This window comes from Arthrobacter sp. ok909, from assembly GCF_900104405.1.
Classification (GTDB): domain Bacteria; phylum Actinomycetota; class Actinomycetes; order Actinomycetales; family Micrococcaceae; genus Arthrobacter; species Arthrobacter humicola.
In genome coordinates, this window is sequence record NZ_FNJS01000011.1 from 1 (window position 1) to 57,671 (window position 57,671).

The following is a 57,671-nucleotide window of genomic DNA, read 5'->3' on the forward strand; positions in this document are numbered from 1 at the left end:
AGCCCAGTTCGCCCGCAACAACCTCTGGGTCACCGCCTACGACCGGACCGAACGCTTCGCAGCCGGCGAATTCCCCAACCAGGCCACCGGCGCCGACGACGGCCTGCACATCTGGACCCAAAAGGACCGCAACATCGTCGACCAGGACCTCGTCGTCTGGTACACCTTCGGCATGCACCACGTCGTCCGCCTCGAAGACTGGCCCGTCATGCCCCGCCAGAACATCGGCTTCATGCTCGAACCCCACGGCTTCTTCGACCAAAACCCCACCCTGAACCTGCCCAGCAACGAAAACCGAACCGAAACAACCGACACCGGAACATGCTGTACCACCGATAAATAAACCCGGCCCAGCTCTAGGGAAAGCCAAGAACCAGGCACATGACCTAAAGCTGGAAACGAACAACCCTCAAACAGGCGGTCCTCGGTGGTGTAACAACAGCACCGGGGACCGACCTGCACCTAACCCAACCCTGTAGCGAGAGTGTGATCCGCGTGTTCAATATCCCCGCAATTACTTGGACCCTCACAGCCGTCCTGCTGCTCAGTGGAAGCTATCACCTCCTGCAGGCCACCAAGCCACACCAGCTCACCGGCCGGGTCAACAACAGCCTCCATGCCCTCATGAACGTCCTGATGGCGGCCATGCTGTGGAACCTCGCGCCCTCGACCATGCTGGCCCAGATCGCAGTCCTCACGGGCGCAGCCCTCTGGTTTATCATTCAGGCGGTCGCCCGGCCGGAATTCAAAATACTCTGCGCCGGCAGCCAAGGCCGCCTGAAATGCCTGTACCACAGCCTCAGCATGGCCGGCGCCGCCCTCATGATCACCATGATGACAAGACACATCACCACGGGCCCCGCAGACGCCATGCCACTGCCCAACACCCACCACGCAATGCGCCACTCAACCCCCACCACAGCCACCGCGACCCTCGATCACCTGCCCAATCTCGCCATCCCGCTGACAATCATCTTCGCTACCGCGGCACTGGTCTTCATCGCCCTCCTACTGCGCAACCGGAAACCGGCAACCACAGCCCGCAACAAAACAGCCCCAAACCACTCCCCCCGAAATCAACACAGCCTCGAAGCCCTCGGCGCCGCCATCATGGCCCTCATGTTCGCCACCATGGCATAAGTGTTGATCACCAATGGGCGCTGCGGTCCACTCCTTCAGCAGCAGGATCCGCTGCCTGGTTGGCCGGGCGATTGGGCGCTGCCGCCCGATGCGTTCACAAGCGAGAAAGTAGCGGCCATGGATACACGAACCGTAAGCGTGGCGCTAAATGATGCCGATGAACACCTCATCGAAAAGACTTGCGACTCAAGCCTCGAACCCGGGGAGTGCTTCTTCTGCACCGGACCTGAGACGGATTGAGTGCGCAACACAGCCCGGGGCCTTCCGTTTCGCATTGGGGGAGGTCCCGGTACCAACCAATGGGAGGTTAATCTTGAGACTGGCGGGCTTTGATGCGTCAGCCATGGCCCAGTTGCCGGCTAGCACCAGCTTTGTTCTTCCTGTCCTGCGCCGGGGCATTCCGGCGGTGAGGCTGGCCACCGCCCGGGCCACCCGCCGTCGGGCGTTACGGGCGTGGCCAAAGGATCTGTCATGTCGTGGTTAATCCTCATCTCCTCCGGGGCACTGGAAGCCGTCTGGGCCGCTGCCCTGCACCGGACGTTCCGGTGCTCCGGCAGGCGCCGCATCGCCCCCGCTCTCCTCTTCCTGGCCTCCGTATTCGCCAGCATGGCCGGCCTCGCCTTCGCCATACAGACCATCCCCACCGGCACCGCCTACGCCGTCTGGGTAGGCGTCGGCGTGATACTGACCTCCGCTTACGCGATGCTCACCAAAGCTGAACGCCCGACGACGGCGCGCCTGCTGCTGCTCACCGGCATCGCCGCGTGCGTGGTCGGACTGAAGATGGTGGCGCAATGAGCCAACGTTCACGAGCCTGGCTGCTGCTGCTTGGCTCCGCCGTGCTGGAAGCCGTGTGGGCCACAGCCCTCGGCCTGTCCAACGGCTTCACAGTTCCCCTCCCCACCGTGGTTTTTGCCGTGACGGCCACCCTGAGCATGATCGGGCTGGGCACGGTCATCCGCAGCATCCCGCTGGGCACCGCCTACGCCGTCTGGGTAGGAATAGGCGCTGCCCTGACCGTCGGCTGGGCCCTGATAACCGGCGTCGAACCCTTCAGCCTGTTGAAGGTGGTGTTCATCGTCGGGATCGTTGGCTGCGCATCCGGGCTGAAGTCCCTGCCGGCGGACGCCACGTCCGATGCCGACCGTTCCGACACCAAGGTCCCCGCCTGAGGCTCCCACTAGTTCTCCCGCTGATTTCCTCTTTGTTTCTTGTGGCCGGGCCGGGGCGGACGGTGGCGGTTGTGGGACTGACCGGCGCGGGCAAGACTACGCTGGTGATCCTGATGATGGGGTTCTAAGAGCTGGGGGCGGATAACGCGCGACGGCGTGGGCGTCGCCTCGTTGCCGCGGCGGGAGCTCCGCTGGCGTCTGGGGATGGTGCTGCAGGATACGTAGCTGTTCGGCGGGACCATCCGGGACAACATCGCGTACCGCCGGCCATCGGCTACCGAGAACGAGATTCTGGAAGCTGCCCGGGCGACGTACGGCGCCTGCGGCGGAGGTCTGACGAACTGCGCCTGCGATCAACGGCGGGTGCCGCGGCGTTCGCCCGGCAGGCACGTGAAGAAGGCGGGCTGCTGGACGGGTGCAAGTGGGACCACCAGCCATTGGCCGCCATAAAATTCCACATACGAATCCGAGGGGCACCGTGCGTAGGCTTCTTCTCGTGTCATTTCGCTCAGTCTTTCTCGCTGGGTCATGCGTTGCTGGGATGGGAACTGCTTTTTTCCTCTTTCGCCGGAGGTGGGCTTGTCATCAATCGTCCCGTCATCGGTAGGTAGGCGAAACGCTATTTCTGGATGGTTTGAACCACCCCTTTTGGTAGGTAGTCCGGTGAGGGCTGATCAGATCCCCGATTTGGAGGCTGTCAGTGTGCCGGCCCGGTCCGGTCCGGTTGGAGAGAAAACGGGCCTAACCCGGTTGAAAAAAATGTGGTTGAGTGGGGACCATGGCTTCCCCCATCGAGGATTATGCGTTGCTATCGGACCTTCAGACTGGGCCTCTCATAGCCCGGGACGGCAGCGTGGACTGGCTGTGTTTCCCGCGCTTCGACTCGCCGTCCGTTTTTAGCCGGATCCTGGGCACTGATGAGCATGGCCGCTGGCTCTTGGCGCCCAGCGAAGCCGACGCTGCCGTTGTCGATCGGCGCTATATTGACTCGACCTTTGTGCTGCAAACCATCTGGAAGACCGGCAGCGGATCCGTCTTAGTAACTGATTTCATGCCGCTGGGCGACAGTGGGTCATCCCTTGTCCGGCGTGTCACCGGTGTGGAAGGCAGCGTAGAAATGCGCCAGGAGCTTCGGATCCGGCCAGGTTATTCAACGGTCTTGCCCTGGATGAGCCGGGTGCGCGACCACGAGCCGACGGCGGCGCCGGTCCTGTTGGCGATGGCCGGTCCGGATGCCCTCGCACTGAGGGGGCCTCATCTTCCGCATGCCCACGCGCATGGGCACGAGGGCGAATTCCTCGTTTCGAAGGGCGAGCAGCTTGATTTCGAACTGACGTGGTTCCCCTCACACCGCCCCTTGCCCCCAGCCACTGACGTTGATGTCGCCCTGGAAGAAGTCACGGACTATTGGAGCCGCTGGGGAAGTCACTGCCGGCAGGACGGCGTTTATGGGGATGCGGTAAAGCGCTCGTTGTTGGTTCTGCGAGCCCTGACGCATTTTGAAACCGGCGGCATAGTCGCAGCGCCCACTACGTCCCTGCCCGAGGATTTCGGCGGGCCGCGGAACTGGGACTACCGGTACTGCTGGCTGCGCGATGCGGCTCTGACGCTGGAATCAATGCTGACCCACGGCTACGAAACGGAGGCGCTGCAGTGGCGCAACTGGCTTCTTCGGGCCCTCGCCGGCGATCCCGAGCAAATGCAGATCATGTACGGGGTGGGGGGAGAACGGGAACTCCCTGAACGCGAACTGGCTCACCTCCCCGGCTACGAAAACTCCAAGCCCGTGCGGATTGGAAACGCGGCCGTATCGCAGTTCCAGGCTGATGTTGTCGGCGAAGTAATGGTGGCACTGGAAAGACTGCGTATGGCCGGAGGCAAGGAAGACCATTTCTCCTGGGCCCTTCAGCAGGCACTCCTGGGATTCGTCGAAAAACACATCGATGACAAGGACTTCGGCCTGTGGGAGATGCGCGGCGAAGCGCAGTACTTCACCCACTCCCGCGTGATGATGTGGGCCGCCTTCAACAGCGGGATCCGGGCCTTACAGATCCACGGACTACCTGGCGATGCTGCAAAGTGGGAGAAACTCCGCGACCGGTTACGGGAAGAGATCATGCGCGAGGGCTTCAACCGCAGCATCAATTCCTTTACGCAGACCTATGGCGGAAAGCAAACAGACGCGGCCCTGCTCGTTATGCCCCAGGTCGGGTTTCTGCCCTACAACGACAAGCACATGCTCAGCACAGTCACACGGCTGGAACAGGAACTCCTGACCGACGACGGGCTGTTGCTGCGCTATAGGACAGAAACTGGCGTTGACGGCCTGGATCCGGGTGAACATCCTTTCCTCGCCTGCTCCTTCTGGCTTGTGGAGCAGTACGCGCGCACGGGCCGGCACGCCGACGCAAAGGTTTTGATGGACAGACTCGTGGGCTTTGCCAACGAGCTTGGTCTGCTGAGCGAGGAGTACGCAACAGACGAAGATCGGATGGCCGGGAACTTTCCCCAGGCCTTCTCACACCTGACCCTGGTCAGGGCGGCAGACGCCATGCACGGGATCGACCGCCTCAGTTTGGCGGTGGACGCTCCCGTTTAGTGGCCGTCGTCGGAGGTGCCGTAGATAGCGTCCAGGTCAGTTGATACGCCGCTTGCGTGCTCCAGACGACCCTTCTATGACGGCCAGTCAAGCCATGAGTGTTTGGAGTTGGCGGAAGAGCTGTCTGGCGATGAAGCGTTTGAGGCACCGGCGGATTTCCCGTGGGCTCTTGCCTTCGCCGGCGCGCCGCTCGATGTAGGCGCGGATGGCGGGGTCGGTGAGGCTGCGGGTCCGGGCGATAACGTCCAGTGCTCGGTTTAGCTGCCGGTCACCGTAGCGGTTGAGCCGATGCCGGCTCGTGTTGCCCGAGGATGCCGGGATGGGACTCGCGCCGGCGAGAGCGGCGAAGGCGGCTTCGGAACGGACCCGGCCGTGGTAGGAGTAGGCGGCGAGGATGATCACGGCAGTCACCGGGCCCACCCCGTGGATGGCCAGAACGCCGGGGGCCATGCGGTCGACGTGCTCGGCCAGAGCCTTCTGGTTGGCTTCGAGTTCCGCGCCGAGGGTGATGACGGCGGCCGCGAGCCGCCGCGCCTCGGCCCGTGCGACAACGGCGGCGGCACCGTCGCTGTGTCTGGGCCGCCAGCCCTGGGCGGTCGCGATTTGGGCAGGCGTCAGTGGCGAGCGTGCGTCGATTCCCAGATCGATGGTCCGCAACAGGGCGGTCGGTGCGTTGCGTGCGCCGGTCCGTTGGGTGTCCATCGAGCGTCGGGTCGGGCGGCCAACAGGATCCGAAGTGCCTCCCTGAGGCCCTCGGCCCGGGGACTGATGAGTTCGGCCGTGGCCGTTCCCAGGACGGTCCGGGCGGCGGCGACGGCATCGATCGCGTCGGACTTGCCTTGGGCGTGCCGGGATTGCCGCCGGGGCGGTCTGGCCCCGCAAACGGCGAAGCGCTCCACCTCGAGCAGGCGCGTCAGCCGCGCCCCGTAGGAGCTCGTCCCCTCGATCGCCACCAGGACGTTTCCGGTCTGGGTGCGGTGGCGGATCCATTCCACCGCTCGGCTCATGCCTGCCCCGGTGGCGGGAAATGTGCCGGTCCCGACCACCGCCCCCGTCGAGGCGGCCAGGACCGAAAACGTGTGGGTATTGGCGTGCGTGTCCACGCCGACGAAGTGTGCCTGCTGCTCTGCGCCGATGACCATATGCTTGCTCCTGCCCGAAGAGGTCTGATCGGAACCTGCCGGAAGGATCACCCTGAGGCAAATCTCTAACGAGTCACGCAGCACCCCTGGGGCGAAGCGGACAGCCTTCTATCAAGCCATCGGAGTGGGCCGGCTGCTCCCGGGGCCGCCGGGCGGACAGGTCGTCTATAAGACACCGCAGGCGGGTCAGATATGAATGGAGCCACGCACGGCGGTCCGGAAAGCAGTCTGCCAACCAACCCCTGGCTGGTCACTACCCATTAGAGATATGAATTGAGCATGCCCGGCTTCGGACCTGTCCACGCCGCTGAATTTCTTGGCGCCACCGGTGGAGACCTTACCGTCTTCCAGTCCGCCGACCGGTTAGCGGGTTTTGTCGGGCTGGCTCCGGCACCCCCGGGACTCTGGAGAGATCAGCGGAAACAACCATCGGCCCAGACGCTACGACCGGCGGTTGTTGCGGGTCATTTACCTTTCCGGGCTCTCGGCGCTCAATAGCTGCCCCGCGTCGGAGGCCTGATCGGAATCCGGGTGGAGTTCTGGATCCTTCGAGTTAACCATGTGGTGTGCGTACCCCCTGCGCGTCCGTCCAGCCCGGGTGTCCGGCGGACAAATGGTGGGCTCTGCGGGCAGGCCGAATGCCAGGGTGGCGTTAGTTCCTGTTCGGATGGGTGGCGAGGTATTCGCGCAGTCCCGGGATGGCATAGCTCACCCGTCCGTGGCCGGAGGCCTCGATCAGGCCGGCGTCGATGAGGCGCGTCCTGTAGTTACCGACGGCGTTGGGTCGCATACCGGTGCGGTTGCCTATGTCCAGGGTTGCGGACGGTCCGGGGTCTTCCGCCATGGCGTGGAGGAACTCGCGGTCCCTGGCGGAGGTGGTGGACAGTGCGGCCTCAATGACCATGCGTTCATTACGCCGTCGGGCAGCGATGACTGCCCGGTCAACCGCCGCGGCGTCCAGGCTTCCATTGGCTCGTTCGGCTTCCTGCCAAAGGTGGTAGCCGACGAGCTGGATGAGGAACGGATAGCCGCCAGTGGCCGCTGCTGCTTCTTTGGCCAGCTCCGGGCTCAGGGTGATGCCTGCTCCGTTGAAGGTTTCGGAGAAGGAGCGTTCGACCTCGGCGATGGATGCGGCGTGGAGATCGATGCGGTCTGCCCGTCGAAGAAAGGTGGCCACACCTTCGTTGAGCAGGTCCGACACGGCGGCCGGCAGGCCAGCGAATACGAGCCCGACGGGGAGCCCTTCGCGGATGAAGTGCTGGACGTCGGCAGCGAGTCTGGACAGTTCTGGCCTGTCGGCGGCGTGGATCTCATCGACCGTGATGATCAAGCCCGTGCCTCTCGTGGCCAGAAGCCCCAGGAGGGCCACGCCACGGGCGCGCCAGTCGACCTGTTCTTCGGGCGCGAGTTGGGTGGTGACGGAGAAGCCTGCCACGGATACCGCCGTGACCCGGCGTCCCGTCGGGCCGTCTCCCAGGTCGTCGGTGAGCCGGCGCATGGATTCCCCGATTCGCCCGATAAATCCGGGAGTGGCTGTTTCGGAAATGACCGCCCAGCCGCTGCGAAGCGCGAGATCTTCCGCCGCGCCGAGCATCACGGTCTTGCCGATGCCCCGGGCGCCGGTGAAAATGGTCAGCAGGCCGGGTGCTCCGGAGCCTATGCGGAGTCCGTAGGCGAACTCATCGAGGACTCCCCCGCGGCCGATAAGGTCCGGCGGTGTTGCTCCCGCTGTGGGGCGAAAAGGGTTCTCCACACCAGCTCCTATGAATCCTTGTGTATCTTGTGAATCTCATGAATCTCAACACTACCTCGGCAGCTCAGCACCAAGCGACGGCCGTGGTAGTCAAACTGTCACGCGGCGCGGCCAGACCGGGGATGCGGTCCCCTCCCCCAATTGTCCAAAGTGCTTTGGACAATTGGGTCCGATCCGGCCCGCGATCCCGTTAAGTCAGGACGCAAAGGGTGGCTTCGTGGCCGAAAGGGAGCCTGCCGGCTAGCGTTCGAATCCGTCGCGTTCCAGGGTCTTGCCTTGCCGCCCTGCCTGGCCGCCTTCGCGGTCTTGGTCCCCGGGGCTTCTGCGCCACGGCTGCCGTCACCGGGGAACTCCCCGATGTCCGGACACGGACACTCTCCCTCAAGCCTGACGAAAGATCCGTTATCGGTGCGGCTGAATTAATCGAAAGAGGTTGATTCTGGGCAACTCATTCCCGCGCCTTGAGTCCCTATGCGCCCGTGCCGACATGGCTGCCCGCGGATAGGAGGGGCTTACCGACCTCATTTCCGGTCTGCGTCGCATGGATAATCTCGTCTGTGATCCACACCATTGCCGTGCAACGGAAAGGCGCTCTTTCGGATCTCCTGTCAAGCATCGCAGCATCCCTCAACCGGATCGCTGACCGGGCGGTTCAGACCAACCAGTAGCGCTCCGGCAGCTCGTACGTGCCGCAAGCCATCTATCGGGGCGGCATACGGATCAGGAATCAGCTTTACTGACTCGGTAGTTGGGGCCGACATCATCGCAAGCCCCCCAGACTTCAATGGACTCGCACCGTTCATACAACCTCCGCCTTCCGCTGCCATCTTGAACCCACAGGATGGCTCCGTCGTTCGTGACAGCGTCTATGGTGCCGGTCGCCATGGTTTGTCCGTGTTGGACTATTTCCGCTCCTCTGGCGCCAACGACGGAAGTCCAGTTTTTGACTCGCCGGAGTTGGCTGCCGGTTACGGACATGGTCTTCTCCTGATTTTGGGCAGGCGGGCTAAAGATCTGGTCGGGCAGCCGTGACCCTTGAGCCGGAGGTGGCGTGGAGGAGCTTCATCGCCGCTGCTTGGGTTAGACCTCTGGGAAGAAGTTCACGCGTTGCAGTGCTTCCGCCGCTCGGACTCCGTTGACTGACAGGTGCTTTTCCATGGCGGTTCGGGCAGCCTCGGCATCGCCCTGGCGGAGCGCGTCCAGAATCTCGTCATGCTCGTCGGTTGCCCGCTGTTCCCAGCCGGGGACAATCTCACTGAAGCGTAGGGACATGGTTTTGGATAGGATGCGGATCACGGAAATCAGGCGACGGGAGCTGCCCGTGCTGTTGATGATCTTGTGGAACTGGAAGTTGAAGTCTTCCTGCTCTCTTGGGTCCTCCCCCGCACGCATGGCCTCGTTGATTGATTCGAGCTCGTGGATTTGTTCCGACGACAAGCTCTTGGCGGCACGAGCGGCCGCCATTCCCGCTACTCTTCCGAAGATTTCGTAGTGGTCGATAATGTCCTCGGGCTGCAGCGCCTGGACGTAGTGTCCTCGGCGCGGGTATGACTTGACCAAGCCCTCGCTTTCGAGAGCTATCAGCGCTTCCCGTACAGGCAGCGGGCTGACTCCCCACTCGTCAGCGACAGTGCCCAGATCAATTCGGCTGCCTGGCTTGAATTCGCCCGTGAGGATTCCGTTGCGCAGACTTTCTGCCACCTCTTCGCGAAGGTTCCGACGAGGGTGCACTTTGCGCGGCAGGGGGTATGGGGCGGGTGTCATTGACACAGCGTATTTCAGCGCCGCGCCGGTAGTGATGTCGGCCCGGGTGTTTTTGACTGGCGGGGATGCGGGACGGTGCCGTGAGTCGTCCCGCATCCCTGCATTAGGAGACGAACTCGTGCAGGACCTCATCGTCGCTCTTCTTGCGCTCCAGGATGAAGCCGTAGGCCAGCGCGATCACGAAGGTGACGAAGGGAAGGGCGACGAGGCACCATCCGGTGGCATTCATTTCCCATTCCGGGCTGTCCGCGCCTGCTGTCCCGCTGATGAGTCCAAAACGTGAGAGCAGGAGGTACTCGGCCACGATGATCGACACCAGACCCAGCAGGGGTGCGATCAACGTATTCCAGACGCGGGTGTCCGCTCGGGTTTCCCTGAAGAATCGGATGACTGCGACGCAGACCAGTCCCTGGATGAAGGTCAGTCCCAGAATGGCGGTGATGGCGAACCAGTAGAAAAGAGTTACGACCGGGTCCAGCCCGGCGACAGCAAAGGCCACGATGGTGACGGCACCGATCACGGTCTGTAGCACCGATGCACGCACCGGGGTCTTGAACCGGCCAGTGGTGCCCAGCGAGGCTGGCAGCAGCCCGGAGCGGCCCATTGCGTAGAAGTAGCGGGTGGCTGAGTTGTGGAAGGCCAGAACGCCGGCGAAAAGGCTGGTGATAAGCAGCCAGCTCATCAGCTCCGGCATCCAGGGTCCAACGTACTGCCCGGCAACCGAGAACAGGAGCTGCGCGGGGTCGGCCAAGGGTGTGCCACCGAGGGTTGTGAGTTCGACCGTCTTGTTGACGATGTTTGCGGACCCGGCTCCGGAGATGATGGCGAAGGACGTCAGGGCGAAGATCAACGTAATGATGATGACCGCTGTGTAAGTTGCCCGGGGAACGGTCCGTTTCGGGTCGCGGCACTCTTCGCCGTAGATTGCGGTGGCTTCGAATCCGATGAATCCTGCGAAGGCGAATGCAAAAGCAATTCCGGGGGCTCCCTGGAAGATGTTTACAGGGCTGAACGACGCTGCAAAGTCCAGTCCGTTGGGACCCCCGCCGTGTAAGACGACTGCGAGCCCGGTGACGACCATCGACGCCAATTCCAGCGTGAGAAGAACCCCCAGGACTTTGGCGCCGAGGTCGACGTTGAGGATGCCGAAGATCTGCACAATGCCGATGCACAGCAGGCAATAAAACCACCACGGCAGGTCAAGCCCAAGAGATGCCATTTTCTGGGACACGGTCGCGCCCAAGAATCCGTAAATGGCGGTCTGAACCAGGCAGTATGACAACACCGAGACGAACGCGGAGGCAACACCCCACGGCGCACCCAACCCCCTGCCGACATACGCAAAAAATGCCCCTGCGTGCGTTACATGATGGCTCATGGTCGCGTATCCGACCGCGAAGAACAGAAGCATGATGCCGGCGATGAGAAAGGCGCCCGGAGCGGCTGCGCCGTTGCCCATGACGATGGTGCTCGGGACGAGTCCTGTCATGCCCGCAATGGGCGCGGCCGCTGCGACGACAAAGAAGACGATCCCGGCAACTCCCATGGAGTTCCGATGCAACTGGTTGTCAGGCGCTTTGCCCTCCTCTGCGGGCTTTGGGGATATCGTCAGTATTTCTTCTGGTGACGTCATTTGCTAGTCCACTTCCTTGTGTTCTTTAGCGATTGATGTACGGATATATGGAGGGGAGACCTATCCCATGACCAGAACAGCGCGGCCCTTGATGCCGCCAGAGCGAAGAAGGTCGTGGGCGTGCTGGGCCTGGTCAAGCGGGATGGGTTCAACTGTGTGCTGCAGCGGATGGTTTTGGGCGAACTCCAGAAGTTCCTTGAGCTCATCAAGGCTTCCCCAGATACTCGTGGTGAGAACTGCTTCGCTGGGAAGGACTCCCACCCCGAAATCGATGCGGCCGCCCCACAGGCCGACGACGATGATGATGCCCTGCCGGTCGATGCTCGATGCCGCAGCGGCCATGGTCGCGTCTGCTCCGACAAAGTCGATAACCGCATCGTATTTGCCGGTGAGCCCGTCGGCGCCGCATGTCAGGTCGGCCCCAAGGCTCCTGGCCGCGTCCAACTTTTCGGCTGACGTGTCCACGACGGTCAGCTCTGTGTTGGTGAGGGCTTTGAGGAACTGAATGGCGAATTGCCCCAGGCCGCCTGCCCCGATGACGATCGCCCGTGAGTTCTTGCCCTGGAGGTGGGGCAGCGCCCGCTTGACCGCGCGGAAGGCTGTCAGGCCGCCGCAGGCCAGCGGTGCCGCGGAGGCCGGATCCATATCCCCGATGGGGATGAGGTAGTCGCGTCTGGGAACCCGCATATATTCGCTGTAGCCGCCGTCGGAGACTATGCCCGCCTCGCGGCCGTTCGGGCAGATCATCTCCAAGCCTGATGAGCACTGACGACACTCCGGCCGGCCACAACCCCACGGTGCGTAGAGGAGAACGCGGCCCAGTTCGGGGTGTTCTCCCACCACTTCGTGTCCCAGCACCACGGGGTAGGGTCCGCCGAAATCACCATCGGCCACGTGCAGGTCGGAGTGGCAGACGCCGCAAGCCAGAACCCGGATCACTTCCTCCTCGGGCCCAAGGGGAACCGGGATCTGCCGGTCCACGAGTTCCAGTGGGGAGTGAGGCCCGTTCACGACTATTGCTTTCAAGAGGATCTCCGTTCATATTTGGTATACGGGATACGCTACCTAGTGACTTAGATTACACTGATCAAATATCGAATATCTAGTAAGAGATCGAGGAACCTCATGAACCCCAACGCTTTGACATCGCCGTCAACCTTGGAGGACTGTGCAAGGATCGCGCAGGAAAACGGCATCCATACCGTCGAATGCGTCTTCACAGACACGTGGGGACTGCCGCGCGGCAAGATGCTGCCCCTGGAACAGTTCCTGACAGGAGCCGGATTCTCCATTGCGCAGGTGGCGTTCTCCTGGGACATGCGCAGCGACATACACCCCACGCCGTGGGCGCCCGAGGACAGCGAATATCCGGACATGCACGCCGTGCCCGACCTTCCCACGTTCCGGGTGGCCGGATGGACAACGGGCATGGCGACGGTCATGTGTGACATGCGTGATCCCAAGACCGGTGAGCGCATTGCCATGGACGGGCGGGGCATGGTGAAGGACACGCTCGAGGAGTTCGAGGCGATGGGCTACCGCGTGGACATGGCCACGGAGCTCGAATTCCATCTTTTTACCAGCGACTGGAAGCCCGTTTCGGACAAGTCATACTGCTATTCATTGGACCGGGCAAATGAACTTGAACCGGTCGTCGGCGCAATCCGTGCCGCGCTCACGGCCTCCGGGATCACGGTCGAAGCCAGCAACGTCGAATACGGTCAGTCCCAGGTTGAGATCAACCTGAAATACGGCGACGCCATCACGATGCTGGACAACACGATTCTCTTCCGCCATATCGTCCGCCAGGTGGCACGGCAACATGGGTACAACGCCACCTTCATGGCCAAACCCATCAATGGGGGCGCCGGCAGCGGACTCCACGTGCATCAAAGCCTCTGGAACAGCGACGGAATCAATGTGTTCTCGACGAAAGATGTGGAAGGCCCGGTGCACTCGGAGGTCATGCGCCGCTACCTGAGCGGGCTTGTGGCGCATCAGCTGGAGCTTCAGGCGATCGCACTTCCGACTGTCAATGACTACAAGCGCATTGTGGACTACTCATTCTCCCCGACCCAGGTGTGCTGGGGCCTGGACAACCGCATGGTGGGTGTCCGGTGCATCACCGATGCCGGTCCTGGAACGCGCCTTGAAGTCCGCTGGGCCGCCGCGGACGCAAACCCCTACCTGGTGGCCCAAGGCTACCTCCGCGCCGGCTTGGACGGGCTGCGGAATGATCTGCCTTTGCAGCCCGTTTCGTCGGGCGATCCCCACACCGATCCCTCTCTCCGGAGGGTCGCCTCAACGCTGGCTGAGGCCGTGAACACGTTCTCCGGCAGCCCGTTCGCTAAGGCAGCTTTCGGCGGGATTTTCGTGGACACGTACTGCGCGATGCAGAGGGTCGAGTTGGCTGCCTTCGCTGCCCACGTCACGGACTGGGAGTTCAACCGCTACCACGACATTCTCTGATGGGAGAGCTGAGTTCCGCGGCGAAGACCATACTCCTCATCACGCACGAACAGACGTCCTCCACCGACACCGGCATCATCGGCCACGCGCTGCTCGACGCCGGCCATGTCATCCAAACGCACGAAGTGTTCTCCGTCAACGAGGACGGTACCCGGACAATCAACCCCCGTTTCCCTGCCTCTGGGGACTTCGACGCCGTCATAGCGTTCGGCTCCTTCGGCCATATCTACGAGATTGAAGAGGAGTGGATCACCCGGGAGATCCAGTACATCTCGATGCTCCACCGCCATAGGATCCCTTTCCTGGGGATCTGCTTTGGCGCCCAGCTGCTTGCCGAGAGCCTGGGCGGCCGCACTGTGCGCGCCGACAGGATCGAAGCGGGGCTGATCACCTTCGAACCGGGACACACCTGTCCGATAGCGCCCGGGCCGTGGTTCTCCTGGCACAGCGACAAGGTCGAACTGCCCGAGCATATCGACGTGCTGGCCAGGACCGCCATCGCTCCGCAGGTTTTCCAGAGCGACCGCTCCATCGGAGTTCAATTCCACCCGGAGGCCGACGGGGCGCTCATGGAGGAATGGATCAGGATCGGCGGCCACGAGCTGGAGGGGATCCTCGCCGTCAACGACTTCCGACGCGGGTGGGCGGCGCACGAGCCGGCCGCCGAACGTAACACCAAGGAACTGCTGGCTTGGTTCCTGAACGCACAGTAATTCCTGGTGCCGAAAAGTTCGCTTTCTGGGCTGACGGACCAAACAGACAGCTATCGATCGGTGCGCTGAGCACCCAGATTCTTTTGAACGGACGGAAAAGTGGAGACACAGCGTCGCAGACCCCTGATTGCCGTACCGGGCCGATTTTCCGAGAACGCCTCTGCGCTGAGGTACAAGGCACTTGTCAACGCTCACGCACTCATCAAGGGCGTCTACGAGGCCGGAGGGGAGCCGGTGACCATGCTTCCGGTCGCCGATCCTGGAACATCAGCAGACGCGCTCTATGAGGAGGTCACGCAGCGGCTGGCCTTCGCTGACGCCGTGCTGCTTCCGGGAGGCGGGGATATAGCCGCCTGGCGCTACGGGCAAGAAGACCATGCGGAGTCCGACGCCGGGGACGACCTACAGGACGGGTTTGATCTCGCCGTTGCCCGGTACGTGGTGGAAAACAAGGTACCCACCCTCGCCGTCTGCCGCGGCATGCAGATTTTGAATGTCTCCCTGGGCGGCGACTTGGAACAGCACCTTCCCACCCCCCACATGAACCAGATCCACACTATTACTCTCGACGATGCCAGCTCATTGACGTCATCGATCGCCCGAAACCCACAGGTCTCCTGCTATCACCACCAGGCAGTCAGGAATCTCGGGACGGGCCTTCTGGCCACAGCCTGGGCCGACGACGGCACCGTCGAAGCGCTGGAACTTCAGGGAGCTCAGTTCTGGATCCATGCGGTGCAGTGGCACCCCGAGGACACCGTGGCTTCGGACCTCGCCCAACAGGCCCTGCTCAAGGAATTCATAGCGAACATCCCTCTGGGCTGAGCCCGGAGGACAACAAAACAATGGCAACAGTGGCCAGGCAGACGATCACTAAGCTACCGTATACGGTATGCGCAAATACCTTAGATCTGGCCGCATCACCAAGGAGACGCATCATGAGCCAAACCCAAGTGCACAGCCACGACGCACTTTCTGACCATGCTTTCGAGGATGGGGTCCCGTACGAGTACTTCGACGCGGCCAGAAGAGAAGACCCTGTCCGCTGGATCGAGGAAGAAGACGGTCCGGGCTACTGGTCGGTGACCCGTTATGCCGACGTCGTCGCCGTCACACGCAATTTCCAGCAATTCTCGTCCGAGACGGGGGGAACCACCCGTGAAGACATCGGGCACGAGGACCTGCTGGCGCGGCAGACCCTGATCGATACCGATCCGCCCCTGCACACAGCGATGAGGCGAGTCCTGTCCCCCCGGTTCACTCCCGGCAACGTCCACAAGGAATGGGTTGGCTTTGTCGAAGAGCTGGTCCAGAAGACGCTTGATCAGGCGTTTTCGCGGCCCGGCTTCGACTGGGTGGCCGACGTGGCCGCAGTCATCCCGATGATTGTGCTCGGCGAGCTGCTCGGGGTTCCGACCGAGGACAGGGCCTACCTCAAGGCACTCGGGGATGAAATGATTGCAGGTGCGGACCCTGACCACGCTCCCCGCACGGCTGACTCCCCTGAAAACGTCAAGGAAAACAGCGGCTACCCGTTCTCCAGCCCCGCCGGCAGGGACATCTGGAAGTATGCGGATGCCCTGCGCGACCGCAGGGACGGCAACCTCGGCCACGACGTGTTCTCGCTGCTCATGACCGGGAACCTCAACGGGCGCAAGCTCACGACGCGCGAGCTGGACAATTTCTTCTCCCTCCTGGTGGTAGCCGGCAATGAGACCACCCGTATGGCGCTTTCCCATGGGCTCCTTGCTTTCGCCCAAAATCCGGACCAGTTCCGCCGCCTCAAGGAAGACCCATCCCTCCTCAACACCGCGGTTGAGGAAGTGCTCCGGTGGGCTACCCCAATCCATCATTTCCGCAGGACGGCGCTGGTTGACACCACGATCGGTGAAACGGCGATCAAGGCCGGGGACAAAGTCATCATCTGGTATGCGTCGGCGAACCGGGACGAGACTGTGTTCGATGCACCCTACACGTTCGATATTTCACGCAAGCCCAACCCGCATGTGGCGTTCGGCGGCGGGGGGCCCCACATCTGCCTGGGCAACAGCCTGGCGCGGCTGGAGCTGCAGATTGTTTTCCGCGAGCTTGCCAAACGGGTAGAGACGATTGAAATTGACGGCCAGGTGCACCGGCTTCGGTCCAACCTCACACACGGAATCAAGGAACTGCCGGTCCGTCTGACGTACGCCTGATCCAACAACACTCATTTGCCAATAAAGGGAAAGCCATGACATACGACGCAGTACTTCCGGCGGCCTCACACAGGATCTCCGCCGCAACCCATGCCTTCATCGAGCGGGCGCAGGGGCTTCGAATTGGCGCCGACACAGATCGTGAAGCCAAGTTAGGGGCCACCTTCCAGTCCATTAACCCGGCGACGGAGGAAGTGCTCGGCTCCATCGCTTCGGGCACGGCAGAGGATGTTGACTCCGCCGTGGACGCAGCCAGTGCAGCCCTGTCCTCAAAGGAATGGGGCGGCGTGAGCCCAGCGGCCCGCGCCCAGTTCCTGTTCGATCTGGCGGACGCCGTGGACGCCAACCGGGAGCAGCTGGCGGAATTGGAAACACTGGACATGGGTAAACCCATCTCCCAGGCACTGGACGATGTGGGCGGAGTGGCGGCCGTTTTCCGATACTACGGCGGCTGGCCCACCAAGCTCGAAGGTTCGATTAACCCCGTCCGCCAACCTTATTTCGGCATGACCCAGATAGAGCCTCTGGGTGTCTGCGGCGCCATCACGCCCTGGAATTTCCCGCTCGTGATGGCTTCGCACAAGATCGGCCCTGCCCTCGCCGCCGGCAACACGATGGTTATCAAGCCCGCCGAAGTCAGCAGCTACTCAACACTGCTTTTGGCCGACCTCGCCCGCCAGGTGGGCCTGCCCCCGGGAGTCCTCAACGTAGTTACCGGGCCCGGGCGCACCGTAGGGCAGGCGATTGTGGATCATCCCGACGTTGTAAAGATCTCCTTCACGGGGTCCACCCCTGTCGGCCGCCGGATCCTCGAAGCAGGCAGCCGGCAGATGAAGAAGGTCAGCGTCGAACTGGGCGGAAAGAGTGCGAACATCGTTTTTCCTGACGCTGACATCCAAGCGGCCGCCCGAGGTTCAGCGGAAGCCATGTGGGAAAACGCCGGCCAAGTGTGCGTGGCGCCCACCAGAATGTTTGTCCATGAGGACGTCTACGACGAACTCGTGGAGGCGCTGGCCCGGGAAACCAGGACCCTGCGGGTCGGTGACCCCCTGCACGCCGACACTGACGTGGGCCCGCTCGTCTCCAAAGACCAGTACATCTCAGTCCAGGAGTACATCAACATCGCACGTTCCGAACGAGCACACCTCAGCGTTGGAGGGCGGGCCTTGGACCAGGTGGGATACTTCGTCGAGCCGACCATCTTCACCGAGGTGAGGAACGACATGAGGATTGCCCAGGAAGAGGTCTTCGGCCCGGTTCTTTCCGTGCTCCGTTTCCGCACGGAAGAAGAAGCCATCAGGCTCGCGAACGATTCAGCCTATGACCTTGCGGCCGCCGTTTGGACCAGGGATGTCTCCAGAGCCCTTCGCATGAGCAAGGCACTCAAGGCCGGCACGGTGTGGGTCAACACTCACGGGCGGCTCGATCCCGCACAGAGCTTCGGAGGCTACAGCAAATCCGGAAACAGCCGTGAGCTCGGCCGTGAGAGTGTCCTTTCCTACACGAGGTCCAAAGCAGTCATGATCGACATGTCGGCCTAGACCCCCTTGGTGTAGCCCGGTCCTTCGGGGGCGGGCTACACGGTGTGGACTGCGTGCAGCCCGCGGCCGGCGAGAATGTGCTCATGGGCGACTTTGCTCGCCAATTCCGGATCGCCGGATTCGGCCGCCTCCACAATGGGGCGATGCAGCTCGGGGAAGTCAACGGAAGTACGGCTCTCCAGGATGTCGGCCCAGACATGCGCGGCCATAGCCGTCTGCCAAATCACGTCGAACATACTCAGGAGGTACTCATTGTCCAGTGCCTCCACAGTGCATCGGTGAATCGCCTTGTTGACCAGGAAGACCTCCATGGCGGTGGTCTGCGGGGCCGAGACCAGCTCCTCAAACGTTGACCTCACATACTGCGCCGCCGCGCCGCCGCGCCGCGCAACCTCCGCCAGGGCGAAGGGTTCGATAGCACCGCGGGCAGCGTACTGCTTGTCCAGCTCGGCATCAGTCAGCTTGCGCACAATGTAGCCACGGCGACCTCCGGGCTCGATCACCCGTTCCATCTCCAGGCGATGTAAGGCCTCGCGCACCGGCGTCCGGCTGATCCCCAAACGGGCTGCCAGATCGTCCATCAGCAACCTGGTGCCCGGACCAAGATCCTGCGTCAGGATGCCCTCAGCGATCTGCGCATAGGCAGCGTCAGCGAGCGTCTCACGAGCAAACTCAATTTTCTTCACGGTGTCCGCCACTTTCCTGTTTTTCACAGCCTACCGGCTATTGGCTTACATGGGATTTCCGTATACCGTATACCTTATTCGGGTAACTACCCACGCTCTTGCGTCCTCACCCGCTGACCCGTGAACGTCACGAACCACCAGCGAAAGATCCAATTACGAAGGAGGCGGCCCCATGACCGCACACATCACCGTCGGCGACACTGAGCTCATTCAGGAACGCAGGCTCGTCACCGGGATCCCGGGCCCCCGCTCGCGCGAAATTCTTCAGCGTAAGGAGTCGGCAGTCGCCCGGTCAGTCGGCCACACCTTGCCCATCGTCGCGGATGTGGCAGGTGGCGGAACGCTAGTGGACGTCGACGGTAACTCCTTCATTGACCTGGGCTCAGGGATAGCCGTCACCAGCGTCGGCAACTCAAACCCCCGCGTGGTTCGTGCGGTGCGCGATCAGCTCGACCGCTTCACGCACACGGCCTTCACCGTGGTGCCTTACGAGAGCTACATCGCGGTGGCAGAGAAGCTGAACCAGATCACCCCCGGAAAATTCACCAAACGCACCGCCCTGTTCAATTCGGGTTCGGAAGCGGTGGAAAACGCCGTCAAGATAGCCCGGCACGCTACAGGCCGCCAAGCCATCGTGGCGTTCGAACACTCATTCCACGGACGCACCAACCTCGCCATGGCCCTGACCGCTAAAAGCGCGCCCTACAAACAGGGATTCGGCCCGTTCGCCCCGGAGATCTACCGCGTTTCCGGATCCTACCCTTACCGCGATGGCGGACTCACCGGGCAGGAAGCTGCCCGCCGGGCGATCGAGCATATTGAAAACGAGCTCGGGTCCCAATCGGTTGCCGCCATCATCATCGAACCGATACAAGGAGAAGGCGGCTTCATCGTTCCCGCCGAAGGCTTCCTGCCAACACTGCGGGAATGGACGGAGCGCAACGGGATTGTGTTCATCGCAGATGAGATCCAGTCCGGCTTCGCCCGGACGGGAATGTGGTTCGCAGTTGACCACGAAGGCATTGTCCCCGACCTCATCACGATGGCCAAAGGTATAGCGGGCGGCCTTCCGCTTTCCGCAGTCACGGGGCGTGCTGAACTGATGGATGCTGCCCAGGTCGGTGGCCTCGGAGGCACATACGGCGGCAACCCGATCGCATGCGCAGCAGCGCTTGCCACCCTCGAATCCTACGAAGAAGACGGATTGCTCGAACGCGCCCGGCAGATCGGGGACATCCTGACTGATCGCTTCACCGCGCTGCAGGGGGCCGACCCCCGCATCGGCCAGGTGCGCGGACGGGGAGCGATGATTGCCATCGAGCTTGTCGACCCGGACACCCTGAGCCCCGATCCGGCACTGACGTCCAAGGTGGTCACGTACGCCCACCAAAACGGGGTCATCCTCCTCGCCTGCGGAACCTACGGAAACGTCATCCGGTTCCTTCCCCCGCTGACCATCGAGGATCAATTGCTCCACGAAGGAATCGGAATCGTCGCGGACGGATTGGCGCGTTCATAAACCATCGTCCGACCCGTCGGTTAACCCGGTCCGGTCTTTCCCGTTCAGCAAAGGATGAAACAGCCATGACAGCACAGAGCAGTGATTTGATCAGCCGTCTCGAAGATAGTGACGGCCTGACACAGTACGACCACTACATCGCGGGCGCCTTCACCGGACCCGAGGACGGGGAGTACTTCGATACGGTCAATCCGTACACCGGAGAGGTCTGGGCACGGATCGCCAAAGGCGGCCCGGACGACGTGTCCCGGGCAGTCGCTTCTGCTGCGGGGGCCTTCAAAAGCTGGAGCAGGACCAAGCCCCAGTACCGCGGCAAGTTGCTCATGGATCTGGCAGATCTCATCGAGGCCAACAGCGAACACCTTGCCCGCATTGAGGTCCGCGACAACGGAAAGCTCTACGCGGAGATGGCCGCACAGACCCGTTACATGGCCGGCTGGTACCGCTACTACGGTGGTCTGGCCGACAAAATCGAGGGTTCAGTCATCCCCAGCGACAAGCCCAACATCCTCAACTACACCCGGCTGGAGCCTCTCGGCCCGATCGCCATGATTACGCCGTGGAACTCTCCCCTGCTTCTTCTGGCGTGGAAACTGCCGGCGGCCTTGGCGGCAGGCAACACCGTGGTCATCAAACCCTCGGAATTCACCTCCGCGTCAACGCTGGAGTTCATGACACTCTTCGAAAAGGCGGGGTTCCCGCCCGGCGTGGTCAACACGGTCACGGGTTTCGGGCAGGACGTCGGGGCCCCGTTGGTCAGTCACCCGGATATTGTGAAGGTGGCCTTCACCGGTTCCGAGGCAGCCGGGCAGAAGATCTACGAGAACGCCGCGAGCCAGTTCAAGCATGTTTCGCTCGAATTGGGCGGAAAGTCCCCGAACATCGTCTTTGAGGACGCGGATCTGGATGCCGCTGCTGCCGGTGTTATTTCCGGCATCTTCGCAGCAACCGGTCAGACGTGCATTGCCGGCTCGAGGCTGTTGGTCCAGCGCTCCATTCACGACGATTTCGTCCGGCGGGTTGTGGCACTGGCCGAACAAGCCAAGATCGGGGACCCTATGCTGCCCGATACGCATGTGGGGCCCGTGACCACCCGTCCTCAGTTTGAGAAGGTGCTCGACTACATCGACATCGCCCGGCGCGAAGGGGCCACATGTGTTCTGGGGGGCGCCGCTTACACCGGGGAGGGCGCATCGGGGGGACAGTTCGTCCAGCCAACGATCTTTACGAACGTTCGCAATGAGATGCGCATCGCCCAGGAAGAAGTCTTCGGCCCTGTCCTAGCGGTCATCCCGTTCGACGACGAAGAGGACGCACTGTCCATTGCGAATGACATCAACTACGGCCTGGCCGCCGGAGTATGGACACGCGACATTGGCAGGGCTATCCGCCTCTCGGAAAACCTGCAGGCCGGCACAGTATGGGTCAACACCTACCGTGCGGTGAGCTTCACGTCCCCCTTCGGAGGATACAAGCGCAGCGGTCTGGGCAGGGAAAGCGGGATTGACGCCATGAAGGAGTACCTCCAGGTCAAGTCAGTCTGGATTTCCACGGCTCCGGATACGTCGAATCCGTTCGTCATCAAGTAGGCGTTGAGTGGAAAGGTCCGGGGAGTACTCCCCCGGACCTTTCTGCTGTCCCGGTACCGGATAAGGCCGGCGCGCGAAGGGCCTCCCGGTGCCTGTGAAACACCACAGGACGGGGGCCTCTGCATGGGCGCATTCCGGGTAACAAGGCGTCAGGACGGGGCCGGATACCCGTGACGGTGGGGGCCGGGGGCGGTCATCCTGGAAGTCCATAGCGGCGCGCCGACGGCCAACCGGAATCGCCGCTTCCGGTCGGGTGCCTGTTCTTCATCCGGCGGGCCTGAGAGGGTAATGCAACGCGGGAAGTCCCGATCGCCCTGTGGAGCACGTGCAGCGGGATAAGGATCTGCCCAGGCATGCAGTGCCGGCCGATCGGCAGCCGGTGGCTGCGTCCAGGGCCGAGTTCCGCAGCCTGGATGCGGGGAGAAGCCGGCGGCATGGGATCCCCGAATGAAACCGGGTCGTACCAACACCGGCCCCAGGAGCACCACCCGCATCGATCCGGCGTGCGCATCGCCCGCCGACCACGGCGCACTGACAGGGCCAGCCGCAGACCGGCAATATGTCCCCGCACGGCGTGATCACCATATCGGACGTGAACACAACATGGTTGCAGCGGCGTTGCCTCTGCTTCGACGGCAACGGGGTCCCGTGACGGCGCCCTTGTTGCGCGAACACGGCAGACCGCCGGCGTGCGCGAGCGGTGGCCGGAGCTGCCGGGAATGCTGAACAGGATCGGTTAGGCGGACCGGGCCCCTCCTGGAAACTGCCGCTTCGAACAACTGTTATCGGGCTGTCTGGTGACCGGAGCACCCCGGGCGGGGCGGTGGCAAACCCGGTCAGCGCCAGGGCCCATGCGCCCGGACCAAGCTCATGCCGGCCAATTTTCCAGAGACCCCCGCACGCGTCGGTGCCGGGAAACGGAGGTTGTCTTAGCCCGCGGCGCTCTGGCGGAACCCGGACCATGGCCGAGGAGTCAGGGTGTCACTGCAGGCATCGGCCGGAATGGGCAAGGCCCGGCTGGAACGGAGACTGTTTTTCTCCGGAGGTGCGGTGCGAGGCTTCATTCAGCGGACCGCGGACACGTCCTCGAGCACACCGGCGAACCAGGCTACTGCGCACTCGCCGACAGGCTCCCAGGTCGAGGCGTCGTAGCGGCCGATTTCCCCGACACGCTGCGCCCCCAGCTCCGTGAGTTTGTCGTCGAGTTTGGTGGCACCGTGTCCGTAGGTTTCCGTGTAGAACGTATCGCCAAGACCGAACATTGCATAACGCATGCCGGAGAGGTCCGGGCGGACGACCGAGAGGTCTGCATAGAAGGGCAGCGCCGTGTTAGGCAGGTCGCCCTCACCATAGGTGGAGCACAGAAAAACGTACATTGAATCATGCTGCAGTTCCGCAATTGAGAACGACGACAGGTCTTGTACTTCCACGTCCTGGCTGTCGTTCCTGACCGACTCAGCGAGATCTTCAGCCGCTACCTCTGCGTTGCCGGATTCCGTTCCGAAAAGAACTTGGATCTTCATCGTTTTCTCCTGTCTAGAATGCCTGAGTTAGTTTGCGCCCGGACCGGCGGTGGCCTGAACGAGCTTGTTGTGTGCGATGGCGACCATGTGTTCATGGCTGGGGAACTTTCGGCGGGAGCGGTCCTCCGGCGCGGCTTCCGTCTCTGCGGCGTCCACCCGCTTCCAGGCGGAATAATCGACAGCCCGCGCGCGGACTTCTAGAGGCAGACCACCGTAGCCGGGCTTTGTCTGTTGCTTGAGAGCATCCACGCCCGCGACGATCTCTTCCGCTACGGCCTTGGCACAGGATCTGTTTTCGGCGATCGTTCCGCGGGAACCCCGCTTGATCCAGCCCGTGCGGTACAGGCCCTGGTCTATGGCCCCGGATTCCAGGTTTGCCTTGAGCACGCCGAGTCCGTGCCAGTCACCGCCGTCGAAATCAAAACCGACGGCTGTTACCACTGAGTCGGCGTCCAGGCGCAGATTGTGCCGGTCGTCGTTGATGGAGCGCAGTTCCACGCTCCGGACGTGCCCGTCCCCGTTGATGCTCACGGGTGCCCAACCGAAGTGCAATGCCACCTCCACACGTGTTTCAGTGCCAGGGTCGATCTCGAGAAGCCCCTCAACGGCCTTGGCCCGCGCCACAGCGGTACGGGGGGCGCCCTCCGCTACGTCGATGGGGTCCGGGCATGAGAATCTCACGCCCCGTATGCGTCCGAGTTCGGCGAGCATTACCGGATCGGAGGGTGCGTTTGTGATTGTCGACCGGCAAATGAGGTCGATCCGGCCCGCAGGCGCGCGGACGTATTCAGCCAGGACGGCATCGTCGATGTCGCTGTTGACGAAATCTTCCGGCTGTTTGATGAGCATGCGCAGGACGTCGATGGACACGTTGCCGCCGCCGATAATGGCTACGGATTTCCCGAACTTGGGGAGTCCGGTCTGCTCAAGCGGGTGCGCGTTGAAGAGTCTTGTCAGGCGGCCCGCGCGGTACACCTCGGGCAGGTCTTCACCCGGGACCCCCACCGTGCGGTCCCCCGGCAGACCAGCAGCCAGCACGACGATGTGATGGCTGTTTCGGAGCTGGTCCAGGGAGATGTCCCTGCCGACCTCGATGTTCCCCGCGAAACGGACGTTGTCGCGCTCAAACAGCCGGGCAAACTGCGACTGAATCGATTTGGTGCTCTGATGATCCGGCGCGACGCCGTAGCGAACCAGCCCAAAGGGAGACGCAAGCCGGTCGTAAATTGTGATCTCCGACTGGGGAAGCGACCGCCGAAGGCTTTGGGCAATGTAGCAGCCGGAGGGCCCGCTTCCTACCACCGCGATCGAGAGTGGTGCATCCATCAGTGAGCTCCTTCCGTTAAGGCCATGCTGATGGCGGGGGCAGGCAGGAGCACGGTTGCAGGCGCCAACGGAGCGCCGGCCGGGTACTTGCCAAAGAACAGTTCCGAGCCCCGTTCGGTCAGCCGAAGGTCAAGGATCGCGAGGCCGACCTGCCCGTGATCAAGGGCCGCCGTGGCGAGCTCGATCCGCGTTCCCGCCGGGGCGGCGTCGTCCACGATGTACATGCGGACCATGTCCTGGGATACGTGCAAGCTCGGGTCAGCTATCCGAAGCGAAAGAACGCCCATATAGGCACGAAATTCAACGGAACCGCCGAAGCGCACGTTTTCGCCGCCGGACGATGTATCAAGTCTGGGGAAGTGGTAGTACCCGTCGTCATCGCGTGACGCGCCGCCCGAAACCGTAACGGTTCCGTCACCGGTCTGATTTCGGACGTAATTATCAAAGGATGCATCGATGCGCCATTGCAATGAGTCCGCACCCCCGGGGGCCCGCCTGAGTTTGATCACGTCAGCTCCTTCAAGTCCAATTCTGTTCACCAAGCGTATACCGGATACGAAATACCTACAAGGGTTGGTTAACGTGAATTGATCCGTCTGTTACTGGGGGTGCCGGACCTCGCGACGGCCGGGTGGAACCGCGTGGATTGGCTCGTTATTGGTCAGCTCGGGCCTCCCTGAGGGCCGCTTGGTATGTGGAATTGACACGAAGGGTTCTCCAGCCGGAGCTCCGGCGCATCCCGGGCGCCGTTGTCTCTGAGTCGGGGCAAGGCCGGAGCGGCACAACGCGTCGCCGGCCACCAAGAGCGGTGCTTAGCTATTCCTGGAGGCCACGTTAGCTCCGCTGAGAGGATCCGCGCCTATGCCCGGCGCGTTATTGGATTGGTCTCGGGCAGCCGCAGAGCGTCGCCCGGTTGAATTCACTGGTTCCGGCGGATCCAAGTCTGGAATGGATGGTTATACGGACCGTAGCGCGAATTCCGGGCCCGGCCGGGCGGCCAGCGGATCCCGATGGAGCGCGGCCGGGGGCATCGCAGACGTCCCGCAGAAGCCTTCTGTTACCGACCGCTCCCGCCAGCCTTGTGGTCGCAGGCGTTCGAGAATGCATGGAAGGGCTGGTTTTTGGGAGGCGTTCGGAATGGTCGAACTGTGCCCGTGTCAGGTGCCGTTGTGTCGTGCTCTAGCTTGCGGCATCCAAGGCGGCTGGTCCGGGTCTTTCCTTCGCGGGGTCTGCATCGGTTTCCGGAAGTGGTGCGGCGAGTTGTTCGTCGAAGTTGGCTGCGAGCAGTTCCCCTGAATGGATGATGTGCGCCACCATGGCTGCGCGTGTCTTTTCCCGGTCGCCGGTACGGATTCCCTCTAGCAGTTCCTCATGGTCGGTCACTGTTGCCTGGGGCCAGCCCGGGATGGAGGAGTAGAACTGCCTCGGGACATACCGGGTGACCAGGCCCAGCATCCAGACGATCTTCCGGGAACCGGCCATCAGGTTGATCTCGCGGTGGAAGGCGTGGTTCTTCTCTTCGAGCCGATCGTGGTCATTCCGGGCGGCGGCCGCGATGAGCTCGTGGTGCAGGGCCTCGAGTTCGGCCACATCCTGCTCGCTCGCGTTGGCGGCGGCGCGGGCGGCCAGTTCCCCACCGATGAGGGCCTGGACCTGGAAAAGATCCCGGATGTCCTGTCCGGTAAGAGGCGCCACAACGAACCCGCGCCGTGGCACGAGTTCCAGGAAGCCCTCGACCCGCAGGGCCTGCAGCGCCTCGCGCGCCGGCGTGGTGGAGATGCCAAGGTCCTCACCGATGGTCTCTGGCCGGACGAGGGTACCGGGCCGCAGTTCGCCTGACATGATGAGGCCACGGATGTAGGCGGTTGCTTTCTCGCTCAGTTGCGGGCGTGCGCTGCTGCGGGGGCTGCGGCTGGTCATGGTCTGTGGACTCTTTCTGATCATTTTCCCCACCTAACATACGGCATCAGCCACGGCCGGCCTGGAGTACGGGCCCGCCGTGGCTGATGGGCCATCATGGGAGATTCAGTTGGTGGTTTCGGGCGGGGCCAGGGCGGATGCGTCCAGCCCCAGTTCGGCCAGGATCTTTTCAGTGTGCTGGCCGATCTCCGGCACTGGACCCATCCTCACGTCCGCCTCGCGGGAAGTAACCGGGGGGAGCAGGCTGCGCAGCGGTCCGACGGGCGATTCAACGTCCCGCCAGCGGTTGCGCTCAGCCAGCTGCGGATGAGCGGCGAACCCGTGCATGTCCCGCAACTGGGCATTGGCGATGCCCGCGGCGTCGAGACGGGACACGACCTCGGCTGCCGGAAGACGGCCCAGAACTGCGTTGATGGCATCGTGCAGCGCCGGACGGTTGTCCACGCGCAGCGCGTTGCCTGCGAATCGGCCGTCCTGCGCCAGACCGGGCTGCTGCAGCACGTCCGTGCAGAACTTGGCCCATTCGCGCTCGTTCTGGATGCCGAAGAACACGGTGGCGTCGGCGGCGCCGAACGGTCCGTAGGGTGCAATGCTCGCGTGCTGGGCGCCGCTACGGGCCGGCGGAGCCCCGCCGTATTGGGCGTAGAAGTAGGGCTGGGCCATCCATTCGCCCAGCGCCTCGAGCATGGAGATTTCCAGGACGTCGCCCCGGCCAGTCGTGGCACGCTGCAGCAATGAAGTCAGGATGCCGGAGTAGGCGTACATGCCGGCCGAGATGTCGGCGATGGACACTCCCACCTTGGCGGGGGACTCCGGGGTGCCGGTGACGCTCAGCAGCCCGGCCTCGCACTGAACCAGGAGATCGTAGGCCTTCTTCTGTTCGTAGGAACCGCCGCGGCCGTAGCCGGAGATCGAGGCATGGATCAGCCGCGGGTTCAGGGCCAGCGCCTCGTCCGGCCCAAGGCCCAGGCGTTCGATGGCGCCGGGAGCAAGGTTCTGGACAAGTACGTCCGCCCCGGACACGAGCTTGCGCAGGACCGCCATTCCCTCTGCCGATTTCAGATCCAGGACAATGGATTCCTTGGACCGGTTCAGCCAGACGAAGTAGCTGGCCATGCCGTGGACCTTGGTGTCGTAGCCGCGGGCGAAGTCCCCCGTGTCCCGTTCGACCTTGATCACGCGGGCGCCCAGATCGGCGAGCTGGCGGGTGGCGAACGGGGCCGCGACGGCCTGTTCCAGGGAGACGACGGTGATGCCCTCCAATGGTAGACGGCCCATTTACTGCTCCTTCCCTGCGCGCTGCAGGATACGTTTTGCCCGCTCGGTAACGGGCAGGTCGATCATTTGGCCGTCTATCTGGGCGGCGCCGCCTTCAGCGCCGATCACCGACAGGGCCCACTCGACATCCGCCTGCGACGGGGCGAATGCCCCGTGCACGGCGGCGAGCTGGGCAGGATGGATGCAGAGTTTGCCGCCGAAGCCGAAGTTACGGGCGAGGCGGGCCGAATCAGCCACCCTGCCGGCGTCCCTGATCTCGGTGGACGGCGAATCCAGCGGCGCGGCGATGCCTGCCGCGCGGGAGGCCAGGACCAGGTGCGCCCGGGTATGGTCCAGGAACCGGTCCCCGCCGTCGGCGTTGATGTCCAGCGCGAAGTCGATGGCGCCGAAGGCCAGCCGCGTCACGCCCGGCACCCGGGCCAGTTCCAGCGCGTTCACCACGCCGGCCGCTGACTCCACGAGTGGGACCAGGGCCAGGCGTTTGGGCATATCCATGCGCAGCCGGCGCAGTGCACCGGCGTCTTCAGCCTTGGGCACCACGATGCCGAGCAGACCGGACCCCGGCGTTGCGGCGGAGAGTAACGCGGTGATTTCGGCGTCGTGCCGGCGCGAACCAACCGGGTTCACGCGCACCAGGGCGCGCACGGGGCTCCCGAGGCACGGAACCAGAGCCTCCAGCGCCGCGGCCAGCGCTGCTTCCTTGGCGTCCGGCGCGACGGCGTCCTCCAGATCGATGATGACCACGCCGGCACCCGCGGCTGCGGCTTTCATGAACCGCTCGGGCCGGTCCCCGGGGACAAAAAGGGCGGTGACAGCCTCTGCCACAGCCCGCGCACCGGCCGTGATGCCCGCTGCCGCGAGGTTGCCTGCCGGGGCTGTCACCGAAAATCGCCGATAAGCGGCAGGCTGGACTCGTCAGGTCGCGCAGCTTCCACGCTGGGCAGGTGACCCTGGCGGTACACCATGAACGTGCGGCGGTAGCTGATGACGATTTTGCCATCCTGGTTAAAGCCCTCGGTGGCGACAGTGACCAGGCCGAGGTTGGGGCGGGACTTCGATTCCCGCTTGTCCAGTACCTTGGACCGCGAATAGATCGTGTCGCCTTCATAGACCGCGTTAGGCATGCGGACCTCGTCCCAGCCCATGTTCGCGAAGACGTTCATGGACAGGTCGATGGTGGACTGGCCAGTGACCAGCGCAAGCGTGAAGGTGGAATTGACCAGCGGCAGACCGAACTCGGTGCCCTTGGCGAAATTACGGTCCACATGGGTCTTGGCCACGTTTTGCGTCATCAGCGTAAAGCTCTGGTTGTCCGCCTGGGTCACCGTCTTGCCAAACGGATGGTAGTAGATATCCCCCGGGGCGAAGTCTTCGAACAAGCGGCCGGTCCAGCCCGGTACCACGCGATTTTCGGACGTCCCTGGCTGAGTTATTTCTTCGGTCATCGATGATCTCCTTGGCTTCCGCTGCATCCTCCGCGCCAATTGCTGCGGACTGCCGAAAGCTAATATATTGATTGTCCCAAGCGATTATGCCCAAAAAACGCCTGAAACGTCAAGCATTTGAGAGTTGGAAGGATGCGCAGGAACCCCTTGCCAGCTCCCAATATATTGGAGTAAGGTCAGCTGCCATGGGTGACGGAGATTCGCCCGGATCGATTTCAAGGAGCGACGATGCAAACCCTGGCCACCGGACTGGAACAACTTCGCGAGCAGACCCGCCTCTTCTGTGCAGGTTTTCCCGATGAATACTGGCGCGAGACGGACCACAACCGCCGCTACCCGCAGGAGTTCGTTGACACTCTGACGGAATCCGGCCTCCTCGGCGCCCTTATTCCCACCGAGTACGGGGGCCTGGGCCTGGGCCTGACCGAAGCAAGTGTCATCATGGAGGAAATCAACAAGTCCGGCGGCCACTCGGCAGCCTGCCACGCGCAGATGTACACGATGGGCGCCCTGCTTCGCCACGGCAATGACGCGCAGAAGCAGGAGTACCTGCCGCAAATCGCCGCCGGCAAGCTGCGGCTGCAGGCATTCTCCATCACCGAAGACAAAGCCGGCTCGGACACCACCAGCATCGAGACGGCCGCCGTGCTCGACGGCGACGACTTTGTCATCACCGGGCACAAGAGCTGGACCAGCCGCATCGAGGAGTCCGATCTGGCCTTCGTCCTTGCCCGCACGGCTGCGAAAAACGGGAACAAGACCGAGGGGATCACCCTGTTTCTGGTGGACCTGCGCCAAGTCCGTGCAGAACAGCCCGACACACTCAAGGTGACCAAGGTCCGCACCATGTTCAACTACGCCACCAACCAAGTCCACTACCAAGGCATGCGAGTGCCGGCCTCCGCGGTCATCGGCGAGGTAGGCCAGGGCTTCCGCTACGTCATCGACGGTTGGAACGCCGAACGCATCCTGCTCGCTTCCGAAGCCATCGGCGATGGCTACTGGTTCACCCGGCGCGGTGTGGACTACGCCAACAGCCGTGAAGTCTTCGGCCGGAAGATCGGAACCAATCAGGGCGTGCAGTTCCCCATCACCGATGCCTACATGAAAGTCCGCGCCGCAGACATGATGAGATACGAGGCCGCGCGACTCTTCGACGCCGGCGAGCCCTGCGGCGCCGAAGCCAACATGGCCAAGCACCTGGCCTCGGAGGCAAGCTGGGCCGCGGCAAACGCCTGCCTGGACACCCACGGCGGCTACGGCTTCGTCGACGAATACGACGTTGAACGAAAGTTCCGCGAAACCCGCATGTTTCAGGTAGCCCCGGTCAACAACAACATGATCAAGAGCTTCATCGCCACGAAGGTCCTCGGCCTCCCCCGCTCGTACTAAGGATTCCGAGGGAATGGTCCCGACAAACGTTCGCAAGCAGCCAGCACCCGGGGTACGGGGCTGACATCCGGATGTCACCAAACCGCATAAGGAGACGCCAATGGCGCGCAACCCAGGTACGCTCCCTCTGAACGGCAATACATATCCGTTTTCGCCGACCTTCACCGTGGTAAGCGTCGGTTCGACAGCGGTGCGCGCCATCGTCAGCGGCGCAGACAAGGTGGCGTTACGAAAGCGTGTACGCGCTCTCTCGCGCAAGCACTCTGCACCCACGACGTACCCGGCCTCATCCGAGTGGTCCCGACGCACGATTCACTTCTGGTGGAATTCGATCCATCCCTTATTGAAGCTCCCACGCTTAAACGGTTGGTCAGATTAGGCGATGCTTCAGCTTCGGGGCAGTGAAGATGGCTAGCCGCGCGCCGACCCACTTGTGAGCGGACTGGCAAGTCCGTCATTGCCCGATTCTGTAAGTCATTTCCCGCAGGCCGATAGCGGAGATTATGACAAGGCGGCCGGAGACAAGAAGTCAGGCGGTGACTAACGCCGGGAATCAGGAGAGCGGATCAGTGCAGGATCGGTCGTCCGGCCCGCGGTACGATGGGGCAATCACCGACGGTCTGGACGATCCCGCAGCGCCTCGGAGCCGGTGTGCGGCGCGGGCGTCACAGTTTGCCGGGCGCTGCTGTTCTAGCTAGCGGCGCAACTCTGCCAAAGGCCTCTCGGTTCAAGTTCTGCGACCGTCAAAAACCCTTGGTCGCTAAGGTTGCTTTTCAAATTTCATGAACGAGGGCTTTCTTCCATCATGAGATAGAGCGTTCGACTACCAGAGCATTGAGAATGGCGGCTACGGCAGCTTCCGCAATCGCGCGGTCTTCGGCCATATTGCTCTTGCCGGAGACGCCCACGGCTCCGATGAACTCGTCGTTATGATAAATCGGCACGCCCCCGCCTAGAACGACGAGGCCCGCCACTTGGCCCAGATTGTGCACCAGCCACGGCTCGTCTTTGGCCATCTCCCAGAATTCGTGCGTCGCGAGGCCATTGCCGGCAACCGAATAGGCCTTGTCCTGGGCAACTTGCGAGGATTGGAATGGCGCACCGTCCATGCGGTCGAAGGAGATCAGATGACCTCCGTTGTCCAACACTGCGATGCAGGTCAGACAGTTCATGGCACGTGATTCTTCAATTGCGCGTTCAACGCCCACACGCGCAAGTTCGTGCGTCACCGTGCGCCTAACGAGAAGCTCTGACATGGTTATTGTCCTTCTTTCGTGTACAGGCTGCTAGCCGGTCTAAGCCGCCGGCAGTTTGTCGAAGCAGCGATTGCTGACAGCGGCCCTTGGGTCACCGTCGTAGTTCTGAGTTCGCCTTCCCCAAGCGGCTGAAGACGGGCTTGGTAGTCCTGCCAAGCCCAAGCTGTCGGGGAGGGGTAGATCTCTGCCGCATCTGAAAACGATGCCGACGCCTACAACGATGAAGCGATGGGCGAACCAGTGCCCCTGCAGCCCCTGTATGAACGCGGTCTGGCCAGGAGTGCTAACCCCAGGACTGCTCGCTCATGTGGCGTGCCACAACCTCAAGAACCGGGTGCGAAGGAGGCCGTGAGAGCGCGAACATCACGGCTTCAGCGACGTCCTCGGAATCCATCATGTTCTGCGGTTCGGGCATGCCCGGATTACGCATTCCGCGTGATCATGGCAACTTCACCCACCAGATCTGGTTTTCGGCTCATTCCGTCTCCCTTAGTTGAGGGATCAGATCGGCCCAGTCGTAATCGTCCTCGAAGTATTCCTTCACGCTGAACGTACCGTCTTGGGTATCCTTAAGTGACTTGGGTCCCGGGAAGCCAATGAACTCCCACCCCTGGCGATTGTCATTTCCACCGTAAATCGGGTCGCTGTAAAATCCTTGGGTCGTGTGTACGATCAACGTCTGAAAAAAGTTCAGCCTGTCATCGAACCGGTAGACGAGAGCGGTGCCCGCTTCACTCTCAGGGGCTGAGAGTGACAGTTGCCGGGGTTTCGGGCTCCCCGACAGTAGCTCCAGAATGTTGTCCTGGTCACCTTCGGACAGACTGAGGAAAGTCGTCCGTCTTAGCTCGCCGGCCAGTCGATCGAGGGTAAGAACACCGTCACGGTAGGTCCTCTGAAGCTCCGTGATCCGAGCCCGCCACACGTCGGCGTACTTGCCGTTCAACTCCAGAAAGCCGCTTCCGTCCGCGGCAGCGAAGATGTACTTGGTACCGGAGATGTATCGATCGATAAACCTCACGACCTTCGCCTCGCGAGCACCGGCGTATTCATCCGTAGGGATGATCCGTGCGGTCGCTGCCTCGACCGTCAGCCATTCATGCTCTGTGAAGAAGAGCCTTTGGTCTCCCTGAACGTCCAACTCGTTCAGTGGGGCCACTCTCCATGAATCCATGCCCGTCACAGTGCGCTCCTCTTCTTTCTGGGATCTGATCGCAAAGGCTCGAGTGTGATGTGCCCTTCTCCACCTTTGGCGTAAACCTCTGCGATGTACTCGGCGCATCGCCAGGCGTTCGCCATGATCGTCAACGTCGGATTCACGCCGGTTGCCGTCGGGAAGGAGGAGCCGTCAAGAACAAACAGGTTATTGACGTCGTGTGCCTGGCACCATTCATTCAGTACGGTGGTGCTCGGGTCCGTCCCCATTCGGGCCGTCCCGTGCTGGTGACACGTGTTTCCCGTCGATCGCCCGGCCTCCATATACGTGGGAAACGTCTTTCGCGCTCCCGCCGCCATCAGGATTTCCGCGTTCTTGTCGACTTGCCACTTTGCAAGTTTCAGGTCATTGGGATGGGACTTGTGGGTGATCCTCGCCGCCGGCAAGCCCCAAGCGTCCTTGACGTCCGGGTCGAGGTCGACCCTGTTGGACTCGACCGGCATGTCATGAAGTGTGTGGCCGATCTTCATTGCGTGGTTGTAATACTTAAGGTCCGCGTCCTTGGCCGCGCTACCCCAGGTCGGTCTGGACGGAAACTCCCAATTGATGGCGTGGCACATGTGGGAAGCACCGATGAGCGCTCCGCCGATGTGGCCTCGGTTCTCGTCGGTCTCGTAGAACTCGAACGACCCCCCGCTGATGTAATTGCCAGCGAATCCGTACAGCGGTTCATCACTGTCGAACAGCCCCGTCGAGAAAAGGTACTCGTGGAAAGTCGCGTTGCGTCCGACCTGGCCGCTGCCGTTGGCGATTCCTTCAGGGAACAAGGACGATTTGGACATCAGCATCAACCGGGCTGACTCGATGGCCCCGAGAGTCAAGATGACGAGTTTTGCCTCTTGCTCGACCTCACGTCCCTCCGAATCGATGTACACCACCCCCTTGGCTCGACCGTTGGGATGTACCGTCACTTCCCGCACGTAACATTCCGCCCGTAGTTCGAAGTTCCCAGTAGCCATCGCTTCTGGGATGAAGCTGGTGAGGGTGGTGGATTTCGTGGTGCTCGGGTCGCCGTACCCGTTCCAAAAGCTTGTCCAGTTCCACGGATCTCTTCCCTTGTGAGGGGTAGTTACCATTGCCTGGGGAATCGGCATGGCGTTGATGCCCAGCTTCTCGCAGGCTTGGTAGAACTTCTTTCCGTAGCGCGTGGGTGGTAGTGGGGGGCTGGGGTACCGTGTGCTGCGCGGGGGCTCGTACTTGTTCGCCCCGTCCAATCCGGTGCAGCCGAATTCCCATTCGACCTTGCTGAGGTAGGGCTCGAGGTGCTCGTATCGAATTGGCCAGTCGGCCAGACTTGCGCCTTCGAGATCGCCGTGTAGTGACCGCATGAGGAAATCCGACTCGCTGGGCCTCGGGAACCATCCGGCCCAGTGGACAGTTCCGCCGCCGACCATTTGTGGGGTCATCGAGAACGGGATCTCTTCGGCCTGCGAATTTTCGTCCATTCGCACTGTGCGGGGATTCAGACGAGCGTCAGACCAGAGGTAGGGCCGGTTGAGGAACTTGAGCTCGTCCCCGGAGAAATTGTGGGGTTTTAGCCAAGGGCCGCGCTCTAAGCCGACGACCTTAAGCCCTGCTTCGCTCAAGACTTTGGCGGCTGTGCCTCCCGCTGCACCTAGTCCGACGATAAGCACGTCGACTGATTCTGGCTTCCCTGAATGCGTCATTTGCTACTTCCCTCCTTGGAATTGGCAACCTGGCACTTCGTCGATCGAAAGACTTTTTGTCGGATTCTGCGTCCGAATGCCGGACTGACCCAATCGTCGTGCTGTTAGACGAGAGTCATGTTAACGCCAACACGTGGTCGGCGTCAATGATCTTATATGCCCCAGAAATCTTTAGAATTTTGCTTGCAAATTTCCATGTTGCCGTTAACATCGAAACAGTCAACAACGCGGCACAGAGGTCATCCAGAGAGGCCTTTGCCGTTCTGCATCTTTCCCATAAACCACCCTTGCCGGCTACGGAGCCGATTCTGCTACCGCAGCCGGCGCCACGTGAGGAGCCCGGAATGTTTACAAGACGAGCAGGTCTGGTCGCGCTTGGCAGCGCAGCGCTGCTGCTAACCGGCTGCGGCACTACGGAAAGCGGAACCGCCGCAAAGAGGGTAGGAGGCGATGACGGCAAGATCACGATCGGGTGGTCCGTCGCCCTCTTCAACCACCCCTTCTATCAAAAGATGATGAAAGGCGCCCAGGCGGCTGCCGCTGAGCAAGGCATCGAGCTGTTGATGGTCGACGGCAAAGGTGATCCGGCCATCCAGTCCGACCAGCTGAACAACTTCATCGCTCAGAAGGTGGACGGCATCATCCTCTCCGCCGCGATTTCCGACCCGATGATTCCGGCGATCAAAGCCGTCAATGACGCTAAAATCCCCTTCGAGGTACTCGACCGCCGGATCGCGACACAGGGAAGCGGCATCACCTGGGATGTTCTCGTAAGTTGGGACATGGTCAAGTCCGGTGCAATCGGCGGAGAGCAGATCGTAAAGGCGCTGGGCGGCAAGGGCAAGATCGCCGTTGTGGAAGGATCTGCCGGTGCAGGCTCGACCATCGACCGGGGGGAAGGCTTCTACGGTGTGCTCAAAAAGAACCCGGGCATGGAGGTCGTATACAAGGGCGACGGCAACTTCACGCGCACCGACGGGCAGAGGGTTACCGAAGCCATCCTCCAGCGGTTCCCCGTCGGCCAACTCGACGGGATTTACTTCATGGCAGACGACATGGCTTACGGCGGATTGCAGGCGATCAAGAGCGCCGGCAGACTCGGTGAGTTCCCCATAGTCTCCGTGGACGGTCAGAAAGAGGCAATGGACATCATGCGCGCTGGAGAGACCCAGTACGAGGCAATGGCCTTTCCTCAGGACTCGGGCTACATCGGTGTGACGGTACTGTCGAAAATGCTTAAGGGCGAGGACCCGGACCTGGCGAAGCAGGAATACGAGGGTCGTAAAGCGGGCTTTCTTCAATTCGAAGGTATGCCGTGGGTTCGCCCCGACGTCTATCCGGTGGACAAGAGCAACATGAAAGACCCAGAATTCCTCGGCTGGTAATCGCTGAGCCAACACCTCGTTGTTCTCCGGGTTCCCATTAAGCGGAGCCCGGAGAACAACGCAATAGCGCAACAACGCAAGAGTTCAATGAGGAGCGAGCCACTTGTCTGCGGAGAACGATACGCAACCAGTCCTCCAGATGGAGGACGTCACAAAATCTTTCGGGAATGTAAGAGTCCTACGCGGTGTCAACCTGACCATCAACCGCGGCGAAGTCCACGGACTCCTCGGGGAAAACGGCGCAGGAAAGTCGACGCTGCTCAAGATCCTCAACGGGATCATCGAGAAGGACGCTGGCACCATCGTCCTGGATGGCGAGCCGGTGACGATTGACAGCCCGCATGCCGCCAGTGCCCTTGGTCTCTCGATCATTCACCAGGAGTTGAGCCTGATGCCCCAGCTCTCGATCGCCGAGAACGTCTTTCTCGGGCGCTTGCCGAAGCATCCTAAGCGCCCGTGGGCTGTCGACTGGAAGAAATGCAACCGTGACGCCGAATCGGCCATCAGGCGACTAGGGCTCCGAATGGATCCACGAGAGATTGTCGGCCGCCTGGGGACGGCAGAGCAGCAGCTCGTCGAGATTGCCAAAGCGCTCTCTATGAACGCGAAGATCATCGCGATGGATGAACCGACCGCCTCCCTGACCGAGGCGGAGATCCAACGACTGTTCGAACTGATACACGCCCTGAAACAAGACGGAGTTTCCATTATTTACGTGTCCCATCGATTGCACGAAGTGGGAGAGATCTGTGACAGAGCGACCGTTCTGCGGGACGGGCAGTTCATTTCAACTGTTGATGCGCGAAGCACAACCCCCCACAAGCTGGCGACGATGATGGTCGGCCGCGAACTCGAAGACGTTTTCCCGAAGTCGGCCACCACCAGGGGCCAGGAGACGTTGCGGGTCGAGCACCTGACGACGGACAAGCTTAAAGACGTGAACCTCACAGCGTACTCGGGTGAGATTCTGGGTATTGCCGGACTTGTGGGGTCGGGAAGAACCGAAGTCGCCCGAGCCATATTCGGCGCTGACCCGATCATCTCCGGGGACATCCTGGTACGGGGGAACCCCGTGAAGATCAAGTCACCGAGAAGTGCCATCAGGCTCGGCATCGGACTTGTTCCTGAGGACCGCAAGGTTCAAGGCGCGGTGCTCTCGATGAACATAAATCACAACATCACCCTTGCTGCCTTGGGCAAGGTCACGCGGTGGGGCCAGATTCTTCTGCGCCAGGAGCGCAATGCCGCCAGCGAGTATATGTCGTCCATGAAGATCGTGGCGGCCGGCGCGGACCAGGAGACGTCACGTCTCAGTGGCGGGAACCAGCAGAAAGTCGTTATCGGGAAGTGGCTCTTTGCGGGATCCAAGATCCTGATCGTCGACGAGCCCACGCGAGGTGTCGACGTGGGTGCACGCGCCGCCATCCACGAGCTTCTGGATCGTCTGACTCTCGAAGGCGCGACAGTAATCATGATCTCCTCCGATCTCATGGAAGTCATGGCCATGAGTGACCGGATCCTTGTCATGCACGAGGGCCGCATTTCCGGGGAGCTGAACCGTGACGAATTCGATGAGGAGAAAATCGTCTTGTACGCGTCGGGTCTTCATGCCATGGAACGAGAGACACAACCGTGAGCGGAGTCAAGGAATCGGTGCGGGAAACCGTAGGCCCAGCACTTCGCCACAACGTGAGACTGGAGCAGGCGGCCTCGACCACCTTCCTGCTCGTTCTCGTCATTGCCGTCGGCTCTTTGGCTCCTGGTTTTCTCTCCGTCGAGAATTTCCTAAGCATCGCCCGGGTGGTGTCCATTACGGGCATCATTGCGGCAGGGATGACCCTGGCGGTGATATCAGGGGGCATCGATCTGTCGGTTGGAGCAACAGCTGGTTTGGGCGGCGTGGTCGCGGCGGGCTTGATGACGGGCTCCAACGGCACTTCTACGCTCGGCGGATTCGGCGACCTCCCGGTTCCCGTCGCTGTCGGAGCCGGCCTCCTAGTTGGCGCGATCGCAGGACTCCTAAACGGGCTCATCATCACGAAAACCGGTATCGAGCCGTTCATGGCCACGCTGGGGATGATGATTTTCGTGCGGGGCCTCATTTATCTGTTCACAGGTGGATATCCAGTCCTCTTCCAGGGGATGCCGCCTGAATTCGCCTGGCTCGGACAGGGGGACTTGTTTGGCATCCCAAGTCAGGTAGCGATATTCGCGCTGATAGTTCTTCTTATCTGGTGGATATCCAAGAAGACCGCACTGGGCCGCGAGATCTATGCTGTGGGGGGTAACCAAGAGGCGAGCCGCCTCAGCGGGATCCATGTCAAGAGAACCAAAACCCTCCTCTACGTCATCATCGGGTTCCTTGCGGCTCTGGCAGGAATAATTCTCGTCTCTCGACTGGGAAGCGCCGGACCGAACGACGGCATGGGGTTCGAGTTCACCGCTATCGCAGGTGTCGTAATCGGCGGAACTAGCCTGGCAGGGGGCCGAGGCTCGGTACTCGGCAGCGTGGTTGGTGTCTTCGTCATCGGCATCCTCCAGAACGCACTTACGCTGGTAGGCGCAGCGACAGAAATCCAATATGTGGCGATCGGCATGGTGCTGCTCTTTGCAATCAGCGTCGATGGCTTCATCAGAAATCGAAAACGAGCCTGAGATGTCGGGCCCGAGCTACGAAGGAAGATCCCAGATGTTGAATCAGCAGGTGTCAGCCGACCCAAAGCTCTCAGCGAGGGACGGAGTGAGCACCACAGCAGAGCGTCTTGCGGGCGGCATCGGAGGGCAGCAACGCGCGCTGCTGCTCGTGATCATCGCGCTCGGATGCCTCTACGCAGTATTCGCGCCCGGATTCCTGTCCTTTGCCACATTGGAAAACGTGCTTCGCAGCGCTTCCATCTTCGGCATCGCCGGTCTGGGAATGACCCTTGTGATCCTTACCTGTGGCTCCTTCGGCGGCATCGACCTGTCCGTCGGGTCGATGATGGCGCTTGGGGGTGCAATCGGTGCTGGCTTGCTGGGGACCGCCTTCGCGGCCGAGAACCCCGTGAAGCTGCCCACGTTGCTGTCCATTCTCATCGCGCTGGCCGTGACGACAGCACTCGGCACGGCCAGTGGGTTCCTCATAGCAAGACTGCAGCTTGCTCCGTTCGCCGTGACGCTGGGAATGCTTTACCTCGCCCGAGGTGCCACGTTCATGTTTCTGATTTACGTCGGGGGAAAGGCGACTGCTGCGCCTGTCACCTTCTCGGATCCGGTATTCACCTGGCTCGGCAGGGGGAAGATCGGGGCCGTGCCGACGGTTGCAGTGCTCTTCCTTGTACTTGCCGTACTGATCGCCTACGGCCTCAGGAGTACCCCCTATGGACGCAGCCTGTTCGCGGTGGGCGGCGGGCGTGAGAGCGCGAGACTCGCGGGAATCAACGTCAGGCAGAGAATCATCGCGGTATTCGCCTGCAGCGCACTTCTCGCAGGAGTGGCAGGGATCGCGATGACGGGACGTTTGTCCTCGGCTTCCCCACTTGCCGCGACCGGTTACGAACTAGACATCATCATCGTCGCGGTGATCGGGGGGACCAGCCTAGCAGGAGGCCGGGGGTCGATTCTGGGCACTGTACTCGGGGCAATCCTCGTCAGCATGATCGGGATAGGACTAGACCTCGCTACCGTTCCTTCATTCTTCCAATACCTCATCAGAGGAGCGATTCTGGTTCTCGCAGTGACGATCGACAAGCTGTCCCAAACGAGAACCAAGCGATCCTTCGCCCTGACGACATAGGCGGCACTTCGGCTGGCTCCTTGGCGGCGACTCTGCAAGGGTGGAGGGGGCTACGGTCACCAGTTGCGAAAGGTTGAGATGACTCCAAGAGATATTACTAAACGCCCCACCATGGTGGACGTTGCTCAATTAGCGGGCGTCTCACACCAGACGGTTGCGCGTGTTCTCAATGGGAGCATCCACGTTGATCCGAAGACGCGTTCTCTGGTGGAGGACGCAGTACTCAAGTTGCGCTACCGAAAGAATCCGACTGCTCGCGCCCTGGCGACGCGGCGGACCATGAACATCGGCGTGGTCAGTTTCGGCCTCTCCCTCTATGGCCCTTCCCTTTCATTGTTCGGAGTCGTCGAGGCTGCGAGACAGAATGGGTACGCAACGACCTTGAGCGCCCTGGAGAACGTCAACAAAGACAGCATGAGAAGCGCTCTCGAGCACCTTGCACACAGCCCGGTCGACGGGATCATCTGTCTGGCTCCTTACCAGGGGATCGCCGACATGCTTCAGGAGCAGGCGCCGAACGTGCCGATCGTCGCATTCGAGCCGGGAGTCGTTGCTGGAACAAGGAGCGTGGCATTCGATGAAGTGCTGGGAGCAAGACTGGCCACTCGGCATCTGATCGGCCAGGGCCACGAGTCGGTATGGCACGTCAGCGGCTCCCCCGGATGGTTGGGAACTGACACGCGGATTCGCGGGTGGCACGCTGAGTTGTCTGCAGCGGGAAAGGTGGCTTATCCGGTTATCGAAGGCGACTGGACGGCGCGCTCTGGGTATGAAGCAGGCAAGCTCATCTCCACCGATCGACGGATCACCGCAGTATTCGTCGCCAACGATCAGATGGCTCTGGGAGTGATTAAGGCCCTGGCCGAGGAGGGGATCCGCGTTCCTGAGAACGTGAGTGTGGTCGGATACGATGATGTGCCCGAGGCGGCCTATTATCGACCTTCCCTCACTACAGTAAGACTGGATTTCAACGACCTTGGCCGCCGGTGCCTTCAGCAAGTCGTCGGACTCATCGAGGGCGAACCTCAACCCATGCCCTTGCTCCAGCCTGATCTCATCGTCAGGGACAGTTCGCATGCTGGATGCCTGCCATAACCACCGTCCGGGTAGGGCCGCGGCGTTTGTGAAAACCAGCACTCAGGCCTCGTCCCGGCGTGGGTCAAAGCCGTGCAGTTCCGGGTTGCCGGCAATCTTCCCCGTCCGTTGACGGCTCCGTCTGCGCTCGGCACTGCGCTGCGCCGTCCGCGGACGGTAATTCCCAGAGGCCTCATGAATGTTCCGCCGGATCTCCCTGCTCACAGTAGACGGACTCCGCCCGAGCTCCATGGCAATGGCGCGGATGCTGCGCCGGGCATGCAGCAGGTCTGCGATCGTGATCCGTTCCGACTCGGAGAGAAACCGGCGGAGATCGCGGCCGGCCTCCGATGGGAGATGGGAGCATACTTCTTGATGTCCCCGGACTTCAGAACGACGGTGTGGCCGTGCCGCCATCGAGTGCCGGAACTACGGCTGATTCCGACGATCCGGCACGCTTCGGAATTGCCCATTCCCTGTTTCATCAGCTGATCATAGTGAGCCCGTGCTGCGTTCTTCGGAGGGGCGCCCCGGGACTTTCTCTGTCTTTTCATCTCTCCCAATTGCAACTCCTAAAAGCTCAGGTGTTGCAACGACCACTGGACGCCAAGCCGTCACAATGGCTCAGTTTTCGACCGTCACCGACGCCCCGACAACAAACTCCATCGCCGGCAGCCGGTTTCACCCCCAGCGGTGTGTCGGCGGAAAGCAACTCCTCCATGTCCGTCTCTCGTTCGTCGTCACTGCTAGCTAGTCCGTATTCCCACATGGCGCTGAAATAGAGGCCGTTTCCCATACACAGCACGGCCTTGGCCGACGCCGGTCCAATCTCGTCTGCCATCAACCACTGTTGTTGGATGATGGCAAGCGACGTTGCGCCTCACGTGCGCGGCTTCGGCAAGTCGTGACAGGGCCACAAATGATCGGTCCAATGGCGAATCGGACCACAGCAATGTCCGGAGGTAGTATGCGGCTGCCCCTCATGTGCCGAGGCCATGGCCGTAAGGTCTTCATATACAAGACGATCCAGCCGATGCAGCATGGCACCTGTCAATGCTTGTTTGCTCAGGCGCTAGGGGATCAGCGACTCCCGCAGCTGTTGCAGCGCAACACGAACTACGGTCTCGGATCGGTGGATCTCCCTCACATTCATCCCGGTAAACTCTTTCACCGCACGGCGCATGCTTTGCACGTTGGTGAATCCGCACGATGTCGCAATTTCTGAGTAGGTGATCCTTTGGGCGTCGGCCTGAAGGAGGAGCTCCAGCGCTTTGCGCGTTCTCAAGGCGCGTATACGCTCGCCCAAGTGGAGTTCTTCATTCTCGAAAAAGTAGAACAGGGAGCGACGGGAGAGGTTGAACCTTTCGGCGACCATTGCCACGTCCAGATCGGGGTTGTCATAGCTGGCATCAAGGTATTTCTTCACCGCCCGACTTAGGGCCGGTTTCTGCGCCTCATCGTCGACCGGCGCTTCGAGCAGGGAGCCCACCAGGGTCGCCATCACGGATCGGAGGATATCTGCGGTTCCCGATGCCTCCCGGTCGATGCCCGGCCGCTTCCAACTCAAGAGCGCAGGAATCACGAAAGTGCCCACAATTGGATGCTTCGCGAGGTCAGGCAGGCGAAGCAGGGAGCCTAGCGCGGCCTCGCTCACGTTCAGGCTGCTGCGGTCGATGTTGATCTGCAAGGCGTGAAAGCCCTCGGGCGCATCGAAACTGCCGCCCAGCGAGGTATCGATGAACCTGACGGAGCCCGGTGATACTGGCTCAGGCACGCCGTTGAGAGCGAGGGTTAGTGCCGGCGCTTTCCTGAAGTAGACCAGGCGCAGATCCCTAGTGTCGGGGTTGGGCGCCCATGAGCCCAATGCGGGGGCGTTGTACATTTCTATGAGGCTGAAACCTGGACCGGCAAGACTAATGGCCGAAGGAGTGAAGGGCACGGAAGCAGCATGTGCCGACTTTTCCAACCGCATCGGAGTTTCCACGGCACTGCCGTACCACGTTCGCCAATGTTCGAACCTTTGTTCGTGGCTGAGCCCCTCCGGCACTGCATATCGCCGTACATGACCGCCGTTCTCTGAAGCAGATTGAGGCATGCCATCCTCCTTTTTCACAAGCGTGAACCTTCATGGCGCTCCCTTGGAATGGCCACGACATCTTGAGGCAGCGGTTGCGGGGCACACAAGGCCTGCCAGAAAGGACCTCAGCTGTAAGGCATATTTTACCTGTGTACATCTCTAGTTGGGGCGTTGATGGTTTCAGTCCCGGCGCCCCACCACGACCGGTATTGTCGCCGCACTGGCTGGGGTGAGCATGCCGCTGGATAGGCACGGGCTCAGGCGATATGCACCGCTCCACACGAGGAGCTGTTCGTCATGGCACCCGTGCCCTCCACATCTTCGTTTGGAGACGTGGCCAAGGAAATGCGCGGTGCAATTAAATGGCCACGGGGTCCCGGAGTGAAGGCTGGGATACTTGGACGACGCGTTCCACATTCTGCCGTTCGTTATTTTGGTGTCCGCCGGGATCCAGCGTGGCTGCGAGATCATTGACTCGTTCAGGGGCGAGGGCATGTTCGACGGCCAAGATGCTGGCCCCAACGACTCCAGCTTCCGGGCCGGTTTCGGATTGGGTGATATTCAGATGCTGGGTCGCCAACGGCGTTGAGCGTGCATAGACGGTTTCACGGATTCCGGCGATCAGATGTTCTCCGGATTGTGCAAGCGACCCGCCTACGACAATCAGGGAAGGGTTGATGAGGCTCACACACATGTTGAGCATTTCTCCGATGTCGCGACCAGCCTGCCGGACGGCTTGAATGGCAGTCAAATCGCCGGAACGGACGAGTGAGACGACGTCGTTTGCGGTGGTTGCTTCGAGTCCGTTTTCGCGGAGCCGGGCGGCGACGGCCGGAGCGCCTGCGATGGCCTCGAGGCAGGCAGTCTTGCCGCAGCGGCATTGGATTCCTGCCGCGCTGGAAACGGCAATGTGACCGACGTCTCCTGCCACTCCTGCCGCGCCTCGCTGCAATATTCCTCCACTAATAACGCCCGAGCCGATGCCGGTGGCCACTTTAAGGAAGATCATGTTGTCCTCAGTGGGCCAGCGCGTCGCCCGCTCCCCGAGGGCCATAATGTTGACATCGTTGTCGACCAGGACGGGAACATCAAAGGTCCGCTGAACGTAAGCGGGGACATCGAATCCGTCCCATCCCGGCATGATCGGGGGGCTGGTCGGCTTTCCGGTGGAGTGTTCAACAGGACCGGGCAGCCCGATGCCAACAGCGATGATGTCCGTTGCCGGACGCTTCATAGTTTTCAAATGACCCTGCAGCGTCATCGCTAGCCAGTCCAGAACAGCTTCCGGTCCGCAGGAAATCTCAAGCCGTTCAGTGGTTTCCAGGAGAATCCTTCCCGACAGGTCCGTGAGCGCCACGGTCGCGTGTGTGGCGCCGACGTCGGCGGCAGCGGCCAGCCTTGCACCGGGGTTGAAGGCTAGACGCGCCGAGGGGCGGCCTCCAGTGGAAGGCGCATCCGACACCGGTGCAACTAGTCCGAGTTCCAGGAGCGCCTCGAGGCGAGAACTGATGGCAGCTCGCCCCAAGCCCGTTATCCCGGCCAGGTCGGCCCTGGTTCGCGGGCATTCGTCCCGCAGGATACGCAAAAGTTCGCCGGCGCCGCCGTTGTTCATGTCTCTCCGTTTCGGGGGGTCAAAAGAGTGAATGGGGAGCCTGAGGTCTTGACATATCACGCTCACAGGACCCCGAGGGGAACTTATCTCCACTCAGTGTCACGGCGCCCACTCGTTCCCGTCCACTCGTCGATGCCCACAGCATCAAAAAGTGCAACTTCCATGCGCCTTCCATCGCCAACAGCGTCAAAAGGTGCAGACTTTTGCTGACGGGCAACCAAAGCTGCTCCGTGCGTGTCACTGTTTCGGCATGGAAAACGACAGAACCACGACAGCCCCCTCCCGGTTACGGGCCGGGTTCGTCGGCGCCGGGTTCATGGCTGAGGTGCATAGCCGAGCCGCCCGTGCCGCAGGGGCGGAAATCGCAGGCATCGCGTCCTCGAACCCTGCCAGTGCCGCCCGCGCCAAAGACCGCCTAGGCGTCGAGCGAGCTTACGCCTCCGTCCAGGACCTCATCCACGATGACAGGATCGATGTCATCCACGTCTGCACCCCCAACGCCACCCACGTCGCACTGGCCGAGGCAGCGTTGAAAGCAGGCAAGCACGTTGTCTGCGAGAAGCCTCTGGCTACTACCGTGCAGGATGCCACCCATCTAGTGGAGCTGGCCGCTACGGCCGGGACGGTCGCGACCGTTCCCTTCATCTACCGGTTCCACCCAATGGTCCGGGAAGCTCGGGCACGTATCGCGTCCGGCCAAACGGGACGGATCTCCACCATCCAGGGGTCCTATCTTCAGGACTGGCTTTTGTCCCGGAACGACGACAACTGGCGGGTGGACGCCGGTCTCGGGGGCCCTTCGCGGGCGTTCGCCGACATCGGGTCCCACCTGTGCGATCTCCTCGAATTCGTGAGCGGGGAACGGATAACACGAGTCGGTGCACTGAGCCGCACTCTCTTCTCGGGCCGGGCACACCACAAGAACGTCCAGACCGAGGACCTCGTCGCGGCTGTATTCGCGACTGAGAACGGCACCGTGGGAAACCTCCTGGTCAGCCAGGTTGCGCCAGGGCGGAAGAACCGCCTGATGATCGAGATTTCGGGTTCTGAGAGCACGGTCCAGTTCGACCAGGAAGCGCCCGAGACGTTGTGGCTTGGTAAACGGGCCGGTTCCCAACTGCTTGTCCGCGACCCGGACGCGCTTAGCCCCGAAGCGGCACGGCTCAGTGTCCTGCCGGCAGGGCATCCCCAGGGTTATCAGGATGCGTTCAATGCATTTGTCGCCGACACCTACGCCGCAATCGGCGGAGACAACCGCGATGGCCTGCCCAACTTCCGGGACGGCCTCAGGTCAGCCGTCCTCACCGAAAGCATCATCGAATCCAGCAAGTGCGGCGAATGGGTCGACGTCCCAGCCGCAAAAGAACTAGAAGGAGTGGAGTAATGAAAATCATCCAGGCAGGCCTCGACGCACGGGGCGCCCATGGCTTAAGGAAGGCAGTAGCATGATCCGATCTCTCGATCGCGTCAAGCGGTCACGCATCGTAGCGGGCGTGGGAGCCGCGCTCACCGTAACCCTGTTGGCAACCGCATGCACGGGCGGGTCATCAACACCCAGCACGGCGGCGGCCAAACCGGCAGAGCTGCGGATGCTCTACACCACCGATGAAGCCAACAGCGCCGCCGTCGCGTCACTGGTGCCGCAGTTCAAGGAAAAGTTCGGCATCGATCTGAAGATCGACAACCAGCCGTACGACGCGTTGCAGCAAAAGGTCTTCTCCGAGTTCGCTTCCAGCAGCAGCTACTACGACATTGTCGTCGTCGACACTCCGTGGGCGCCGGCCCTGGTGCAGAACCTCGAACCCCTCAGCCAGTACCTCGAGAACGGGGCCCTAAACCCTGACGGCCCGCAGTCCAACGTGGGCGACTTCATCCCAAAGGTGTTCTACGACACAGCCGTCTACAACGCTGATTCCCCGATCAAACGTTACCCGGATCCCACGGCAAAGCCCGACGGGTCCGCGATAAAGAATGCAGGATTCGACGTGTACGGGATGCCGATCCAGTCGAACGTGGCCGTGATGGCCTACCGCAGCGACCTGTTCAACGACCCGGCCCAGAAGGCGAACTTCAAGGCCAAATACGGTAAGGACCTCACAGTCCCAAAGACCTGGGACGACTACGCCCAGGTGGCGGAGTTCTTCACCCAGCCGGACAAGAAGCTCTACGGCACCACCGTCATGGCAGGTGTCGGCGACTGGGCCACCGATGACTTCAAGACCCTGCTCGCATCCCAAGGCGGGGACGGGACCCTGGCAGACCAGAACGGCAAGCCCGCATTCGACACGCCGGAAGGAGTCCAGGCGCTGGATTACTACGCCAAGCTGGCGCAAAGCGGACATGTCCCCCCGGGCAGCACGTCAGCGGACTGGGGTACAACCGCCGAATCGTTCGGCAGCGGGCTGACCGCCATGACGATCAACTACCACGATCTCAAGCTCGGTGACAACGTCAAGGGCGGCACCATCGGCTATGCCCCGGTGCCCACCGCGAAGGCCGCCGGACCCCACTTCGGGACCTGGATGCTGAGCGTCAACAAGAATTCCAAGAACAAGGAATGGGCCTACCAGGGGATCAGCTGGCTGACCGCCGCGGAGCAGCAAACAACGATGACCGCCAAGTCCCTGCACCCCAGCCGGACCTCCGTCTTTGCCAGCATCAAGAGCGATAACCCGCTCGCGCCCTTCTACGACACCCTCGGAAAATCCCTCGCAGAAGGCGTCGGCCGAGCACGGTTGACCAACTACACCGAAGTCAGCCACGAGGTGGCCGTCGCGGTGAACAACGCAGCAACCGGCGCTTCCTCGCCATCGGACGCCCTCAAGTCCGCGTCAGAGAAGGTCTCGGCCCTCCTTAACTCGGCCGGCTACTAAACCATCGGACCGTTCATGGTCGCCCAAGGAGTATCGATTATGAAAACAACCGCCGCACCACTGGATGCGACCTTGACGGTTGACGCTTCCCGCCCCGCGGACGGCCTTGCCACGGCCGGCCCGCGGGACAGGAAGCCGCTGACCTGGAATAAACGTTCGACCCCGTGGGTCTACATGGCCCCGGCCATGTTTGTCCTGCTGCTAATGACGGTGGCCCCGGCCATTTTTATCTTCTACTCAGCCTTCCGCAACGACAAGATCCTCGGGGGCGTGGGCAAATTCGTCGGACTGGATAACTTCATCACGGCGGTCACCAACGCCTCGGTCCAGCACGCATTCCTGATCACGTTCGGCTTCGTTGCGGTCGCGGTGATCCTGGAGATGATCCTGGGCTTCGCCCTGGCACTCCCGCTAGCGGCCCAGACCCGCGCCAACAAGGTCGGGGCCGCCCTCATGCTGCTCCCGTTCGCCGTCACGCCGGCGGTCGCGGCCATGGTCTTCAAGCAGCTGCTGAACCCCAACTACGGGTGGGTAGGCTACTACCTCGGCGTCTTCGGATTTCCGAAAGGCATCGACCTGCTCGGTGATCCGACATCGGCATGGATCGTCTTGGTCATTCTCGACATGTGGCAGTGGACCCCGTTCATCGCCCTGATCCTGATGGCCGGCCTTCAGTCCCTGCCGGGGGAACCCAGGGAAGCAGCCATGGTCGACGGAGCGACCCCATGGCAGATGTTCCGGCACATCACCTTTCCGGCCATGGTGCCGTTCATTGCCATCGCGGCCGTGCTGCGGACCATCCAGGCCTTCAAAACCTTCGATTCCTTCAAGATCCTCACCGGGGGCGGTCCCGGTGAGTCCACCGAGATCATCAACCTGGGCATTTTCCGCGTCGGCCTTCAAAGCTTCAACGTCGGTCTCGCCTGCGCCCTGGGCGTGGTCTTCCTGATCATCCTCTCGCTCCTTATCCCCTTCATGCTGCGTATCATCGGCCGCCGAGCAGACCCTGAGGAAATGTAATGACAACGACATCATCAACCAGCCGCGGGGGTACCGTGGCACGCGTCATCATCGGACGCACCTTCCTGTGGACATGGCTCCTGGTCGGCCTTGTGCCGCTGCTGTTCATGTTCATCACCTCCATCAAGCCGGCCGGGATCGCCAACCAGATCCCCCCGGCCTGGATCTTCCAGCCCACCCTGGACAACTACGTCTCCGTACTGTCAGCCGGCGACGGCAAATCCGAAAGCTTCGGTCAGCTGCTCACCAACAGTGCAATCGTCAGTCTCGGTGCCACCGCCCTGGCCATCGTCGTGGGGGTCCCGGCCGCATATGCCCTGACCATGAGGGATTTCCGGGCCCGAAAGGGGCTCTCGTCGTGGATCCTGTCGACCTACATGTTCCCTCCCATCGTCGCCGTCATCCCGGTCTTCGTCTTCGCCGGCAAGCTCGGGCTCATGGACACCTACCCGGCCCTGATCATCCCGTACGCTGCCTTCAACCTACCCATCGTGGTGTGGATCCTGCGCAGTTCGATCCTGCAGCTGCCCTATGAGATCCAGGAAGCCGCCATGGTCGACGGCGCCTCAACATGGGAAGTGCTCCGCCGGATCATCTGGCCCCTGCTCGTGCCGTCCGTCGCGACGGCCGCTGTACTGACCATCGTCTTGTCTTGGAACGAATTCCTGTTCGCCCTGTCCCTGACCCGCAGCGGAGCGAAGACCGCTCCGGTCGGCCTGCAGCAGTTCACCGGTATGTACGGCACGGACTGGGGCAGCATCACCGCGGCCGCGACGCTGATCGTCGCGCCCATCCTGGTGCTCATGGTCGTGCTGCGCCGCCAGATGGTCGCCGGCCTCACCTTCGGTGCAGTCAAGTAAATGAGTATTGGAGAAGAAAAGATGAAAGCAGTCATCCTCCCCGGTGACAAAAGAGTCACCGTCGTGGAACGCGACGTCCCGGAGCCGGGCCCGCATGAGGTGCTGGTGAGGACCCGTGCCTCCGCGATCTGCCGCAGCGACATGAGCATCTACTACGGCACCCCGATCGTCGGCGGCGAAGACGCCGGCCACGGTTCGGTGATACCCGGGCACGAGGCAGCCGGCGAAGTCATCAAGGTCGGGAACGCCGTGACCCACGTCAAAGAAGGCGACCGTGTCGCCGGCTACCTCGCCGTGGGCTGCGGATTCTGCGAGTACTGCCTCAGCGGCTACATGATGCTGTGTGACGAGTGGAAATGCTTCGGTTTCGACGTCCACGGCGGTGACGCCGACTACTTCGTGCTCCCCGAACGCAACTGTCTTCAGCTCCCAGACGAACTCAGCTTCCGCGCCGGCGCGGTCATGACGGACATGGTCGGCAGCCAGTACCACGTGCAGAAGCAGCTCGGCGCGGCCGGCGGAAAAACCGTAGCCGTCTTCGGCATGGGACCAATGGGATCGGCCGCGGTACTCATCGGCAAGGCCTTCGGCGCCCGTGTCATCGCCGTCGACGTCATCGACCACCGGCTCGAACAGGCCAGCTCGCTCGGCGCGGACGCCGTCATCAACAGCACAACAGCCGACGCCGTCCAGCAGATCCGGGACCTCACCCAGGGTCGCGGAGCGGACATCTGCATCGATTGTTCCGGCAACCCCGCCGGGCAGAACTCTGCCCTGGACGCCGCCGCCAAGCTCGGCGCCGTGGCTTTCGTCGGGGAGTCGCGGGCCACGCAGATCAACCCCAGCGACCAGATGCTCAGAAAACTGCTCACCGTCGTCGGCGGCTGGTACTTCCCCATCAGCGACTGGGAAGAAATCGTGCGCCTCGTCATCGACCAGAAAATTCCGGTCGAAAAGCTCATTAGCCACGACTTTTCCATCGATCAGGCCGAGGAAGCCTTCCGCGCCTTCGACCAACGCGAAACCGAAAAAGCCGTCTTCGTTTGGTAAACCCCGTCAGACCCTCCGAAGGAGAGAACCCATGTTCAGATACGCCGCCGAACTCGTCCCCTACCACGACCACAGCTTCGAAGACTCGATCCGCGACCTTGCCGACATCGGCTTCAAAGAAGTCAACCTCTGGTCCTCCGCCGCACCGCTGGCCCACCACGTCAACCCGGGAGATGACCCCGGCAAGATCCTCGGAGTGCTGGACAAATACGGGATCAAACCCTGCGGCCTCACCGTCTACGGAAAGACCCAGGACGAAATCCTTGAACGCGTCGATTTCGCCGCAGACCTCGGAATCGACACCCTCATCTTCGACTGCGAAGCCAACTACCCCGACTTCGTCTCTACCTTCCTGCCACCCATCGTCGAAGCAGGAGCGCGCCGCGGAGTCCGGATCGCGGTCGAAAACCATCTCACCGTACCTTTCGCCGCCGATTTCGAATCCGGTGCCAACGAAGACCAGCGCTGGGACGAAGGCGTTGACACCCTCGCCCAGATGAAGCGGCTCATCCGCGACATCGACGATCCCTACCTCGGCGTCTGCATCGCTCCCCCGCACCTGTGGGTGATGCAGGACACCATCAGCGAAGCGATCACGTTCCTCGCCGAACGCAAACGGCTCTTCTACTACTACATCTGGGACATCGACCGCGCCTACCGCCACGGCACAGACGGGCTGAACTTCGGTCCCGCCGACCAGCAACTCCCCCGCCCTGGCGGAACACTTGATCACTCCGTAATGCTGGGAACACTGCGCCGAGTCGGGTATGAAGGCGTCGCCAGCCTCAAATGCCACGGAACGCAGGGATGGAGCTTCGAAAAAATCGGTGAACACCTTCGCGCGTCCGACGCCTACGTCAAGGACTGCATGAAAAAAGTCCAAGCCATCTGAGAATCCCGGACTCACCCACACGGTCCGGGGACGGCAGCGGCAATCCCCGGTATTTTCCCGGCCGTACCCGATCTGCAGTCCCCGGACCTCAAGAACGGAAATCCGAAAAGGCAGCAGGTGCCGTCCTAGCCGGACCGACAACCGTTGATCCGGACGCGTCGACCCGAAACCGGCGATCCGACCCAAACCGGACCACCCAGACGATTACCGAAGGACCCTGAGATGCCCCGCCCGTACACCCTGTTCACCGGCCAGTGGGCCGACCTGCCCTTCGAGGAAGTCGCACGCCTGGCCTCCGGCTGGGGCTACGACGGCCTCGAAATCGCCGTCTCCGGCGACCACCTGGACGCCTGGCGCTGGGACGAGCCCGGCTACGTCGAGTCCAAACTCGCCGTGCTGGACAAGTACAACCTGAAGGTCTGGGCCATTTCCAACCACCTCAAGGGCCAGGCCGTGTGCGATGACCCGATCGACTTCCGCCACGAGGCCATCGTCGGGGCGCGCGTGTGGGGCGACGGCGAGCCCGAGGGCGTGCGTCAGCGCGCTGCGGAGGAAATGAAGCACACCGCACGGCTGGCCAAGGCCCTCGGCGTGGACACCGTGGTCGGGTTCACCGGCTCCTCGATCTGGCAGTACGTCGCGATGTTCCCGCCCGTCCCGGAGAAGGTCATCGAGGCCGGCTACCAGGACTTCGCCGACCGCTGGAACCCCATCCTGGACGTCTTCGACGACTGCGGGGTCCGGTTCGCCCACGAGGTCCACCCCTCCGAGATCGCCTACGACTACTGGACCACCGTCCGCACCCTCGAAGCGATCGGCCACCGCAAGGCCTTCGGCCTGAACTGGGACCCGTCCCACTTCATGTGGCAGGGCATCGACCCGGTCTCCTTCATCTGGGACTTCAAGGACCGGATCTACCACGTGGACTGCAAGGACACCAAGCTGCGCCCCACCGGCCGGAACACCGTGATGGGCTCGCACCTGCCCTGGGGCGACCCGCGCCGCGGCTGGGACTTCGTCTCCGCCGGGCGCGGGGACGTGCCCTGGGAATCGTCCTTCCGCGCCCTCACCGCGATCGGCTACGACGGCCCCATCTCGGTCGAGTGGGAAGACGCCGGCATGGACCGGCTCCACGGCGCCCCCGAAGCCCTCGCCGCCCTCAAAAAGTACGACTTCCCTGCCTCCCAGACCAGCTTCGACGCCGCCTTCAAGCAGTAAGGGCTAGCCGTGGAGGTGACGGGGCCGATGCCACGCTTCACGAAGCTTTGACAGCGCTGCTTAGGGCAGAGGGTACGGCCGGGGCACCCGGGACTCATAGGACCGTCGGAAGGATTGTCTACACGTATGTGACCATGATCCGTCTTCGAGCATATAAGCGAAGGTGTAGCGCCATCTTGCCATCCGCTGCTCACCACGAGCGGCCTACGACGCCGGACATGGCTGGCGAGCTCTGTCCTCAAATCCGTAAAGGAACAGCGAACCGAGAAAGAACGCCGCGGCGGCGATCCCAAGCAGCACAGCCCATCTCTAGATCCATCTGCGCCAAAGCGGGCATCACGGCGGACTCCATGCTCCCCATCGGCGTGCCGGTGTCGATGTTCCCGCCGCCGAGGTTCAGGAGGAGGAGGAGGTTGACGCCCCGCCTCCGCAGCTCATCGGACAGTCCGAGCCTGTTGATGGCGGGCGCCCCAGTTCTGCCCAGAGTGGTGATCACTAGCGGCCTACGGATCGTCCTTTTCGGCTTCGGCCGGCAAGGACTCGATGTGGGACTAGGTGGTTGTTGTTCGCGACGCCATTCAAACGGCCCCAGCCACTATCGACCGCTCTAGGCGATGCGCGCTACTTGATATTGAGGAGACAGCATGACCCCGTACATTTGCCCGGCAGCCCCGATTCCCGTGCGGGCGGTGATGACCTGGTTCAGCGACGAATGCCAGCTTCTGGTCGAGTGCCGAGGAGACGTCCCGCGTTCCGGTTCCTTCATCGTGGGGCTCGAGGTGAAGAGCGATAGCGGGGAGATCCGACACTGTTGCATCGAGTATGCGGACGCTTCGCCGGCCGGAATCTTCACTTTCGACCTTTGGTGGAACCTACAGTTTGCACATGACTTGGGCACTGTGAAGATGAGAGGCCCCATTCTCGAAGGACGGTTCCCGGCATGGATTTTTAGCATGCCGGGCTCGGCGCCGTCGTTTTCCGTCTTCTGCATTCAGAACGGAGTGACCACCGCAAGCGGCGTTCAAGTCGAGCAGACCTCAGCCCAGAATTGCCCGGCCCGCAGTGGGTAACCTCGACCATCCCGGTTACACGGTCAGCCCGCCGGTCGACAGTGAATACTAGGTGGTCAGACCGTTTCCACTTCCACGCCAGCTGACCGTAGGGACTCGAGCATCTGTGGCTCTATGCCATCATCCGTTAGGACGAGGTCGATGTCAGCCAACCCTGCGTGTCTCCAATTGCTGACCCGTCCAAATTTACTGTGGTCCGCCAAGAGGATCCGGCGGCGGGCGCTGGCACACATCAGCCGCTTCACTGCGGCTTCGGCGGCATCGGGCGTGGTGAGACCCCGGTCGAGTGAAACGGCGCTGGCGCCCAGGAAGGCGACGTCCACATTGATGTCGGCAAGGGCGCGGGCGGCCCAGTCATCCACTTCCGCTGAAGTAACCGGGCGTACCCGGCCACCGAGGGTGTAGATCGTAAGGAGAGGCGAGTCCATCAGTGCCAGTGCGATCGAGAGCGTGTTGGTGTAGACGCTCATCGCCCTGTCCCGGGGAAACAAGTCAGCGAAACGTGAGGTAGTTGACCCTGCATCGATGAGCACCGACCCGGCGGCAGGGAGGTGACGGAGTGCCGCGGCGGCTATTCGGGTCTTTTCCTCTGTGAAGGCAGTTCTGGAGGCAACGGGGGGCTCGTAGGTGAGCCGTCCGACGGGTACTGCTCCGCCGTGGACCCGCTTGATGAGCCCTAGCTGCTCAAGGGCCACCAGATCCTTGCGGACGGTCTCGTTCGTGACTCCCAGCTCCAGGGCAATAGCTGTGGCATCGGCACGCCCTTCCGTCCGAAGCGTCGTCAGGATGCGTTCCCGCCTTTGGTCGGGAAAAGGGACACGGGTGTCGAGACGTGTGGTGGCCGGGTCCGCGGTTGGGGTCATGGCGGCCTCTTTCAAGTGTGGCGTCAGTGATGTACCCAACCGTGTCACGAAAAGTGCCCTAATGAGAAGCCAGGTTAAAAACAACCTTGGCTGGTTCACCGGCGGACCTCGGATGGACGCGAAACTTTAGCGACCGCAAAGGGTGCCGGGGCCATGTTTCGGCAGGAAAGCCGCGCCATGATCCCCGCCCGCGCGGCCCTCCCTTGGGTATCCAGTTGGCCCCTGTTCAGTCGTCACCCGCCGTTAGATGGCGAAAATGGTCCAGTTTGCGATGTGCGTCGCCCCGGGCAGGAGGTGAACGACGTCTTCGCCGGAGTTAAACGCATCGGGCGGGCAGCTCATCGGTTCGACGGCAAGTCCGAGCCGGTGGCGCTCAGCGACCACGTGGTCGGCGGTGTGGACCTGGACCCAGTCGCAAGACCGATCCCAGCGGATTCCGACACCGGATCCGCCGGGCTCCGTGAGCCGAACCCTTGCATTCCCCTGCGGATCCCGGACGAGACCGGTGAATGGATGATCGATTTGGACGCCGCCCAATGTCCGTGCCTCGCGGAAGTCAAAAGGCCCGTCAGCAGCCGGGCGCCTGCCCAGGGGCAGAAGCCGGTCGGGGGTGACCTCCAGGAATGTGTCGGCCGGCAGCTCGAGGCTCCAGGAATTGAGTGCTGACTTCCCGGCCACCAGGTAGGGGTGCGGACAGATCCCGTAAGGTGCCGTGTGATCGCCCGTATTCGTAGCTGAGACTTCTGTGTGAAAGCCGGCATCGTCCAACCGGTAGGTGACGTCCAGCAGCACCGAAAACGGGTAGCCTGCGCTCGGACGGATTGCGTGCCGCAACCGGATGCCCGACGGCTCGGACAAAACCAGCGTCCAGGGCTGTTCACAGACCAGGCCATGTAGGGCGGCGTCGCGTTTTGGTTCGTTTACGGGCAGCTGAAGCTCCCGCCCTTTATATGTATAGCGTCCATCCGCGATGCGGTTTGGCCATGGGGCCACCAACGCGCCGCGGTAGTCGGGAACCGGCTCGTCTGCCGTGAACCCCACAATGAGGTCGCGGCCCCGGAATCGGAGCTGTCGGACGGTAGCTCCTTGTTCTGTTACGACGGCGGTGTAGTTGGCCGCCGTTATTTCGTACTGCGCCCCGGTGGCGCCGATGCTCACATTTTGGGCTGTCTTCACGGGATCTTCCTGGCTGGTCTTCTCCACTGCAATTCCTAAGCCTTGTCGGCATATTGGCTTTCTAGCCCCACGATTGTTCGGACATGTGTCGGAAGGCAACCTCAAGGATCCGGAGGTGCCGCGGGCGGGAGAGAGCAAAGAGCACAACCTCGGCGACATCGGCAGGAGTCATCATCTCTTGCAGTTCCGGCATGCCCGGCCGGCGCAGGCCGCGTCCCATCCCGAAATTGCTAGCGACGCCTCCGGGACAGATATTCGTGCAGCGGATGCTGCTGCCCCTAAGCTCATGATCCAGCGATCGGGTGAATCCGACTTGGGCGAACTTGGTCGCAACGTATGCGGCTTCATCGGGCAGCCCGCGGCGGCCAGCTTCGGACGCCACGGTGATGATATCCCCTGCGCCTCTTTCCTTCAGGTAGGGAAGCGTGGCTTCCACCGTGTGGAAGAGGCCCGCCACATTCACCTCGGTCATCTCCTGAATGTCGCTGTCGGGGGTGTCGATGAAAGGTCCCCAGGAGCCAACCCCGGCGTTGGCGACGACGATGTCGATACCTCCAAAATGATCGGCGGCCCGCTCGGCGGCGCCCTTCATCGCCTCCCTATCCCTGACATCGGCCGCAACTGTCAAACTGTTGGGAAGCCGGGGACCCGAGCCGGATCTGGACACGATGCATACGGCCGCTCCTGATTGGGCCAGGGCGTCCGCGACGGCGGCACCGATGCCGCCGCTGCCTCCCGTGATGAAAGCGGTTTTGCCCAGCAGCGGCTGGTTGACTGTCTCGTTCATGATTTTCCTGTCCTAGGTGAAGAAATGGTTTTCAACGCTTCACGTACGACCCGGGCGGTCCGGGTCCGCGCTGGTGCCAGGTACTTGCGGGGATCCACCAGTTCCATGGGGCGAAGAGCCTCCCGGACGCCCTCCGTAAAGGCGATGTTGAGCATGGTCCCGATGTTGATCTTGGTCATGCCGGCCTCAATGGCCAACGCTAGTTCTGTGCTCGGAACGCCCGAAGACCCGTGTAATACGAGGGGCACGTCGACGACGGCGCGGATCCGTCTGATCAGGTCATGGTCAAGAAGCGCTGTCTGGGCGGTCATCGCATGTGAGCTCCCCACGGCAACGGCAAGAGAGTCGACGCCGGTGGACTCGATGAAGGCCGCCGCTTCCGCCGGATCGGTTCGGACGCCAGGGGCGTGCGCACCGTCTTTCCCCCCGACCTCGCCAAGCTCGGCTTCAAGATGCCAGCCTTGGGTCCGCGCAAAGGAAACCGCTCTGCGGGTAGCGGCAATGTTTTCCGCGATGGCGAGCTTCGATGCATCAAACATGGCTGAAGAGACCCCCGTTCCCACTGCCTGCTCCAGAAACTGAAACTCTTCGATATGGTCCAGGTGCAAGGAGACGCGGGCATGCGACGCTTCCGCCATGGCGGCTAAACCAGCCAGCAGCGGCCTGACCTGGCCCCGGTGGAACTTGACGCAGTTTTCGCTCACCTGGAGCACGGCAGGAAGCCCGATTTCTTCGGCGGCTTCAACGATCGCCTCGCCATGTTCAAGATTGATGACGTTGAAGGCAGCCAGCCCGACTCCGCCGGCCATCGCCTCCCGCAACAACTCTCCGGTGTGGACCACAGGCATGCAATTCTCCTTAGTTAATTTCCCGACATGGGACGAAAGCCTTGTAGGCGGCTGCGATCACAGGACTTTGGGATGTGACCTTGACAACACTCCAAGTAAACACAAGAATATCCAATAGAACGCAATAAGCAATGGGAGACAAGGAGGTGACAAGGC

Annotated in this window: 48 protein-coding genes and 5 pseudogenes; 29 read left to right on the plus strand and 24 right to left on the minus strand. The window is 62.0% G+C overall.

The features are described from left to right. The 7 genes and pseudogenes from BLR03_RS10705 to BLR03_RS10730 form a co-directional block, all read left to right on the plus strand. Positions 1-343, plus strand: a pseudogene (locus BLR03_RS10705) (tyramine oxidase); the annotation flags it as partial. Between the two features lie 152 nt (positions 344-495). Further along, positions 496-1,140, plus strand: coding sequence for a DUF5134 domain-containing protein (locus BLR03_RS10710; RefSeq protein ID WP_139184519.1), 645 nt, complete (start codon positions 496-498; stop codon positions 1,138-1,140). Next, positions 1,141-1,380: a hypothetical protein gene (locus BLR03_RS23950; RefSeq protein WP_139184520.1), complete on the plus strand. Its 240-nt coding sequence runs from the start codon at positions 1,141-1,143 to the stop codon at positions 1,378-1,380. A 231-nt stretch (positions 1,381-1,611) separates the two neighbouring features. Continuing rightward, complete coding sequence (locus BLR03_RS10715; RefSeq protein ID WP_091252428.1) at positions 1,612-1,938, plus strand: DMT family transporter; 327 nt, start codon at positions 1,612-1,614, stop codon at positions 1,936-1,938. After that, the gene (locus BLR03_RS10720) at positions 1,935-2,312 is read left to right on the plus strand and encodes a DMT family transporter (RefSeq protein ID WP_091252430.1); all 378 of its coding nucleotides are present in this window, start codon (positions 1,935-1,937) and stop codon (positions 2,310-2,312) included. The genes BLR03_RS10715 and BLR03_RS10720 overlap by 4 nt, the downstream gene beginning before the upstream one ends. A 17-nt stretch (positions 2,313-2,329) precedes the next feature. Beyond that, positions 2,330-2,627: pseudogene (locus BLR03_RS24910) on the plus strand (ATP-binding cassette domain-containing protein); the annotation flags it as partial. Between the two features lie 463 nt (positions 2,628-3,090). Then, a complete protein-coding gene (locus BLR03_RS10730) occupies positions 3,091-4,911 on the plus strand; it encodes a glycoside hydrolase family 15 protein (RefSeq protein ID WP_091252433.1) in 1,821 nt (606 codons plus the stop codon). An 87-nt stretch (positions 4,912-4,998) separates the two neighbouring features. Here the strand turns inward: BLR03_RS10730 and BLR03_RS10735 are convergent. Then, a pseudogene (locus BLR03_RS10735) lies at positions 4,999-6,053 on the minus strand (transposase). A gap of 276 nt (positions 6,054-6,329) precedes the next feature. Between BLR03_RS10735 and BLR03_RS10740 the strand changes: the two are divergent. Beyond that, positions 6,330-6,546: pseudogene (locus BLR03_RS10740) on the plus strand (transposase); the annotation flags it as partial. Positions 6,547-6,705: 159 nt separating this feature from the next. Here BLR03_RS10740 and BLR03_RS10745 read toward each other — a convergent pair. The 4 genes from BLR03_RS10745 to BLR03_RS10760 form a co-directional block, all read right to left on the minus strand. Beyond that, the gene (locus tag BLR03_RS10745; RefSeq protein ID WP_091252435.1) at positions 6,706-7,806 is read right to left on the minus strand and encodes an ATP-binding protein; all 1,101 of its coding nucleotides are present in this window, start codon (positions 7,804-7,806) and stop codon (positions 6,706-6,708) included. Between the two features lie 1,080 nt (positions 7,807-8,886). Beyond that, entirely contained in the window at positions 8,887-9,507 is a 621-nt protein-coding gene (locus tag BLR03_RS10750; protein WP_175460493.1) for a GntR family transcriptional regulator, read from the minus strand. 166 nt (positions 9,508-9,673) lie between these two features. After that, positions 9,674-11,203, minus strand: a complete 1,530-nt coding sequence (locus tag BLR03_RS10755) for an APC family permease (RefSeq protein WP_091252438.1) — start codon at positions 11,201-11,203, stop codon at positions 9,674-9,676. A 60-nt stretch (positions 11,204-11,263) separates the two neighbouring features. Then, positions 11,264-12,229, minus strand: coding sequence for an alcohol dehydrogenase catalytic domain-containing protein (locus tag BLR03_RS10760; RefSeq protein ID WP_091252440.1), 966 nt, complete (start codon positions 12,227-12,229; stop codon positions 11,264-11,266). 99 nt (positions 12,230-12,328) lie between these two features. Between BLR03_RS10760 and BLR03_RS10765 the strand changes: the two genes are divergently transcribed. From BLR03_RS10765 to BLR03_RS10785, 5 genes are all read left to right on the plus strand, one after another. Beyond that, positions 12,329-13,672 carry a glutamine synthetase family protein gene (locus BLR03_RS10765; RefSeq protein ID WP_091252442.1) on the plus strand — a complete coding sequence of 448 codons (1,344 nt, stop codon included), beginning with the start codon at positions 12,329-12,331 and terminating at the stop codon, positions 13,670-13,672. Further along, a complete protein-coding gene (locus BLR03_RS10770; protein WP_091252443.1) occupies positions 13,672-14,385 on the plus strand; it encodes a type 1 glutamine amidotransferase in 714 nt (237 codons plus the stop codon). The genes BLR03_RS10765 and BLR03_RS10770 overlap by 1 nt, the downstream gene beginning before the upstream one ends. Positions 14,386-14,484: 99 nt before the next feature. Further along, the gene (locus tag BLR03_RS10775; protein WP_091252445.1) at positions 14,485-15,210 is read left to right on the plus strand and encodes a gamma-glutamyl-gamma-aminobutyrate hydrolase family protein; all 726 of its coding nucleotides are present in this window, start codon (positions 14,485-14,487) and stop codon (positions 15,208-15,210) included. 113 nt (positions 15,211-15,323) lie between these two features. After that, complete coding sequence (locus BLR03_RS10780) at positions 15,324-16,580, plus strand: cytochrome P450 (RefSeq protein WP_175460494.1); 1,257 nt, start codon at positions 15,324-15,326, stop codon at positions 16,578-16,580. Positions 16,581-16,615: 35 nt separating this feature from the next. Next, a complete protein-coding gene (locus BLR03_RS10785) occupies positions 16,616-18,121 on the plus strand; it encodes an aldehyde dehydrogenase family protein (RefSeq protein WP_091252448.1) in 1,506 nt (501 codons plus the stop codon). 35 nt (positions 18,122-18,156) lie between these two features. Here the strand turns inward: BLR03_RS10785 and BLR03_RS10790 are convergent, their stop codons facing one another. Next, positions 18,157-18,807 (minus strand): GntR family transcriptional regulator, encoded by a 651-nt coding sequence (locus BLR03_RS10790; protein WP_175460495.1) that lies wholly within the window; start codon positions 18,805-18,807, stop codon positions 18,157-18,159. A 172-nt stretch (positions 18,808-18,979) separates the two neighbouring features. On the opposite strand from BLR03_RS10790, the gene gabT reads away from it, so the two are divergent. Beyond that, positions 18,980-20,326: a 4-aminobutyrate--2-oxoglutarate transaminase gene (gabT, locus tag BLR03_RS10795; protein WP_091252450.1), complete on the plus strand. Its 1,347-nt coding sequence runs from the start codon at positions 18,980-18,982 to the stop codon at positions 20,324-20,326. A 65-nt stretch (positions 20,327-20,391) separates the two neighbouring features. Next, positions 20,392-21,915: an aldehyde dehydrogenase gene (locus BLR03_RS10800; RefSeq protein WP_091252452.1), complete on the plus strand. Its 1,524-nt coding sequence runs from the start codon at positions 20,392-20,394 to the stop codon at positions 21,913-21,915. 1,064 nt (positions 21,916-22,979) lie between these two features. Here the strand turns inward: BLR03_RS10800 and BLR03_RS10805 are convergent. The 7 genes from BLR03_RS10805 to BLR03_RS10835 form a co-directional block, all read right to left on the minus strand. Beyond that, positions 22,980-23,438 carry a flavodoxin domain-containing protein gene (locus tag BLR03_RS10805; RefSeq protein ID WP_091252453.1) on the minus strand — a complete coding sequence of 153 codons (459 nt, stop codon included), beginning with the start codon at positions 23,436-23,438 and terminating at the stop codon, positions 22,980-22,982. 27 nt (positions 23,439-23,465) lie between these two features. Continuing rightward, a complete protein-coding gene (locus BLR03_RS10810; protein ID WP_139184521.1) occupies positions 23,466-24,764 on the minus strand; it encodes an FAD-dependent oxidoreductase in 1,299 nt (432 codons plus the stop codon). Beyond that, on the minus strand, positions 24,764-25,273 hold the full coding sequence (locus tag BLR03_RS10815) for an HtaA domain-containing protein (protein ID WP_175460496.1): 510 nt from the start codon (positions 25,271-25,273) through the stop codon (positions 24,764-24,766). Before BLR03_RS10815 ends, BLR03_RS10810 begins: the two co-directional genes overlap by 1 nt. A gap of 670 nt (positions 25,274-25,943) precedes the next feature. Next, positions 25,944-26,684: a GntR family transcriptional regulator gene (locus BLR03_RS10820; protein ID WP_091252457.1), complete on the minus strand. Its 741-nt coding sequence runs from the start codon at positions 26,682-26,684 to the stop codon at positions 25,944-25,946. A gap of 105 nt (positions 26,685-26,789) precedes the next feature. Continuing rightward, entirely contained in the window at positions 26,790-27,962 is a 1,173-nt protein-coding gene (locus tag BLR03_RS10825) for a CaiB/BaiF CoA transferase family protein (protein WP_091252458.1), read from the minus strand. Further along, positions 27,963-28,844, minus strand: a complete 882-nt coding sequence (locus tag BLR03_RS10830; RefSeq protein WP_254788393.1) for an HpcH/HpaI aldolase/citrate lyase family protein — start codon at positions 28,842-28,844, stop codon at positions 27,963-27,965. It lies immediately after the preceding gene. Then, positions 28,841-29,407: a MaoC family dehydratase gene (locus tag BLR03_RS10835; protein WP_091252459.1), complete on the minus strand. Its 567-nt coding sequence runs from the start codon at positions 29,405-29,407 to the stop codon at positions 28,841-28,843. Before BLR03_RS10835 ends, BLR03_RS10830 begins: the two co-directional genes overlap by 4 nt. Before the next feature lie 228 nt (positions 29,408-29,635). On the opposite strand from BLR03_RS10835, the gene BLR03_RS10840 reads away from it, so the two are divergent. Then, on the plus strand, positions 29,636-30,799 hold the full coding sequence (locus tag BLR03_RS10840; RefSeq protein WP_091252460.1) for an acyl-CoA dehydrogenase family protein: 1,164 nt from the start codon (positions 29,636-29,638) through the stop codon (positions 30,797-30,799). A gap of 803 nt (positions 30,800-31,602) precedes the next feature. Here BLR03_RS10840 and BLR03_RS10845 read toward each other — a convergent pair. The 4 genes from BLR03_RS10845 to BLR03_RS10855 form a co-directional block, all read right to left on the minus strand. Beyond that, positions 31,603-32,055 carry a GlcG/HbpS family heme-binding protein gene (locus BLR03_RS10845; protein WP_091252461.1) on the minus strand — a complete coding sequence of 151 codons (453 nt, stop codon included), beginning with the start codon at positions 32,053-32,055 and terminating at the stop codon, positions 31,603-31,605. 283 nt (positions 32,056-32,338) lie between these two features. Beyond that, positions 32,339-32,470, minus strand: a complete 132-nt coding sequence (locus tag BLR03_RS25205; protein WP_302846586.1) for a hypothetical protein — start codon at positions 32,468-32,470, stop codon at positions 32,339-32,341. Positions 32,471-32,530: 60 nt separating this feature from the next. After that, positions 32,531-33,226 carry a gluconate 2-dehydrogenase subunit 3 family protein gene (locus tag BLR03_RS10850; protein WP_091252637.1) on the minus strand — a complete coding sequence of 232 codons (696 nt, stop codon included), beginning with the start codon at positions 33,224-33,226 and terminating at the stop codon, positions 32,531-32,533. A gap of 5 nt (positions 33,227-33,231) precedes the next feature. Beyond that, complete coding sequence (locus tag BLR03_RS10855; RefSeq protein WP_091252462.1) at positions 33,232-34,935, minus strand: GMC family oxidoreductase; 1,704 nt, start codon at positions 34,933-34,935, stop codon at positions 33,232-33,234. 344 nt (positions 34,936-35,279) lie between these two features. On the opposite strand from BLR03_RS10855, the gene BLR03_RS10860 reads away from it, so the two are divergent. From BLR03_RS10860 to BLR03_RS10880, 5 genes are all read left to right on the plus strand, one after another. Continuing rightward, positions 35,280-36,320: a substrate-binding domain-containing protein gene (locus BLR03_RS10860; RefSeq protein ID WP_091252463.1), complete on the plus strand. Its 1,041-nt coding sequence runs from the start codon at positions 35,280-35,282 to the stop codon at positions 36,318-36,320. A gap of 103 nt (positions 36,321-36,423) precedes the next feature. Continuing rightward, positions 36,424-37,956 (plus strand): sugar ABC transporter ATP-binding protein, encoded by a 1,533-nt coding sequence (locus BLR03_RS10865; RefSeq protein WP_217639763.1) that lies wholly within the window; start codon positions 36,424-36,426, stop codon positions 37,954-37,956. Next, a complete protein-coding gene (locus BLR03_RS10870; protein ID WP_091252465.1) occupies positions 37,953-38,975 on the plus strand; it encodes an ABC transporter permease in 1,023 nt (340 codons plus the stop codon). Before BLR03_RS10865 ends, BLR03_RS10870 begins: the two co-directional genes overlap by 4 nt. 85 nt (positions 38,976-39,060) lie before the next feature. Continuing rightward, positions 39,061-40,095, plus strand: a complete 1,035-nt coding sequence (locus tag BLR03_RS10875; RefSeq protein ID WP_217639764.1) for an ABC transporter permease — start codon at positions 39,061-39,063, stop codon at positions 40,093-40,095. Positions 40,096-40,206: 111 nt separating this feature from the next. After that, the gene (locus BLR03_RS10880) at positions 40,207-41,190 is read left to right on the plus strand and encodes a LacI family DNA-binding transcriptional regulator (protein ID WP_091252468.1); all 984 of its coding nucleotides are present in this window, start codon (positions 40,207-40,209) and stop codon (positions 41,188-41,190) included. 111 nt (positions 41,191-41,301) lie between these two features. On the opposite strand, the pseudogene BLR03_RS24915 reads toward BLR03_RS10880, so the two are convergent. From BLR03_RS24915 to BLR03_RS10895, 3 genes and pseudogenes are all read right to left on the minus strand, one after another. Further along, a pseudogene (locus tag BLR03_RS24915) lies at positions 41,302-41,439 on the minus strand (helix-turn-helix domain-containing protein); the annotation flags it as partial. Between the two features lie 802 nt (positions 41,440-42,241). After that, the gene (locus BLR03_RS10890; protein WP_091252471.1) at positions 42,242-43,264 is read right to left on the minus strand and encodes a helix-turn-helix domain-containing protein; all 1,023 of its coding nucleotides are present in this window, start codon (positions 43,262-43,264) and stop codon (positions 42,242-42,244) included. 340 nt (positions 43,265-43,604) lie between these two features. Beyond that, entirely contained in the window at positions 43,605-44,858 is a 1,254-nt protein-coding gene (locus tag BLR03_RS10895; protein WP_091252473.1) for an ROK family transcriptional regulator, read from the minus strand. Positions 44,859-45,108: 250 nt separating this feature from the next. On the opposite strand from BLR03_RS10895, the gene BLR03_RS10900 reads away from it, so the two are divergent. From BLR03_RS10900 to BLR03_RS10940, 8 genes are all read left to right on the plus strand, one after another. Then, a complete protein-coding gene (locus BLR03_RS10900) occupies positions 45,109-46,242 on the plus strand; it encodes a Gfo/Idh/MocA family protein (RefSeq protein WP_091252474.1) in 1,134 nt (377 codons plus the stop codon). 61 nt (positions 46,243-46,303) lie between these two features. Continuing rightward, a complete protein-coding gene (locus tag BLR03_RS10905) occupies positions 46,304-47,731 on the plus strand; it encodes an ABC transporter substrate-binding protein (protein ID WP_091252476.1) in 1,428 nt (475 codons plus the stop codon). Between the two features lie 39 nt (positions 47,732-47,770). Next, positions 47,771-48,751 carry a carbohydrate ABC transporter permease gene (locus BLR03_RS10910; RefSeq protein WP_175460497.1) on the plus strand — a complete coding sequence of 327 codons (981 nt, stop codon included), beginning with the start codon at positions 47,771-47,773 and terminating at the stop codon, positions 48,749-48,751. After that, the gene (locus BLR03_RS10915) at positions 48,751-49,611 is read left to right on the plus strand and encodes a carbohydrate ABC transporter permease (protein ID WP_091252480.1); all 861 of its coding nucleotides are present in this window, start codon (positions 48,751-48,753) and stop codon (positions 49,609-49,611) included. Before BLR03_RS10910 ends, BLR03_RS10915 begins: the two co-directional genes overlap by 1 nt. Continuing rightward, positions 49,612-50,661 (plus strand): zinc-binding dehydrogenase, encoded by a 1,050-nt coding sequence (locus tag BLR03_RS10920; RefSeq protein ID WP_217639765.1) that lies wholly within the window; start codon positions 49,612-49,614, stop codon positions 50,659-50,661. A gap of 31 nt (positions 50,662-50,692) precedes the next feature. Then, entirely contained in the window at positions 50,693-51,553 is an 861-nt protein-coding gene (locus BLR03_RS10925) for a sugar phosphate isomerase/epimerase family protein (RefSeq protein ID WP_091252485.1), read from the plus strand. A 222-nt stretch (positions 51,554-51,775) separates the two neighbouring features. Next, positions 51,776-52,771, plus strand: coding sequence for a sugar phosphate isomerase/epimerase family protein (locus tag BLR03_RS10930; RefSeq protein WP_091252488.1), 996 nt, complete (start codon positions 51,776-51,778; stop codon positions 52,769-52,771). 644 nt (positions 52,772-53,415) lie between these two features. Then, a complete protein-coding gene (locus BLR03_RS10940) occupies positions 53,416-53,841 on the plus strand; it encodes a hypothetical protein (RefSeq protein ID WP_091252492.1) in 426 nt (141 codons plus the stop codon). Between the two features lie 56 nt (positions 53,842-53,897). Here the strand turns inward: BLR03_RS10940 and BLR03_RS10945 are convergent, their stop codons facing one another. The 4 genes from BLR03_RS10945 to BLR03_RS10960 form a co-directional block, all read right to left on the minus strand. After that, entirely contained in the window at positions 53,898-54,704 is an 807-nt protein-coding gene (locus BLR03_RS10945; RefSeq protein ID WP_091252494.1) for a DeoR/GlpR family DNA-binding transcription regulator, read from the minus strand. A 243-nt stretch (positions 54,705-54,947) separates the two neighbouring features. Beyond that, positions 54,948-55,907, minus strand: coding sequence for an aldose 1-epimerase family protein (locus BLR03_RS10950; RefSeq protein ID WP_368086962.1), 960 nt, complete (start codon positions 55,905-55,907; stop codon positions 54,948-54,950). Positions 55,908-55,941: 34 nt separating this feature from the next. Beyond that, on the minus strand, positions 55,942-56,667 hold the full coding sequence (locus BLR03_RS10955; RefSeq protein ID WP_091252498.1) for an SDR family oxidoreductase: 726 nt from the start codon (positions 56,665-56,667) through the stop codon (positions 55,942-55,944). Then, positions 56,664-57,515: a class II fructose-bisphosphate aldolase gene (locus BLR03_RS10960; RefSeq protein WP_091252499.1), complete on the minus strand. Its 852-nt coding sequence runs from the start codon at positions 57,513-57,515 to the stop codon at positions 56,664-56,666. The genes BLR03_RS10955 and BLR03_RS10960 overlap by 4 nt, the downstream gene beginning before the upstream one ends. Positions 57,516-57,671 lie beyond the last annotated feature (156 nt).

Coding starts and splice junctions, on each gene's coding strand:
- BLR03_RS10715 (WP_091252428.1), top strand. CDS start 1,612: ATGTCGTGGTTAATCCTCATCTCCTCCGGGGCACTGGAAGCCGTCTGG.
- BLR03_RS10720 (WP_091252430.1), top strand. CDS start 1,935: ATGAGCCAACGTTCACGAGCCTGGCTGCTGCTGCTTGGCTCCGCCGTG.
- BLR03_RS10730 (WP_091252433.1), top strand. CDS start 3,091: ATGGCTTCCCCCATCGAGGATTATGCGTTGCTATCGGACCTTCAGACT.
- BLR03_RS10755 (WP_091252438.1), bottom strand. CDS start 11,203: ATGACGTCACCAGAAGAAATACTGACGATATCCCCAAAGCCCGCAGAG.
- BLR03_RS10765 (WP_091252442.1), top strand. CDS start 12,329: ATGAACCCCAACGCTTTGACATCGCCGTCAACCTTGGAGGACTGTGCA.
- BLR03_RS10770 (WP_091252443.1), top strand. CDS start 13,672: ATGGGAGAGCTGAGTTCCGCGGCGAAGACCATACTCCTCATCACGCAC.
- BLR03_RS10780 (WP_175460494.1), top strand. CDS start 15,324: ATGAGCCAAACCCAAGTGCACAGCCACGACGCACTTTCTGACCATGCT.
- BLR03_RS10785 (WP_091252448.1), top strand. CDS start 16,616: ATGACATACGACGCAGTACTTCCGGCGGCCTCACACAGGATCTCCGCC.
- gabT (WP_091252450.1), top strand. CDS start 18,980: ATGACCGCACACATCACCGTCGGCGACACTGAGCTCATTCAGGAACGC.
- BLR03_RS10800 (WP_091252452.1), top strand. CDS start 20,392: ATGACAGCACAGAGCAGTGATTTGATCAGCCGTCTCGAAGATAGTGAC.
- BLR03_RS10805 (WP_091252453.1), bottom strand. CDS start 23,438: ATGAAGATCCAAGTTCTTTTCGGAACGGAATCCGGCAACGCAGAGGTA.
- BLR03_RS10810 (WP_139184521.1), bottom strand. CDS start 24,764: ATGGATGCACCACTCTCGATCGCGGTGGTAGGAAGCGGGCCCTCCGGC.
- BLR03_RS10820 (WP_091252457.1), bottom strand. CDS start 26,684: ATGACCAGCCGCAGCCCCCGCAGCAGCGCACGCCCGCAACTGAGCGAG.
- BLR03_RS10825 (WP_091252458.1), bottom strand. CDS start 27,962: ATGGGCCGTCTACCATTGGAGGGCATCACCGTCGTCTCCCTGGAACAG.
- BLR03_RS10835 (WP_091252459.1), bottom strand. CDS start 29,407: ATGACCGAAGAAATAACTCAGCCAGGGACGTCCGAAAATCGCGTGGTA.
- BLR03_RS10840 (WP_091252460.1), top strand. CDS start 29,636: ATGCAAACCCTGGCCACCGGACTGGAACAACTTCGCGAGCAGACCCGC.
- BLR03_RS10845 (WP_091252461.1), bottom strand. CDS start 32,055: ATGTCAGAGCTTCTCGTTAGGCGCACGGTGACGCACGAACTTGCGCGT.
- BLR03_RS25205 (WP_302846586.1), bottom strand. CDS start 32,470: ATGCCCGAACCGCAGAACATGATGGATTCCGAGGACGTCGCTGAAGCC.
- BLR03_RS10850 (WP_091252637.1), bottom strand. CDS start 33,226: ATGGATTCATGGAGAGTGGCCCCACTGAACGAGTTGGACGTTCAGGGA.
- BLR03_RS10855 (WP_091252462.1), bottom strand. CDS start 34,935: ATGACGCATTCAGGGAAGCCAGAATCAGTCGACGTGCTTATCGTCGGA.
- BLR03_RS10860 (WP_091252463.1), top strand. CDS start 35,280: ATGTTTACAAGACGAGCAGGTCTGGTCGCGCTTGGCAGCGCAGCGCTG.
- BLR03_RS10880 (WP_091252468.1), top strand. CDS start 40,207: ATGGTGGACGTTGCTCAATTAGCGGGCGTCTCACACCAGACGGTTGCG.
- BLR03_RS10890 (WP_091252471.1), bottom strand. CDS start 43,264: ATGCCTCAATCTGCTTCAGAGAACGGCGGTCATGTACGGCGATATGCA.
- BLR03_RS10895 (WP_091252473.1), bottom strand. CDS start 44,858: ATGAACAACGGCGGCGCCGGCGAACTTTTGCGTATCCTGCGGGACGAA.
- BLR03_RS10900 (WP_091252474.1), top strand. CDS start 45,109: ATGGAAAACGACAGAACCACGACAGCCCCCTCCCGGTTACGGGCCGGG.
- BLR03_RS10905 (WP_091252476.1), top strand. CDS start 46,304: ATGATCCGATCTCTCGATCGCGTCAAGCGGTCACGCATCGTAGCGGGC.
- BLR03_RS10910 (WP_175460497.1), top strand. CDS start 47,771: ATGAAAACAACCGCCGCACCACTGGATGCGACCTTGACGGTTGACGCT.
- BLR03_RS10915 (WP_091252480.1), top strand. CDS start 48,751: ATGACAACGACATCATCAACCAGCCGCGGGGGTACCGTGGCACGCGTC.
- BLR03_RS10920 (WP_217639765.1), top strand. CDS start 49,612: ATGAGTATTGGAGAAGAAAAGATGAAAGCAGTCATCCTCCCCGGTGAC.
- BLR03_RS10925 (WP_091252485.1), top strand. CDS start 50,693: ATGTTCAGATACGCCGCCGAACTCGTCCCCTACCACGACCACAGCTTC.
- BLR03_RS10930 (WP_091252488.1), top strand. CDS start 51,776: ATGCCCCGCCCGTACACCCTGTTCACCGGCCAGTGGGCCGACCTGCCC.
- BLR03_RS10940 (WP_091252492.1), top strand. CDS start 53,416: ATGACCCCGTACATTTGCCCGGCAGCCCCGATTCCCGTGCGGGCGGTG.
- BLR03_RS10945 (WP_091252494.1), bottom strand. CDS start 54,704: ATGACCCCAACCGCGGACCCGGCCACCACACGTCTCGACACCCGTGTC.
- BLR03_RS10955 (WP_091252498.1), bottom strand. CDS start 56,667: ATGAACGAGACAGTCAACCAGCCGCTGCTGGGCAAAACCGCTTTCATC.
- BLR03_RS10960 (WP_091252499.1), bottom strand. CDS start 57,515: ATGCCTGTGGTCCACACCGGAGAGTTGTTGCGGGAGGCGATGGCCGGC.